The organism is Pseudonocardia alaniniphila, assembly GCF_022524485.1.
Lineage (GTDB): Bacteria > Actinomycetota > Actinomycetes > Mycobacteriales > Pseudonocardiaceae > Pseudonocardia > Pseudonocardia alaniniphila.
Map to the genome: position 1 here is coordinate 1 of NZ_JAKXMK010000041.1, position 54,334 is coordinate 54,334.

At 68.8% G+C, this 54,334-nt stretch carries 62 protein-coding genes and 4 tRNA genes (1 of these 66 cut by a window edge); 27 read left to right on the plus strand and 39 right to left on the minus strand.

Annotated elements, in window-relative coordinates; all coding sequences use genetic code 11:
• Positions 1-86 precede the first annotated feature (86 nt).
• From MMF94_RS36430 to MMF94_RS36440, 3 genes are all read right to left on the minus strand, one after another.
• Positions 87-1,244: an acyl-CoA dehydrogenase family protein gene (locus MMF94_RS36430; RefSeq protein ID WP_241042029.1), complete on the minus strand. Its 1,158-nt coding sequence runs from the start codon at positions 1,242-1,244 to the stop codon at positions 87-89.
• An 81-nt stretch (positions 1,245-1,325) separates the two neighbouring features.
• Positions 1,326-1,835: a DUF302 domain-containing protein gene (locus tag MMF94_RS36435; RefSeq protein ID WP_241042030.1), complete on the minus strand. Its 510-nt coding sequence runs from the start codon at positions 1,833-1,835 to the stop codon at positions 1,326-1,328.
• Positions 1,836-1,928: 93 nt separating this feature from the next.
• Complete coding sequence (locus MMF94_RS36440) at positions 1,929-2,594, minus strand: O-methyltransferase (RefSeq protein ID WP_241042031.1); 666 nt, start codon at positions 2,592-2,594, stop codon at positions 1,929-1,931.
• Between the two features lie 132 nt (positions 2,595-2,726).
• Between MMF94_RS36440 and MMF94_RS36445 the strand changes: the two genes are divergently transcribed.
• The 7 genes from MMF94_RS36445 (at position 2,727) to MMF94_RS36480 (ending at position 10,443) form a co-directional block, all read left to right on the plus strand.
• Positions 2,727-4,037, plus strand: a complete 1,311-nt coding sequence (locus tag MMF94_RS36445) for a sensor histidine kinase (protein WP_241042032.1) — start codon at positions 2,727-2,729, stop codon at positions 4,035-4,037.
• Positions 4,038-4,051: 14 nt separating this feature from the next.
• Positions 4,052-4,693 (plus strand): response regulator transcription factor, encoded by a 642-nt coding sequence (locus MMF94_RS36450; protein ID WP_241042033.1) that lies wholly within the window; start codon positions 4,052-4,054, stop codon positions 4,691-4,693.
• 72 nt (positions 4,694-4,765) lie between these two features.
• Positions 4,766-5,305, plus strand: coding sequence for an LOG family protein (locus tag MMF94_RS36455; protein WP_241042034.1), 540 nt, complete (start codon positions 4,766-4,768; stop codon positions 5,303-5,305).
• An 86-nt stretch (positions 5,306-5,391) separates the two neighbouring features.
• Entirely contained in the window at positions 5,392-6,690 is a 1,299-nt protein-coding gene (locus MMF94_RS43630) for an isocitrate lyase/phosphoenolpyruvate mutase family protein (protein ID WP_338104407.1), read from the plus strand.
• Positions 6,691-6,832: 142 nt separating this feature from the next.
• Entirely contained in the window at positions 6,833-8,041 is a 1,209-nt protein-coding gene (locus MMF94_RS36470; RefSeq protein ID WP_241042036.1) for an acyl-CoA dehydrogenase family protein, read from the plus strand.
• Between the two features lie 44 nt (positions 8,042-8,085).
• On the plus strand, positions 8,086-9,330 hold the full coding sequence (locus tag MMF94_RS36475; protein ID WP_241042037.1) for an MFS transporter: 1,245 nt from the start codon (positions 8,086-8,088) through the stop codon (positions 9,328-9,330).
• 177 nt (positions 9,331-9,507) lie between these two features.
• Positions 9,508-10,443 carry an acetamidase/formamidase family protein gene (locus tag MMF94_RS36480; RefSeq protein ID WP_241042038.1) on the plus strand — a complete coding sequence of 312 codons (936 nt, stop codon included), beginning with the start codon at positions 9,508-9,510 and terminating at the stop codon, positions 10,441-10,443.
• 3 nt (positions 10,444-10,446) lie between these two features.
• Here the strand turns inward: MMF94_RS36480 and MMF94_RS36485 are convergent, their stop codons facing one another.
• Together MMF94_RS36485 and MMF94_RS36490 are read right to left on the minus strand one after the other, a co-directional pair.
• Positions 10,447-11,301 (minus strand): alpha/beta fold hydrolase, encoded by an 855-nt coding sequence (locus tag MMF94_RS36485; RefSeq protein ID WP_241042039.1) that lies wholly within the window; start codon positions 11,299-11,301, stop codon positions 10,447-10,449.
• Between the two features lie 26 nt (positions 11,302-11,327).
• Positions 11,328-11,735, minus strand: a complete 408-nt coding sequence (locus tag MMF94_RS36490) for a hypothetical protein (RefSeq protein WP_241042040.1) — start codon at positions 11,733-11,735, stop codon at positions 11,328-11,330.
• 135 nt (positions 11,736-11,870) lie between these two features.
• On the opposite strand from MMF94_RS36490, the gene MMF94_RS36495 reads away from it, so the two are divergent.
• Complete coding sequence (locus tag MMF94_RS36495) at positions 11,871-12,815, plus strand: LysR family transcriptional regulator (protein WP_241042041.1); 945 nt, start codon at positions 11,871-11,873, stop codon at positions 12,813-12,815.
• A 16-nt stretch (positions 12,816-12,831) separates the two neighbouring features.
• Here the strand turns inward: MMF94_RS36495 and MMF94_RS36500 are convergent, their stop codons facing one another.
• Positions 12,832-13,122, minus strand: a complete 291-nt coding sequence (locus tag MMF94_RS36500; RefSeq protein ID WP_241042042.1) for a hypothetical protein — start codon at positions 13,120-13,122, stop codon at positions 12,832-12,834.
• A 162-nt stretch (positions 13,123-13,284) separates the two neighbouring features.
• Between MMF94_RS36500 and MMF94_RS36505 the strand changes: the two genes are divergently transcribed.
• Together MMF94_RS36505 and MMF94_RS36510 are read left to right on the plus strand one after the other, a co-directional pair.
• Entirely contained in the window at positions 13,285-13,467 is a 183-nt protein-coding gene (locus MMF94_RS36505) for a MerR family DNA-binding transcriptional regulator (RefSeq protein WP_241042043.1), read from the plus strand.
• Between the two features lie 103 nt (positions 13,468-13,570).
• Positions 13,571-13,843, plus strand: a complete 273-nt coding sequence (locus MMF94_RS36510; RefSeq protein WP_241042044.1) for a hypothetical protein — start codon at positions 13,571-13,573, stop codon at positions 13,841-13,843.
• Between the two features lie 32 nt (positions 13,844-13,875).
• Here MMF94_RS36510 and MMF94_RS36515 read toward each other — a convergent pair whose 3' ends face one another.
• From MMF94_RS36515 to MMF94_RS36535, 5 genes are all read right to left on the minus strand, one after another.
• Positions 13,876-14,952: a DUF418 domain-containing protein gene (locus tag MMF94_RS36515; RefSeq protein WP_241042045.1), complete on the minus strand. Its 1,077-nt coding sequence runs from the start codon at positions 14,950-14,952 to the stop codon at positions 13,876-13,878.
• Positions 14,945-17,890 (minus strand): Pls/PosA family non-ribosomal peptide synthetase, encoded by a 2,946-nt coding sequence (locus tag MMF94_RS36520; protein WP_241042046.1) that lies wholly within the window; start codon positions 17,888-17,890, stop codon positions 14,945-14,947. The genes MMF94_RS36515 and MMF94_RS36520 overlap by 8 nt, the downstream gene beginning before the upstream one ends.
• A 384-nt stretch (positions 17,891-18,274) precedes the next feature.
• Positions 18,275-19,060 carry a helix-turn-helix domain-containing protein gene (locus tag MMF94_RS36525; protein ID WP_241042047.1) on the minus strand — a complete coding sequence of 262 codons (786 nt, stop codon included), beginning with the start codon at positions 19,058-19,060 and terminating at the stop codon, positions 18,275-18,277.
• Between the two features lie 11 nt (positions 19,061-19,071).
• Positions 19,072-19,284 carry a hypothetical protein gene (locus tag MMF94_RS36530; RefSeq protein ID WP_241042048.1) on the minus strand — a complete coding sequence of 71 codons (213 nt, stop codon included), beginning with the start codon at positions 19,282-19,284 and terminating at the stop codon, positions 19,072-19,074.
• A 128-nt stretch (positions 19,285-19,412) separates the two neighbouring features.
• Positions 19,413-21,245: an NHL domain-containing thioredoxin family protein gene (locus MMF94_RS36535; protein WP_338104408.1), complete on the minus strand. Its 1,833-nt coding sequence runs from the start codon at positions 21,243-21,245 to the stop codon at positions 19,413-19,415.
• Positions 21,246-21,302: 57 nt separating this feature from the next.
• Here MMF94_RS36535 and MMF94_RS36540 point away from each other — a divergent pair, with 57 nt between their 5' ends.
• Complete coding sequence (locus tag MMF94_RS36540) at positions 21,303-22,109, plus strand: Fpg/Nei family DNA glycosylase (RefSeq protein WP_241042050.1); 807 nt, start codon at positions 21,303-21,305, stop codon at positions 22,107-22,109.
• Between the two features lie 45 nt (positions 22,110-22,154).
• On the opposite strand, the gene MMF94_RS36545 is transcribed toward MMF94_RS36540, so the two are convergent.
• The 3 genes from MMF94_RS36545 to MMF94_RS36555 all read right to left on the minus strand — a co-directional run bounded on the left by MMF94_RS36545 (position 22,155) and on the right by MMF94_RS36555 (position 25,591).
• The gene (locus tag MMF94_RS36545; protein WP_241042051.1) at positions 22,155-23,060 is read right to left on the minus strand and encodes a phosphatase PAP2 family protein; all 906 of its coding nucleotides are present in this window, start codon (positions 23,058-23,060) and stop codon (positions 22,155-22,157) included.
• 66 nt (positions 23,061-23,126) lie between these two features.
• The gene (pgi, locus tag MMF94_RS36550; protein WP_379660525.1) at positions 23,127-24,800 is read right to left on the minus strand and encodes a glucose-6-phosphate isomerase; all 1,674 of its coding nucleotides are present in this window, start codon (positions 24,798-24,800) and stop codon (positions 23,127-23,129) included.
• An 11-nt stretch (positions 24,801-24,811) separates the two neighbouring features.
• On the minus strand, positions 24,812-25,591 hold the full coding sequence (locus MMF94_RS36555; RefSeq protein ID WP_241042053.1) for an ROK family protein: 780 nt from the start codon (positions 25,589-25,591) through the stop codon (positions 24,812-24,814).
• A 412-nt stretch (positions 25,592-26,003) separates the two neighbouring features.
• Between MMF94_RS36555 and MMF94_RS36560 the strand changes: the two genes are divergently transcribed.
• The gene (locus tag MMF94_RS36560) at positions 26,004-26,525 is read left to right on the plus strand and encodes a DoxX family protein (protein ID WP_241042054.1); all 522 of its coding nucleotides are present in this window, start codon (positions 26,004-26,006) and stop codon (positions 26,523-26,525) included.
• Between the two features lie 24 nt (positions 26,526-26,549).
• Here MMF94_RS36560 and MMF94_RS36565 read toward each other — a convergent pair whose 3' ends face one another.
• Positions 26,550-27,941: a nucleobase:cation symporter-2 family protein gene (locus tag MMF94_RS36565; RefSeq protein ID WP_241042055.1), complete on the minus strand. Its 1,392-nt coding sequence runs from the start codon at positions 27,939-27,941 to the stop codon at positions 26,550-26,552.
• A 164-nt stretch (positions 27,942-28,105) separates the two neighbouring features.
• Between MMF94_RS36565 and MMF94_RS36570 the strand changes: the two genes are divergently transcribed.
• Genes MMF94_RS36570 through MMF94_RS36580 form a run of 3 tightly spaced genes read left to right on the plus strand, consistent with a single transcriptional unit; the run spans position 28,106 to position 30,469 of the window.
• On the plus strand, positions 28,106-28,957 hold the full coding sequence (locus MMF94_RS36570) for a HipA family kinase (RefSeq protein ID WP_241042056.1): 852 nt from the start codon (positions 28,106-28,108) through the stop codon (positions 28,955-28,957).
• Positions 28,954-29,361: a DUF3037 domain-containing protein gene (locus MMF94_RS36575; protein WP_241042057.1), complete on the plus strand. Its 408-nt coding sequence runs from the start codon at positions 28,954-28,956 to the stop codon at positions 29,359-29,361. Before MMF94_RS36570 ends, MMF94_RS36575 begins: the two co-directional genes overlap by 4 nt.
• A gap of 52 nt (positions 29,362-29,413) precedes the next feature.
• Positions 29,414-30,469 carry a phosphotransferase family protein gene (locus MMF94_RS36580; protein WP_241042058.1) on the plus strand — a complete coding sequence of 352 codons (1,056 nt, stop codon included), beginning with the start codon at positions 29,414-29,416 and terminating at the stop codon, positions 30,467-30,469.
• Positions 30,470-30,591: 122 nt separating this feature from the next.
• Here MMF94_RS36580 and MMF94_RS36585 read toward each other — a convergent pair whose 3' ends face one another.
• A complete protein-coding gene (locus tag MMF94_RS36585; protein WP_241042059.1) occupies positions 30,592-31,833 on the minus strand; it encodes a cytochrome P450 in 1,242 nt (413 codons plus the stop codon).
• 197 nt (positions 31,834-32,030) lie between these two features.
• Between MMF94_RS36585 and MMF94_RS36590 the strand changes: the two genes are divergently transcribed.
• Complete coding sequence (locus tag MMF94_RS36590) at positions 32,031-32,882, plus strand: metallophosphoesterase family protein (protein ID WP_241042060.1); 852 nt, start codon at positions 32,031-32,033, stop codon at positions 32,880-32,882.
• Positions 32,883-32,922: 40 nt separating this feature from the next.
• Here MMF94_RS36590 and MMF94_RS36595 read toward each other — a convergent pair whose 3' ends face one another.
• Positions 32,923-33,177, minus strand: coding sequence for a type B 50S ribosomal protein L31 (locus tag MMF94_RS36595; RefSeq protein WP_241042061.1), 255 nt, complete (start codon positions 33,175-33,177; stop codon positions 32,923-32,925).
• Between the two features lie 83 nt (positions 33,178-33,260).
• Between MMF94_RS36595 and MMF94_RS36600 the strand changes: the two genes are divergently transcribed.
• The 3 genes from MMF94_RS36600 (at position 33,261) to MMF94_RS36610 (ending at position 35,124) form a co-directional block, all read left to right on the plus strand.
• Entirely contained in the window at positions 33,261-33,650 is a 390-nt protein-coding gene (locus MMF94_RS36600) for a hypothetical protein (protein ID WP_241042062.1), read from the plus strand.
• A 62-nt stretch (positions 33,651-33,712) separates the two neighbouring features.
• Entirely contained in the window at positions 33,713-34,594 is an 882-nt protein-coding gene (locus tag MMF94_RS36605; RefSeq protein ID WP_338104409.1) for an aldo/keto reductase, read from the plus strand.
• 11 nt (positions 34,595-34,605) lie between these two features.
• Positions 34,606-35,124 (plus strand): hypothetical protein, encoded by a 519-nt coding sequence (locus MMF94_RS36610; RefSeq protein ID WP_241042063.1) that lies wholly within the window; start codon positions 34,606-34,608, stop codon positions 35,122-35,124.
• 45 nt (positions 35,125-35,169) lie between these two features.
• On the opposite strand, the gene MMF94_RS36615 is transcribed toward MMF94_RS36610, so the two are convergent.
• Positions 35,170-35,940: a TetR/AcrR family transcriptional regulator gene (locus tag MMF94_RS36615; protein ID WP_241042064.1), complete on the minus strand. Its 771-nt coding sequence runs from the start codon at positions 35,938-35,940 to the stop codon at positions 35,170-35,172.
• A 47-nt stretch (positions 35,941-35,987) separates the two neighbouring features.
• On the opposite strand from MMF94_RS36615, the gene MMF94_RS36620 reads away from it, so the two are divergent.
• A complete protein-coding gene (locus MMF94_RS36620) occupies positions 35,988-36,698 on the plus strand; it encodes a bleomycin resistance protein (protein ID WP_241042065.1) in 711 nt (236 codons plus the stop codon).
• A gap of 404 nt (positions 36,699-37,102) precedes the next feature.
• Positions 37,103-37,324 carry a GlsB/YeaQ/YmgE family stress response membrane protein gene (locus tag MMF94_RS36625; RefSeq protein WP_241042066.1) on the plus strand — a complete coding sequence of 74 codons (222 nt, stop codon included), beginning with the start codon at positions 37,103-37,105 and terminating at the stop codon, positions 37,322-37,324.
• 520 nt (positions 37,325-37,844) lie between these two features.
• Here the strand turns inward: MMF94_RS36625 and MMF94_RS36630 are convergent.
• Together MMF94_RS36630 and MMF94_RS36635 are read right to left on the minus strand one after the other, a co-directional pair.
• Positions 37,845-38,630: an SDR family oxidoreductase gene (locus tag MMF94_RS36630; RefSeq protein ID WP_241042067.1), complete on the minus strand. Its 786-nt coding sequence runs from the start codon at positions 38,628-38,630 to the stop codon at positions 37,845-37,847.
• Positions 38,627-39,091, minus strand: coding sequence for a DUF6632 domain-containing protein (locus tag MMF94_RS36635; protein ID WP_241042068.1), 465 nt, complete (start codon positions 39,089-39,091; stop codon positions 38,627-38,629). Before MMF94_RS36635 ends, MMF94_RS36630 begins: the two co-directional genes overlap by 4 nt.
• Before the next feature lie 264 nt (positions 39,092-39,355).
• Between MMF94_RS36635 and MMF94_RS36640 the strand changes: the two genes are divergently transcribed.
• Positions 39,356-40,327, plus strand: a complete 972-nt coding sequence (locus MMF94_RS36640; RefSeq protein WP_277398906.1) for a sigma-70 family RNA polymerase sigma factor — start codon at positions 39,356-39,358, stop codon at positions 40,325-40,327.
• Entirely contained in the window at positions 40,324-40,911 is a 588-nt protein-coding gene (locus MMF94_RS36645) for a TIGR03086 family metal-binding protein (RefSeq protein WP_241042070.1), read from the plus strand. The genes MMF94_RS36640 and MMF94_RS36645 overlap by 4 nt, the downstream gene beginning before the upstream one ends.
• Positions 40,912-41,265: 354 nt before the next feature.
• Here MMF94_RS36645 and MMF94_RS36650 read toward each other — a convergent pair.
• The 4 genes from MMF94_RS36650 to MMF94_RS36665 form a co-directional block, all read right to left on the minus strand.
• Positions 41,266-41,340, minus strand: a tRNA-Val gene (locus MMF94_RS36650).
• A gap of 1 nt (position 41,341) precedes the next feature.
• Positions 41,342-41,413: transfer RNA gene (locus MMF94_RS36655), tRNA-Cys, on the minus strand.
• A 64-nt stretch (positions 41,414-41,477) separates the two neighbouring features.
• A tRNA-Gly gene (locus MMF94_RS36660) sits at positions 41,478-41,550 on the minus strand.
• Positions 41,551-41,658: 108 nt separating this feature from the next.
• Entirely contained in the window at positions 41,659-42,087 is a 429-nt protein-coding gene (locus tag MMF94_RS36665; RefSeq protein WP_241042071.1) for an SsgA family sporulation/cell division regulator, read from the minus strand.
• 308 nt (positions 42,088-42,395) lie between these two features.
• On the opposite strand from MMF94_RS36665, the gene MMF94_RS36670 reads away from it, so the two are divergent.
• Together MMF94_RS36670 and MMF94_RS36675 are read left to right on the plus strand one after the other, a co-directional pair.
• Positions 42,396-42,821 (plus strand): TIGR02611 family protein, encoded by a 426-nt coding sequence (locus MMF94_RS36670; protein ID WP_338104410.1) that lies wholly within the window; start codon positions 42,396-42,398, stop codon positions 42,819-42,821.
• Between the two features lie 20 nt (positions 42,822-42,841).
• A tRNA-Val gene (locus tag MMF94_RS36675) sits at positions 42,842-42,913 on the plus strand.
• Between the two features lie 69 nt (positions 42,914-42,982).
• Here the strand turns inward: MMF94_RS36675 and MMF94_RS36680 are convergent.
• From MMF94_RS36680 to MMF94_RS36730, 11 genes are all read right to left on the minus strand, one after another.
• Entirely contained in the window at positions 42,983-44,215 is a 1,233-nt protein-coding gene (locus tag MMF94_RS36680; protein ID WP_241042072.1) for a tyrosine-type recombinase/integrase, read from the minus strand.
• Entirely contained in the window at positions 44,212-44,415 is a 204-nt protein-coding gene (locus tag MMF94_RS36685; RefSeq protein ID WP_241042073.1) for an excisionase family DNA-binding protein, read from the minus strand. The genes MMF94_RS36680 and MMF94_RS36685 overlap by 4 nt, the downstream gene beginning before the upstream one ends.
• A gap of 39 nt (positions 44,416-44,454) precedes the next feature.
• Positions 44,455-45,924 carry a replication initiator gene (locus tag MMF94_RS36690; protein WP_241042074.1) on the minus strand — a complete coding sequence of 490 codons (1,470 nt, stop codon included), beginning with the start codon at positions 45,922-45,924 and terminating at the stop codon, positions 44,455-44,457.
• A 6-nt stretch (positions 45,925-45,930) separates the two neighbouring features.
• A complete protein-coding gene (locus MMF94_RS36695) occupies positions 45,931-46,260 on the minus strand; it encodes a hypothetical protein (RefSeq protein ID WP_241042075.1) in 330 nt (109 codons plus the stop codon).
• A gap of 93 nt (positions 46,261-46,353) precedes the next feature.
• Complete coding sequence (locus tag MMF94_RS36700) at positions 46,354-46,725, minus strand: hypothetical protein (RefSeq protein WP_241042076.1); 372 nt, start codon at positions 46,723-46,725, stop codon at positions 46,354-46,356.
• On the minus strand, positions 46,722-46,964 hold the full coding sequence (locus tag MMF94_RS36705; protein WP_241042077.1) for a hypothetical protein: 243 nt from the start codon (positions 46,962-46,964) through the stop codon (positions 46,722-46,724). The genes MMF94_RS36700 and MMF94_RS36705 overlap by 4 nt, the downstream gene beginning before the upstream one ends.
• An 83-nt stretch (positions 46,965-47,047) precedes the next feature.
• Positions 47,048-47,299, minus strand: a complete 252-nt coding sequence (locus MMF94_RS36710) for a hypothetical protein (protein WP_241042078.1) — start codon at positions 47,297-47,299, stop codon at positions 47,048-47,050.
• A gap of 70 nt (positions 47,300-47,369) precedes the next feature.
• Positions 47,370-48,221, minus strand: coding sequence for an FtsK/SpoIIIE domain-containing protein (locus tag MMF94_RS36715; RefSeq protein ID WP_241042079.1), 852 nt, complete (start codon positions 48,219-48,221; stop codon positions 47,370-47,372).
• A gap of 135 nt (positions 48,222-48,356) precedes the next feature.
• Positions 48,357-49,208, minus strand: a complete 852-nt coding sequence (locus MMF94_RS36720) for a hypothetical protein (protein ID WP_241042080.1) — start codon at positions 49,206-49,208, stop codon at positions 48,357-48,359.
• 126 nt (positions 49,209-49,334) lie between these two features.
• A complete protein-coding gene (locus MMF94_RS36725; RefSeq protein ID WP_241042081.1) occupies positions 49,335-49,667 on the minus strand; it encodes a hypothetical protein in 333 nt (110 codons plus the stop codon).
• A gap of 40 nt (positions 49,668-49,707) precedes the next feature.
• Positions 49,708-50,112, minus strand: a complete 405-nt coding sequence (locus MMF94_RS36730; protein WP_241042082.1) for a hypothetical protein — start codon at positions 50,110-50,112, stop codon at positions 49,708-49,710.
• A 259-nt stretch (positions 50,113-50,371) separates the two neighbouring features.
• Here MMF94_RS36730 and MMF94_RS36735 point away from each other — a divergent pair, with 259 nt between their 5' ends.
• Positions 50,372-51,367 carry an NsdA family TPR-like regulatory protein gene (locus tag MMF94_RS36735; RefSeq protein ID WP_241042083.1) on the plus strand — a complete coding sequence of 332 codons (996 nt, stop codon included), beginning with the start codon at positions 50,372-50,374 and terminating at the stop codon, positions 51,365-51,367.
• Here the strand turns inward: MMF94_RS36735 and MMF94_RS36740 are convergent.
• Positions 51,348-51,932, minus strand: coding sequence for an NUDIX domain-containing protein (locus tag MMF94_RS36740; protein ID WP_241042084.1), 585 nt, complete (start codon positions 51,930-51,932; stop codon positions 51,348-51,350). The genes MMF94_RS36735 and MMF94_RS36740 overlap by 20 nt on opposite strands.
• Positions 51,933-52,037: 105 nt before the next feature.
• Positions 52,038-52,505 carry a DUF6924 domain-containing protein gene (locus MMF94_RS36745; RefSeq protein ID WP_241042085.1) on the minus strand — a complete coding sequence of 156 codons (468 nt, stop codon included), beginning with the start codon at positions 52,503-52,505 and terminating at the stop codon, positions 52,038-52,040.
• Positions 52,506-53,080: 575 nt separating this feature from the next.
• On the opposite strand from MMF94_RS36745, the gene MMF94_RS36750 reads away from it, so the two are divergent.
• Positions 53,081-53,374, plus strand: coding sequence for a hypothetical protein (locus MMF94_RS36750; RefSeq protein WP_241042086.1), 294 nt, complete (start codon positions 53,081-53,083; stop codon positions 53,372-53,374).
• 37 nt (positions 53,375-53,411) lie between these two features.
• On the opposite strand, the gene MMF94_RS36755 is transcribed toward MMF94_RS36750, so the two are convergent.
• The gene (locus MMF94_RS36755) at positions 53,412-53,936 is read right to left on the minus strand and encodes a hypothetical protein (protein WP_241042087.1); all 525 of its coding nucleotides are present in this window, start codon (positions 53,934-53,936) and stop codon (positions 53,412-53,414) included.
• Between the two features lie 310 nt (positions 53,937-54,246).
• Positions 54,247-54,334, minus strand: the end of a protein-coding gene (locus MMF94_RS36760; protein WP_338104412.1) for a site-specific integrase. 476 nt of this gene lie beyond the right edge of the window; the window shows 88 of its 564 coding nt (coding positions 477-564); the start codon falls outside the window, past its right edge; its stop codon occupies positions 54,247-54,249.

A 54,334-nucleotide genomic window follows, 5' to 3' on the forward strand; every position in this document is an offset into this window, starting at 1 on the left:
TCGCTGTCGGGGTGGTGGTGCTGGTGGTGCTGCGCATGACGGGCCGCACGACCGAACTGAAGGTGAGCTGACCCGCCCGCCTCGGCTCAGCCGCGGGCGGCCGCACCGAGGGCCAGACGGGCGATGATCACCTGCTGGATCTGCGAGGTGCCCTCGTAGATCCGGAACAGCCGGGCGTCGCGGTAGAAGCGCTCCACCGCGACGCCGCGGATGTACCCGGCCCCGCCGTGCACCTGCACCGCGCGGTCGGCCACCCGGCCCACCATCTCGCTGGCGAAGTACTTCGCCGCCGAGGGGCCCTTCACCTTGTCGGTGCCGGCGTCGTAGGCGCGGGCGACGTCGAGCACGAGTGCACGGCCCGCGTAATGGTCGGTGATCGAGTCGGCGATCAGGCCCTGGATCAGCTGGTAGGACGCGATGGGCCGGCCACCCTGCTGGCGGGTCTTCGCGAACTCCACCGACTCGTGCACCAGCCTCCCGGCCATCCCGACGCACAGCGCGGCGATGTGGGCTCGGCCGTGCGCCAGGCACTTCGTGGCGGTCCGGAACCCCTGGTCGAGGCCGGCCTCGCCGCCGACGAGCGCCTCGGCCGGGACGCGCACGTCGTCGAGGTGGACGTCGGCGGTCCACGCGCCGAACTGGCCCATCTTGTGGTCCTTCGGGCCGATCGTGAGCCCGGGCGTGCCGGCCGGCACCAGGAAAGTCGAGATGCCGCGGTTGCCGACGGCGTCGGGGTTGGTGCGAGCGAACACCATGATGACGTCGGCGACCGGGGCGTTGGTGATGAAGCGCTTGGAGCCGTTGATCACCCAGCCGGTGCCCTCGCGCCGGGCCGCGGTGACGAGCCCGGACGGGTCGGAGCCCGCGTCGGCCTCGGTGAGGCCGAACGACGCCGTCACCTCGCCCGACGCGAGCCGCGGCAGCCAGGCCTTCTTCTGCTCGTCGGTGCCGCCCACGAGAAGCACCTGGCCGGCGATGCCGTTGTTGGTGCCGAAGAGCGAGCGCAACGCCGGGGTGGTCCAGCCCAGTTCGAACGCGAGCTGTGCCTCCTCCTCGAGCGTCATCCCGAGGCCGCCGTACTCCTCGGGGATCGCGAAGCCGTAGAGGCCCATCTCCTTGCAGGTCGCGATGATCCGCTCCGGGATGGCGTCCTCGGCGTCGATCTGCTCCTCCAGCGGCACGACCTCCTTGCGGATGAACGTGCGCACCGCGGACAGCACGTCGGCCAGGTCGGAAGGCTCCACGTCGATCTCCCGTCGTTCGTCGCTCGGGGCCACGCTAACGGCCCGCTGCGACGGTGAGCGACGGTGGGACGGGAACTCCGGTCAGCCGGCGAGGTCGGCCGGAGGTGTGGCGCCCAGGGCGGTGAGCAGGGTGGCGACCTTGCGGTCCAACTCCCGTCCGACGGCCGAGATCTCCGCCCGTCCGAGGCTGTCGAACTGCGTGCTCGGCTGCTCGAAGACGCAGACCGCCTCACCGGACGGGTCGGCGTGGATCAGGAACCGCAGCGGGGCATACATCGTGGCCACCGGGTCGTAGCGGTACATCCGCTCCGCGATCACGTGGTTGCCCACGAGGTACTCGGTGCTGTCCCACACGGCGCGGCCGCCCACCATGAGCGACGGTACGTCGAGTGCCCAGAAGCGCATGAGGCCGAGCGGTGCCGTGCGGCCCGCGAGCCTCACTACGTCGTCCCAGTTCTCGAGTGCCGTGAACCGGTCGAGGTCGATGGCCGGCAGCAGGTCCTCGAACCGGCGGATGGCCTCGGCGTAGGGCATCCCGAGTGGCACGGAGAGCCGGCGCACGGTCCGGGTCGCCGTCGTTGTGTCTGTCATGGTTCTCACCTCGCAGTATCTGACATGCTCAACGAAAGCTAGCCCGGTCGAGGGTAAGCGCGAAAACTTCGTTTGTGCAAGTCAGATGGCGGGCTACTGCACCAGCGCGAGCAGGAAGCCGTCGTATCCCTTCGTGCCGACCGTCTGTATCACGGTGGCGCTCACCCGTTGCTCCCGTGCGACGGCCTCGGCGAGCCGGCGGGTGCCGACGACCGAGGGGTCATCACTTCGGGCGTCGGCCACCCCGCCGTTGCGCACGACGTTGTCGACGATGATCATGCCGCCGGGCCGTGACAGCCGCAGGGCATGCTCGAAGTACACGAGGTTGGACGCCTTGTCGGCGTCGATGAACGCGAGGTCGAAGGGGCTGTCAACGGCGGGATCGAGAGCCGCGAGGGTGTCGGCGGCGGGCCCGACCCGTACCTCCGTGACTCCGGAGAGACCGGCCCCGGCCAGGTTCGACCTGGCCACCTCGGCGTGCCGGGGGTCGATCTCGCACGTGATCAGCCGCCCGTCCGGAGGGAGGGCTCGGGCCAGCCAGATCGTCGAGTAGCCGCCCAGGGTGCCGACCTCGAGGATCCGCCGCGCGCCGATCGAGCGCGCCAGCAGGTGCAGCATCTTGCCCTGGTGCGGGGAGACGTCGATCCCAGGCAGGCCACCGGCGGCATTGGCCTCCAGTGCGGAGTCGAGCACCGGATCGCGTTCGAGCAGCAGCTGTCCGAAGTAGTCGTCGACCGACGACCACACGTCCTCAACCATGTGGCCGAGCCTAGGGTGCCGGAGATCGGCTTCGCGCCGGATCTCGGGCGCGCGGAATGTCGGGTTGGCCCTACCCTGCCTGCGGAGGTGCACCGGCTGGGGCCGGCGACCACGGGGGGCGAGGGTGGGCGCATGACAGGAGTGGAGTACGTCACGGCGCCGTCGCCCGCCACGAGGGCCGTGGGTATCAGCAGATTCTGGCGGGGCATCGGCTATCTCCTCGGCGGCCTGCCGGTCGGCATCGTCGCGTTCGTCGTCGCGATCGTCGGGTTCGTACTCGGCCTGGGGACCTTCGTCATCTGGATCGGTCTACCCGTGCTGGTACTCACGCTGCGGGCAGCGCGTGGGCTCGCGGTCGTCGAGCGTCGATCCACCGAGTGGGCCACCGGCCGGGCTCTGCCTCCGCACTACTACCGCGAGCCGACTGGCCGGGGTATCGGGAGGCTCTTCCGAGCGCTGATCGATCCGCAGTCGTGGCGGGACATGCTCCACGCCGTGGTCGCCCTCCCGCTGCGGATCGCGACGTTCGTCATCACCGTCGCATGGACCGTCGGCGGGCTGGGCGGGCTGCTGTACGTCACCTGGCAGTGGGCCTTGCCCGATGACGACGAGGGCGGCGGGCTGTACTGGCTGCTGACCGGTGACCAGGGCCGGGCCGGCGAGATCGCGGTCAACACGGTGCTGGGCGCGGTGATGCTGGCGACCTCGCCGTTCGTGGTGCGCGGCCTCGTCGCCACGCGTGCCGGCCTCGCCCGGGGCCTGCTCACCAACCAGACCGCCGCGCTGCGGGCCCGCGCTGCCCAGCTGGAGTTGAGCAGGCGCGCTGCCGTGCAGGCCGAGGCGCAGACGCTGCGACGGCTGGAGCGTGACATCCACGACGGCCCGCAGCAGCGCCTGGTGCGGCTCAACATGGACCTCGAAGCCGTCGCCCGCCGCCTCGACGACGACCCGGACAAGGCACGCCCCCTCGTCGCCGAGGCACTGGAGCAGAGCCGGGAGGCGTTGGGTGAGCTGCGCGCCCTCTCCCGCGGCATCGCCCCGCCGATCCTCGCCGACCGAGGGCTCGGGCCGGCACTCGCCGCGGCCGCCGCCCGGTGCCCGGTGCAGGTCTCCCTCGACGTGGCGCTGCCGCAGGGCGAACGGCTCGCCCCTGCCGTCGAGAACACGGCCTACTTCGTGGTGACCGAGGCCCTCACGAACGTCGCGAAACACGCACAGGCCACGCTGTGCACCGTGCAGGTGAGTGCCGACGCCCAGCGGGTGCTCGTCCAGGTGCGTGACGACGGACGCGGCGGCGCCCACCTCGGCAAGGGCCACGGCCTCGCCGGGTTGGCCGACCGGCTCGCCACCGTCGAGGGCGCGCTGGACGTCGTGAGCCCGCCCGGTGGTCCGACGGTGCTGACCGCCGATATCCCGCTCGCCGGGCTGGGGGAGCGGCCATGAGGGAGGTTCGTTAGGTGCGTGTTGTGCTGGCGGAGGACTCGCTCCTGCTGAGGGAGGGACTGGTCCGGCTCCTCGACGAGGCGGGGGCGTCCGTGGTGGCGGCGGTCGGGGACGGCAAGGCGCTCGTCGAGGCCGTTCACGAGCACCGGCCCGACGTCGCCGTCGTCGACGTCCGGATGCCGCCGACGTTCACCGACGAGGGGCTGCGTGCCTCCCTCGAGGTGCGCCGGACGGTGCCGGGCACGGCGATCCTCGTGCTGTCGCAGTACGTCGAGGAGTCCTACGCCTCCGACCTGCTCACCGCGGGCGGGGGCGTCGGCTATCTGCTCAAGGACCGGGTGGCGAAGCTCGCCGACCTGTCCGACGCACTGGAGCGCGTGGTCGACGGCGGCACGGTGCTCGACCCCGAGGTCGTCTCCGCGCTGTTCGCACATCGCCGCCGCCGCGACCCGCTCTCCACACTGTCGCCCCGCGAGCGCGAGGTGCTGGGACTCATGGCCGAGGGCCGCACGAACACCGCGATCGGCCGCACCCTCGTGATCACCCAGGGTGCCGTCGAGAAGCACATCTCCTCGATCTTCACCAAGCTCGGGCTTCCCCCGTCCGGCGACGATCACCGGCGGGTCATGGCCGTGCTCACCTGGCTCGGGGTCTGAGCGCGCCGATCATCGGCGGCGTCGGACATTCTGTTCCGTGAACCCCGATTGGTCAGATCTTATAGTTCACGTGTGAATATCTGTGTTTTTCTCTCCGGCGCAGACCTCGACGAGCGCTACACGCGCCCGGCCAGGGAGTTCGCCGAGCTCATCGGCAAGGGCGGCCACACCCTGGTGTGGGGTGGATCGGATACCGGGCTGATGAAGGTCGTCGCCGACGGAGTACGGGAGTCCGGAGGGCGGCTCGTCGGGTTCTCGGTCAGCTTTCTCCGGGACTGGGCCAGGAAGGACGCCGACGAGATGGTGATCGCCAAGGATCTCGCGGAACGAAAGGCGCTGCTGCTGGCCGGATCGGACGCCGTGGTGGTGCTGGCAGGCGGCCTGGGCACGTTGGACGAGGCCACCGAGGTGCTGGAGCTGAAGAAGCACAAACTGCACAACAAGCCGGTGGTGCTGCTGAACACGGCGGGCTTCTACGACGGGTTGACACTCCAGCTCCGGCGGATGGAGGAGGAGGGCTTCCTGCCGGTTCCCTTGGCCGAGCTGGTCTTCGTCGCCGACGAGGGCGCCGCTGCGCTCGCCCACCTGGAGGAGTCCGTCGCTACGCGGTGACGGGTCGTCGGCAAGAGAATTGGCCCAGGAATCCGTCGTGGGAATGACCCAGAATCCAGCAGTACCCGGCACGTAGCGTCGCAGGCGTGACAACGATCAGCGCCCAGGACGACACGAACTACCTCCCAGAGCACGCACCGCGCGTGGACTGGATCAAGCTCGCTCCCGACGTCTACAAAGCCATGATCCGTCTCGACACGGCTGTGCGGAACGGCGTCGAGACGACGTTGCTCAACCTGGTCAAGATCCGCGCGTCCCAGATCAACCACTGCGCCTTCTGTCTGGACATGCACAGCAAGGATGCGCTGGCGGCCGGTGAGTCGGCGGAGCGGATCATCCAGGTCAACGCGTGGACGGAGTCGAAGCACTTCTTCACGGCGAAGGAGATCGCGGCGATCGAGCTGACCGAGGCGATCACCGTGCTCACCGACGGATTCGTCCCGGATGAGGTGTACGCGAGGGCTGCGGCCGAGTTCGACGAGACCGAGCTGCCCACCTCATCGCCGCGATCGCGACGATCAACGCGTTCAACCGCTTCGGTGTCTCCACTCGGATGGTCCCCGGTCACTACATGCCGGGCGCCTAGCGCCCGCGTCGATCTGCGCACGCATCTGACATCCGCACCATTCACCCCTCGCCTTCCTCGGGACAAGAAAATAATGACGGTCTCCACTTTCCGTGCCCTGCACCATGACCGCCCCGCAGGCGACCCGCTCGTCCTGGCGGGGCCGTGGGACGCTGCCAGCGCGCGGGTCTTCGCCGACGCCGGCTACGCCGCCCTCGCCACCCCGAGCGCCGGGGTCGCCGCCTCGCTCGGATACGAGGACGGCTCGACCCCGCTCGACGAGATGTTCACCGCGGTGGCCAGGATCGCCCGGGCCGTCTCCGTGCCCGTATCCGCCGACGTCGAGTGGGGTTACGGCCTCGCACCCAGGGAGCTGGTCGGGCGGCTACTGGAGACGGGCGTCGTCGGCTGCAACCTGGAGGACTCCGAGCACCACACCGCGATGAAGGAGCCCAAGCGGCACGCGGATTGGCTGGCCGAGGTACGGGCCGAGGCCGGTGACGACCTCTTCATCAACGCGCGCGTCGACACCTTCCTGTTCGGGACGGGTGACCCGGCCGACGCCGTGGAACGCGCCCGTCTGTATGTGGCCGCCGGCGCCGACTGTGTGTACCCGCTCCTCGCGCCGCCCGAGGTGCTCCCGGCGCTGCGGGAGGGCATCGAGGGCCCCATCAACATGGCTGCTGGACCGGACAAGAGGTCCGTGGCCGAGCTGGGACGGCTGGGCGCGACGCGCATCACCTTCGGCCCGGAGATGCAGCAGTACGCGATCGAGGCGATCGGCGAACTCGCGATGGGGCTGCTCGTCACCACCGGCTGAGCGCCCTGCCCGTCGGGGTACACGTCGAACTCGGTATTCCCCTTTCGTTGGCGAAACCGTGACATGAATCGTCAACGGTCCAATCTCATCCTGTCTGGATGGTTGAATGAACATGACTTCACATTTCCTGAAGGAAAGCCCGATGAGTACGGACTTTTCGGAATCAGTGGGCCGGTCGAGGGATGACCGATCTTTCCTGGTCGCCCGCGCGGAGCGGCTCCGGCAGATTCTGGCGGACAACGCCCAGCAGGGAGCCGCTGACCGACGGGTCACCGAGTCGAGCATCGCCGCGCTCGCGGAGGCGGGCCTGTTCAAGGTGATGCTGCCCAGGCGATACGGCGGATACGAGGCTGGCGTCCGCACGAGTCTCGACGTGATGGCGGCCGTCGCGTACGGCGACGGCGCCGCGGGCTGGGTGGTGTCGCTGGTGAACCACTCCGCCTGGGACATCGGATTGTGCCCGACACGTGTGCAGGACGAGGTGTTCGGCGCCGACCCGGACACCCGGGTGTGTGGCTCGCTCGCGCCTGTGGGCACCGCTGTCGCGGTCGAGGGAGGTGTGCGGCTGTCCGGCCGTTGGGGCTACGTCTCGGGCTCGCTGCACGCCCAGTGGGCAATGCTCGGGTTCAACCTCGTCGACGAGACCGGGGCTGTGATCGAGGGCGCGGTCGCACCCGTCCCGGCCGCCGACTACACAGTGTCCGACACATGGTTCACGGCCGGGATGAGGGGGTCGGGAAGCAACACGCTCAGCGCCGAGGACGTGTTCGTGCCGTGGCATCGCGTGGTGCTGCGGGCACGCCTGGACGCGGGCGACTACCCCACCGAGCACAAGGACGAGATCACTTATCGCAGCGGCTTCTACCCGACTCACACGATGGGGCTGATCGGCCCGCTCCTGGGGCTGGGGCGGGCGGCGCTCGACCACGTGCTGGACGCGGCGGGCACGAAGCGGGTGGCCGGCACCGTGTTCCGTCGGCAGGCCGACTCCGCCGGCCTCCAGATGCTGCTCGGCGACGCCGCTCTTCTGATTGACACCGCGCACCTGCACGCGTACCGGGCGGCCGACGACCTCGACGATCACGCCGCACGAGGTGAGCAGCCGTCCTTCCCCACACGGGCCCGGGTGCGGGCGGACGCGAGCCGGGCAGCGGGACAGGTGGTGGACGCGATCACCATCCTGCTCGACGTGCACGGTTCCGGGGGCTTCGTCGATTCCAGTCCGCTGCAGCGGATCTGGCAGGACGCGAACGTCGCGGCGCGGCATGTGTCTCTGCTGCCGGGCATCAGCTCCGAGGTCTACGGGAAGGCCCTCCTTGGTCTTCCGAACGATGTCGTGCTGTCCCTGTAGCAGCCCGCCTCGCAACGTCGCCCGGTAAGTCACGAGGAAGATCGATGCGTCCACCCACCGTCCGGAAAACCCCCGGCGGAGCACCAGTCGGAATCAGCACCAAGCTCGCGGTCATGCTGGCCATCGCGTCCGGGATGGCGGTTGCGAACATTTACTACGCCCAGCCTCTGCTGGGGCAGATCGGACGAGACCTCGGAGTCGGGCCGGCGGGACTCGGGCTGGTCACGACCGTGACCCAGATCGGGTACCTCCTGGGCCTGATCCTGATCGTGCCACTCGGCGACCTGATCAACCGTCGGCTCCTCATCGTGGCGGGGTGCGTGATCGCCGCGGCGGCCCTGGTCGCTGTGGCCGTGTCTCCGGGCTCGCTGATGTTCCTCATCGCCAGCGCCGTCGTCGGAGTGGTGTCGGTCGTGCAGCAGGTCATCAATGCCTACGCAGCAGTACTGAGCAGTCCCGAGTCGCGGGGCCGGATCCTCGGCATCGTGACCAGCGGCGTCGTCTTCGGTGTCCTGCTCGCCCGTACCGTGTCCGGCGTGCTCGCCGATGCGCTCGGCTGGCGCTCGATCTACGTCGTCTCGGCGCTGCTCATGCTCGGGCTCGCGCTCGTACTGGCCCGCAAGCTGCCACCGGAAACCAGCAGGGGCGCCGTCTCCTACCGACGCCTGATCACGTCGGTTGTCACCCTGACGATTCACGAGCGTGCGTTCCGCGTCCGCAGCCTGATCACGCTGTTGGTGTTCGCGGGCTTCGGCGCACTCTGGGGTTCGGTCGCCCTGCCACTGACAGCCGCGCCGTGGCACCTGTCCACCACGGAGGTGGGCCTGTTCGGTCTCGCCGGCGTCGCGGGAGCCATCGGCGCCTCCCGCGCAGGCACCCTGGCCGACCGCGGCCGGGCGCAATGGGTCACCGGCGTCGCCCTCGTGCTGTTCGCCGTGTCCTGGGCACCGATCGGCTGGCTGCCGCACTCCCTGGTCCCGCTGATCATCGGAATCGTCATCCTGAACTTTGCGGGTCAGGCCATCAGCGTCATCAACCAGCACCTGATCGTGGCGATCGATCCCACTGCCAGCAGCCGGCTCATCGGCAGCAACACGGTCTACTACGCCATCGGCACCGGTGGTGGCGCGATCGCGGCAACCACCGCCTACAGCGCCTCGGGGTGGAGCGCCGTCTGCATCCTCGGCGCCGGTCTCACCACACTGGCATTCCTGATCTGGGCCGTCGACAGAATCTCTGCGACCCGCCGCGCCCCGGCCGGACGGGCAGAGAACCGGCCGACCGCGTGAACCGGCTCGCGCCGCGCCGGCACGTACGCCGCCGACCCGCCACACCTCGGCCTGCTCTCCTGGCTCGGCGCATGCGTAGGGCCGCGCCGCGGCGTGCGACCATCCCGTTGGATCGTGATCATCGGGCGTCGCGTCCGCCGCACACAGCAGCGATCCGGTACTCCCGGAAGGAGTCGCATGACCGAGCACCACCTCGAGCCCACCCCGGAGACGGCGATCGACGTCCTCAGTCGCGAGACGGCGCCCGTTCTCACCGTCGAGCCGGGGGACACGGTGGTGGTCGGGTCGCTGGACGCCAAGGGACATCTGGAGCGCCAGCAGAAGCCGGGCGAGGTCCGGCCGCTCATGTTCGCTCCTCGCGCGGGCCACTGCCTGACCGGTCCGATCGCAGTGCGCGGTGCGGAGCCGGGCATGGTGCTCGCGGTGCACCTGGTCTCGATGCGGCCCGGCGAGTGGGGCTGGACAGTGGCCGCGGCGAGGGACAAGTGGCTGGTCCGCCGGCTGGGCCTCGCGGACGGCCCGCCGTCCCACCTGCTCTGGGAGCTCGACTCCGAGCGTGGCGTCGGCGTCAACGACCGCGGCCACAGCGTGGCGCTCGCCCCGTTCCTCGGGGTGATCGGACTGCCCCCGGCCGCGGCGGGGGAGCACTCCACGATCCCGCCCCGGGCCGAGGGCGGCGGGAACATCGACTGCCGTGAGCTCGTCGCCGGATCCACCCTCTACCTGCCGGTCACGGTCCCGGGCGCGCTGTTGCACCTCGGGGACGGCCACGCCGCGCAGGGCGACGGGGAGGTCGGTGGCACCGCGATCGAGTGCCCGATGACCACGACGGCCGTGCTCGACCTGGTCACCGATCCGGCCGTACCGGGCATCCACGCCGTCACTCCCGGCGGCCGCATCACGTTCGGTTTCCACGAGGACCTCAACGAGGCCATGGCCGAGGCCCTCGACGCGATGCTCGTGTGGATGCAGTCCCTGATCGACTTCGACGGCGAGAACCCCAAGGCCACGGCCCTCGCGCTCGCCAGCACGATCGTCGACATGCGGGTCACCCAGGTGGCCAACGACACCTGGGGTGTGCACGCCGTGCTGCCGCACGACGCACTCGGGTGAGGGTTACGCCGGCTGCTTGCCGGCCAGCTGCTCCAGGGCCTGCTTCAGGTAGCCGCGGAACACCCCGTAGTTCTCACTCATCGGGAAGTGCCCGATCTCCTTCATCTCGATGAACGAGGCGTTCTTGATCTGAGCGGCCGTGCGCCGACCGTCCTCCGGGGTGGTGAGGTAGTCGTACTCGCCGGTCAGCATCACCACCGGGCACCGCTCGCCGTCGATCGCCCCGAGCTTGTCCCGCAGGTCGTGGTCGACCGAGTAGAAGTACAGGTCGCCCTTGAACGCCTCGGAACCCTGGCTGTAGTAGAACCAGGTCTTCCAGCGGTCGGCCACCGGCGACTGCGGTGCCATCAGGTCCCAGACCCCGCTCGCGCACACCTGCGCAGCGTTGGCGTGCGGGTGCTGCCACCAGTCGAGGTAGAAGCCGGGGGAGTAGTCCGCGCCTTCCACCGGGATCACGCCCGCGAACCGCTCCGGGTACCGCAGGGCGAGCTGCAGCGCGATGTTGCCGCCGAACGAGGAGCCCATGAAGATCGGCTGCTCCAGCTCGAGCGCGTCGCAGAGAGCCACGATGAACTTCGCGTAGTGGTCGGCCGTGAGCTTGTACTCCTCGGTCCACCACTCGCTGTTCTCCGGCGGGTCCGACTTGCCGTGCCGCGGCAGGTCGTAGGCGATCACCCGGTAGTTCGCGGTGACGTCCTCGTCCTCGAGCAGGCCGCGCCACTGGTGGTTGTGGCAGCCCGCCGTGTGCTGGCACACGAGCGGCGTGCCGGATCCGTTCTCCAGATAGAAGACCTTGTACTGCAGCCCGTCGACGTCCACGTCGACGTAGTGCCCCGTCACCGGGGAAATCCTCGCCATGATCGATTCCTCTCCGTTTCGGGATGTCAGACGGGAACGCCGATGCCGCGCAGCAACTCGATCTGGCGCGTCAGACAGCGGAGGTTCTGCATCAGGACGAGGATGTCGCCCTCCAGCTTCATGTCCCGCTGGAAGGTGGCCGCCCAGATGCCGTGGTACATCGGCGGGGGCGTCGCCACGCCGAAGTTGCGCCACGTCTCGGCACTGGCCCGGATCGCGAACTGGTAGGGCACGTCGAGTGGGCCGGGATCCACCGTGACCTGGGCGACCTTCCCCGAGACGACGCGCACGGCGAAGGTGTGCTCCGCCATGTCGAGCAGGTAGGCGCACGTGAAGTACTTGCCGTGGGCCTGGATCTCCGGATCCTGGTCGTTGGCTTCGATGAACGCCCGGGCCCAGTCGGCGGGCGCCGGGGCTTGGGTAGCGGTGGCCATCCGGGTACTCCTCTCTGAGCGGTTCGCCGTCAATCTGACTCCCCGCCGGATGCGGCGGTCCAATACCTGTCGTGCACCGACCGATAGTTCGCAGCAATTGGTCCGACCGCGGATCACCGGCCTATCGTCGGCAGGGTGCACACGCCGTTGGAGCTGCGTCTCCTTCGCTACTTCGTCGCGGTAGCGGAGGAGTTGCACTTCGGTCGGGCAGCGGCCCGGCTGCACATCGCGCAACCCTCGCTGAGCGTGCAGATCCGCAAGCTCGAACACGGCATCGGCACCGCGTTGCTGCTGCGCACGAGCAGGCACGTCGAGCTGACAGCCGCGGGCGAGGTGTTGCTCGGCGAGGCCCGGCGACTGCTCGACGCCGCCGATCGCGCAGCGGAGCTGACCCGCGCCGCGGCGCACGGGGCACGTGGGTCGCTCGTGGTGGGCTTCCAGGCCAACGCCGCGGCGGAGCTCACGCCGAAGATCCTCTCCGCGTTCCAGGTGCGCCACCCGGGCATCCAGGTCGAGATGCGCTCGCACGACTTCTCCGACCCGTACGTCGGCCTGGCCACGGGCAGCTCGGACGTCGCTTTCGTGCGGCCGCCGCTGTTGATGCAGGACTGGCTCGCCGTCGAGACCCTGTTCGTCGAGCCGCGGTTGCTCGTGGTGTCGAGCGAGTGCTCGTTGGCGCAGTTCGCCGAGGTGACCCTCGAACAGCTCGCCGATCAGCCCTTCGTCGCGCGCCGGGCACCGGACTACTGGCGCGACTTCTGGCTCGCCACCGACGCCCGTGACGGCCGGCCGGTGCGGCTGGGCGCCGAGGTGACCACGGTGGACGAGTGCTTCGAGGCCATCCTGGCCCGGCGCGGGATGGCCTTCACCCAGGCGTCCACCCAGCGCTTCTACGACCGGCCGGGCCTTGCGTTCATCCCGGTGCGGGAGCTGTCCGCCTCTTCGTTGTCCATCGCGTGGCGCACGGACATGGACGTGCCGGTGGTCCACCGGTTCGTCGAGACGGCACGGGCGGCCGCTGCGTGGCCGTCCGTGCCGGGTGATCAGAACTCGTCGACCCTGGGTGCCCTCGGCAGCTGAGAACGCGCGAGCCCGGCTACCTCACCACGCGCAACCTGGTGCGGGCGGTGGCCTGCGCGGCGAGCGCGGACAGCGTGCAGGGGAACCGTGCGCTGGGTGTGCCGCACCCACCCCGCGTGCACCCGCGGCACCTGCCGGTTCCGTCGTCGACGTGATCCGCGAGCAGCCGCGCCGCCACTTCCGGCATCGCTGCGATCGTGGCAACCAGGGCCGCCCACGAGACCTGCGGGTCAGTCGCCACGTCGGGCCTCGCCGCGTCGAGAGCCGATCTCCCGCTCGTCCGGAGGAGCGTCAGCTCTGTACTCACCGGTCACGTCTCCCCCAGGGTCTCGATCGCTCGGAACGTTCAGAATCGTACCGAACGAACCCTATCTGTGACGAGTCGAGATTGTTGAGCTGAGTTGAGATGTTCGCTGAGACTGACCTGGAGCATCTACATCGGCTCTGACCAGCGCCTAACGTTGAGAACGTGGAGGACCTGGTGAGCACCGGAGACCTCGCGAAGGCTCTGGGAGTCTCGCGGGGAGCTGTGATCCGCTGGGTGAACGCGGGGCTCATCACGCCTGATGTGACCACGCCGGGCGGACACCACCGCTGGGACGTCAAGCGCGTGCGCGAGCAGTTGCGTGGGCAGCGGAAGCGCGACGAGTAGGACGCGACCTGCGCTCGTGCCGGCGAGGGCTCGAACGAACGATTGCAAACGCCGTGCCGCGAAGCGCACACATCGCTGCTGATCAGCGCCTACCGTCCGCAGCGTGGAACTAGTGAGCACCGGGGCACTCGCGAAGGCACTCGGCGTCTCGCGCGCTGCCGTGAACAGATGGGTGGGCACCGGCCTGCTCGTACCGGACGTCACCACACCCGGCGGCCACCATCGGTGGGACGTCGACCGGGTGCGGGAGCAGCTCGGCGGGAGAGACGGCGTCCTGGGCGATGCTCCGGGCAGCCGCTACGCCGTGGTGTGCGCCGTGGCGCACCACGCCTTGTCCGCGCCGGCCGACGCCACACCGCGCGATACGCAGGAGTGAGCCGCCGGCGCGGTCAGGCGATCGGAGTCCGGTCACTCCGGATCTTTTCTGCCGGCCGCCAGCACGGCATGCCGTGCCCTGCAGGAGAGCTGCGCCACCAGAAACTCCAGCGGTCCGTCAGCCAGGAACCGTCGCCACAGCAGGGCGAACAGCAACGCACCGGCGAGCAGCACCGGGTACTGCTCGGCAGGGCTGCTCCCCAGCACGCCGGTGGCGAGCACCAGCACGAACCCGCAGTAGAGCGTGAGCACCATCGTTCCGGCAGCCGTGAACGGCCGCAGCAGACGTTCCGTCGCGCGAGCGCGCACCAGGAGTATCGCGGCCGCGAGCACCACGACTGCTGAGCCGAGGCTGTTGATGCTGCGAATGAGGTAGACCCAGCCGTGCGAACGCGATGCCGGAAAGGCGAGCCACCACAACCACGAGACGGCCACGGCTGCGATCCCACCGATCAGCACTCCGCGGATGAGCTCCACCGACGACAGGTCCATGCGGCCGATGGCAAGCCCCGTGCAGATGCAGGCGAGGTAGATGAGCACGGGATAGAACCCCGTGACGAAGACGTCGACGAGCAGCCCGGACGGATCGGCGACCATGGTCGAGAAGGTGGGATTCCCCTGGGGCTGCAAGCCGCTGCTGTCGATAGTGGAGGTCACCATGATCGGCGTGATGAGCAGCACCACGGCCGCGAAGCGGGCCAGGAACCATGGCCGACGCCCCAGGAACAGGGTGGTGAGCAGCACGAGCACGCCGTAGTAGGGGAGCACGACCGGCACGGCGTCACTGAATCCGAGTGCCAGACCGATCGCCGCGATCAGCAGGGCCTCCACGGCAACCTCCGCACGGGCGGAAGCACGGTGCCGGCGATCCGGGATCCGGCATCCCCCGGAGGTCAGCCCGAGGCTGACGCCCGCGACAAGAGCGAACGCCACCGCGGGACAGTCACCTGCGCTCATCGGGCCCAGTGCCGATAGGCCGTTGCCGGGCGCGGCATGGAACACACCGGCCGCCATCAGGCCGAGTAGAGCGATGCCTCTGGCCAGGTCGACACCGGTGCGGGGGCCTCGCACGGATGCGCAGGCCCCCGCTTCGGGCTTGCCCTCAGTCATCCGCCGTCCCCACGGCCACCCGTCCGACCGGGCGGGTGAGGTCGTGATCGTCCCGCACCTCGACAGCCGGATTACCGCGCGAGATGGCGCCGTCGGAGATCTCCTCGCCCTTCATCACGAACGCGTGCGGCTCGATGACCGCGTCGTCACCGACCGTCACACCGTAGTTAATGAACGCGCCCGCGCCGATGGTGACACGGGATCCGACCGTGACGTAGTCGGACTTGAAGACACCGTCCTCCTGGGAGTGAGGGAAGATCAGACTCATCTGATTGGCGGTGCAGTCGTCGCCGATGGTGACGAGCGAGCGCTCGCTCAGGAAAAGGCCGTCGTCGAAGAATCGGCGGCCGACCCGCACGCCGAGCATGCGCCACAGAATGTTCTTGAGCGGAGTGCCGTTGTAGAGCATGTAGAGGTTCGGCTCGTTCAACTTCCAGTACTGTTCGTGACGCCAGAACAAGGGATCGTAGATCGAGCAGTACCTCGGTTGCAGCCTCCGGAACCGGCTGGAGGCACGTTCGACGAACACCCAGTAGAGAATGGCGAACAGTGGAAAGGTGGACCCTGACAAAACCAGTGTTACCGGGCCGTTCCACTCCTCGTACAGCTCCGAGAGGGCTCCGATGTACACCAAGATGCTGAAGAGGAAGGCCCACCGCACCAGTAGGTACAACACCATCGTGACGATGTTGTGCCTGTTCTTGGCATGGAGGCGTTGACGCTGCTCGGCCCGCCCCAGGTGATATGCCGCATCCCGCGCCACGGTCCGCGGGATCGGGAAAGTAGGACTGCCCAGGAGTCCGGTGTCTTCCCGGATCGGGCCGTCGATCGGAACCATTGCCTTGGACGCGATGAGGCAGTTGTCGCCCACGGTGCTCTGAGCCGGGTAGTTGATCACGTTTCCGAGGAAGTTACTTGTCCCGATCTTCGCGCGCGAGAGACGGAATGAGGTGTTCGAAAAATCGGCGTTCATGATCGACAGCGCATCGGCCACCATTGTTCCGCTCCCGACCGTGACCAGGTAGGGGTTCTCGTGCTTGATCACCGTGCCGAAGTTTGACCCGGTCTGCACCACCGTGGTGAGATCGTAACCGATCCAACGCAGGTAGTGGACGATGTAGGAGCTGTCACCGAAGAGTCCGCACAGGAGCTTGTTATTGGTCATGCGTGCGATCGCGTTGTGAATTCCGTAATGGAAGCCGAACAGCGGATACTCGGTGTCGGGCTTGATCATGCGGTTGAGCGCGCGGGGAATCGTGCCGCTGATCAGCAGGCCAGCCACGATGGGGACTCCGAAGAGTATTCCGGAGACAGTGAGCATGTCTCGATAGAACGGCCAGGAGGCGAGCGCCCCCGGCCCGGGATCGAGGAGCTTGCTGAACTGTGGGATGTCGTCGAGCGCCAGTACGAGTACGCTGACCGTCAGCGGCACGGCGATGACGAATGCTCGCAGCAACTGCATGACCCCGAAAACGGCGGCTTTCCTACTCGCGTCGGCGGCCCCCTGGCCGACCAGTCGATAGTTCGTGTCCGTCCGCTGGGCCGGAGTTCCGTGCCACGTTTCCCCGGCGGGCACGCTCTGGCCCATGTGGAGGGTGGAGTCATGTCCCAGTTGGGCCTCGTCGCCCATCGAGGCCCCGATCTCGATAACTGCACCCTCTCCGACGAACACGTTCTTCCCGAGGTGAACCGGGCCCGTCTGGACCCGGCCGTCGTGAGCGCGATAGCAGGAGATGAGAGCGTCGCTCCGAATGACGGTGCCTGCGTCGATCGCGAGCAGGTCGGTGCAGACGGGCAGGACCCGGCAGTAGATCGCGACTCCGGGGCCGATTTTCGCGCCCAGTGCCCGCAGGTAGAAATTGATGACCGGCGATGTCGTGTTGGAACGCGACCGGCCGCCGACCAGGAGCAGCAGTGGATTCGCCCGGACGAGGGTCTTGACGAACCAGAAGCGGATGTAGCCTAGGCTCCAGGCGGGGATCTCCTGAATCTTCCAGCGTCCGATCAGCACCCATTTCGCCACGATCGGCAGAATGCACATCGCGAGAACGGCGGCGTCGCCGAACACCGCCGCCCGCAGGAAGAGCTCGGCCACGTTCGTGGCGGCGGAGATCCAGTTGTCGCCCACGTCGGCGACGGCCTCCGCGGCGGCGAGGTACGCCGCGAACAGCAGGGTCTGGATCACTCCGCAGAGCACGTACATCGGGGTGCCGGCCCGTCGCTGCGCCGCTGGTTCCGTGGGCGCCGGCGTCGCCGGGGCGGCGGGCATCGTGCCTTGGACCGCCTTGGTCAGGCTCCTGATCGTCGGGTTCGTGTAGACGTCCTTGATCGTCACTGCCGGAAGGTCGGGCCGTTTTCGGATGCGGGCGCAGAACCGGGCCATGACCATCGAGTCGGCGCCGAGGTCGTGGAAGAAGTTGCTGTCGGCCGTCGCCTGCTTCACACCTACGACGTCCGTCAGGAGGTTCAGGAGTGCGTGTTCCGTGCCGATAGGCGGGCCGGTCGTCGGGCCACCCCGGTCAGCGGCGACCCGGGGCCGTGGTGAGGGTTTCGGCGCGGGCGGCACCGTCGGCACCGGAGCAGTAGGCAGCGTCTCCGCGAGCGCCGCCGCCAGGCTTCTGATCGTCGGGTGCAGATAGACGTCCTTGATCGTCGCGGTCGGAAGGTCGGGTCGTTTTCGGATGCGGGCGCAGAACCGGGCCATGACCATCGAGTCGGCCCCGAGGTCCTCGAAGAAGTTGCTGTCGACCGTTGCCTGCTCCGTGCGTGCGACATCCGTCAGGATCTCCAGTAACGCCTTTTCGGTGTCAGTTGCCGGGTTGGCTCCCTCGGCAATCATTCCGGTCGGCCGCGCGGAAGGATTCGGCCGCAGTTCTCTTCCGATTTCAGACATGGTCCCTCGTTGATGATGAAAATGATCGACGCCGACAACGGTCACGGGTGCGATTCCTTGATCGCAGTACCTGGATGTTCTTGAACCGACCTCGCCGGTAGCTCCGGGCGGCCGTGCGACGGAACCGGGACATCGTCATCGAATGAGTGCCCGGATCCTGGAAGAGGTGATCGTCGGCTGTCCACGATGTCGGTCATCGGGTCGGGGCGCTCGAGTAGGAGCGTGGCATCGGGATCCTCCCGAGGGAGGTCGCGGTCAGTTCTCCGTTTCGGGCATCGCGTATCACTCGGCGCGAAAGTCTGGACCGCCCCGAAATGGCCATGTAAGCCTGTGGCGCGCCGGAGGGGCCTGATTTCCGCGCACTCTCGGTACTGGCATGCCATCAGAATTCGGGTCGAGCTATCCGGGGGCTAGACGCTCCCTCCGCTATTACTCAGACTGATCTCGGTGGGGCTGGTCGATACTGTGGGGCTGTGTTCGTTTTCTGTAGCACGGCCACGGCAGTGATCTGGAACAACGGTGCTCACGCCGCCAGCCTGCCGGCGTCATCCCGTACTGTCGCCGGAACGCCCGTTCGAACGTACTGAGGTCGAGGAACCCGACGGTACCCGCGATGCTCGACACCGTGAGGCGGTGATATCTCGGGTCGGACAGCATCGCCTGTGCCGTGAGTAGCCGCTGCTCGCGAATGTAGGCGCCGGGCGTCGTCCCGATTCGTTCGAACAGGTTGTACGCATAGCGCACCGATATGTGGTGCCGGCGCGCCAGCTCCGCGACTCGCAGCTGCGGGTCGGCCAGGTGCGTGCGAACGTGCGTCCGCATCATGTCGAGCAGCACCTGCGCGGGGCCGTCCCCACCCGGTACGGAGGGCGTGGTGTCCCGCAGCGCCATGGCGAGCAGGTCGATCGCGGCGCGCCCGGCGTCCAGCCGCTGCCGGCCGGTGAGGTCGTCGGCCGCGTCGAACAGCCGGTCGAGGTAGGTGGACAGCATCTGCATAGCCGGGGCTGCGGCGTCCACGTTGCGCGCACAGGCCTCGGTGAGCTCGGCGGTGCCCAGCGGGAGCAGCCCGCGTGGGAAACGCAGATTCAGGCTCTGCTCGGTGGACGAAACCCGCTCGTAGTGGCTCCGTGTCTCGATCAGAATGCCCGAACCGGCCGCCATCTCGGCGAGGCGGTCGCGCTGGCGGACGTGGCCGTGGCCGACCACCTGTGGCACGCAGAAGTGCATCAGGTCATCGACCGGCGCTCTCGCGCCATCCGGCCGATCGGGACCGCGCGTATCTGCCCTCGGAAACGCGACCGACAGAGCGTCACGGTCTCGCCCAGCTCCTGAACCACCGACCGCCCGTGAAAGCCGGGACCCGTCCGGGCGGTCACGGGTGTGTAGATCTCCCTGGCGACGTCTTCGAACTCCTCACCGGAGAACTCCCGAATCTGCACGGTCCCCAGGCTAGTTACGCAACATGTATTCAGGGGCGGCGCTGCAAGTGCTCTTAGTGCTACCTGGACGTCCGGGTCGGCGGCTGCGCGGCGAGCAGCCTCGTGGTCCGTTCGGTGGCGAGCCCGCGCTACTCCCGCACCGCGCGCAGGTCCAGGACGAGCTCGTCCGGCGCGCCGTCCACGAGACGCACGGGGATGCCCCAGTCCTGTTGGTAGCGGTGGCACGCTGCGAACACCCCGTCGCCGTCGTCGCAGGCTGCGGCCGCCACGCTGATCTGCAGCACGCCCTCGACCGGCCCGCCGGGAGCGAACCGCACCTCTCGCGCCAGCCCTGTGGCCGTGCCGGCGCCGGCCATGAGCAATTCCGGCGGCGAGGCCGTGACGGTCAACGACGTCGGGTCGCCGAAGCGCGTGTCGAGATGCTGCCCGGTGGGCGGCATGAAGTCGATCCGCAGTGACAGTCCGCCGGGCGCGAGGTCGGTGCGGGCCCGGCGCACGCGGTGTGCGCCCCGGTCCACCCGGGAGCTCGCCGGCACCGGCACTCGTACGAGCCGGTGCGCCGCGGACTCCACGACCACCAGCGCGTCGCCGTCGACGAGGAGGTCGCTCGGCTCCTGCAAATCCCGCGCCAGCGTGCCGACCGTGCGCGTGCCCGGGTCGTACCGGCGGATCGCGCCGTTGTAGGTGTCGGCGATCGCCACCGACCCGTCGGGGAGCACAGCGACGCCGAGCGGATGCTGCAACAGCGCGGGTTCGTCGCCGGTGTCGGCCGGCCCGTCCCGGAACCCGAAGTCGAACAGACCCAGTCCGACGGCCGTCGTCACCGCCGCTCCGACCGAGGGCCGGTCGACCACCGCACGCAGCGCGGACGTCTCGGCGTCCGCCACCCAGAGCGTCCCGTCCGGGGCGACCGCGAGCCCGGACGGCTGCGCGAAGAACGCCTCGTCCGGCGGCCCGTCGCGCAGGCCCTCGTTGGTCGTGCCGGCGAGCACAGTGACCGCGCAGGAAACGGGATCGAACGACCACAGCTGGTGGTTGCCCGCCATAGCGACGACGACCCGGTCCGCCCACCAGGCGAGATCCCACGGCGTCGACAGCTCGGCCGCCGACGCGCCGACATCCACCCGCTCGCGCAGCTGGGCGCCCGTTCCGGCCACCGTCGTCACGTGGCCGTCGTCGAGCCGCACCCCGCGCAGGGCGTGGTTGGCGCTGTCGGCGACCACGATGTCGTAGCCGGTGGCGGCGGCCACCGCGTCGGGCAGCAGCACGAGACCGAGCGGTTCGGCGAACCGGGGCTCGTCCCCGTCGGCCAGGCCGCGTTCGCCGGTGCCGATGCGCCGCCGCTCGGTGACGAGGTCGGCGTCCAGCTCGACGAGCTGGTGATGCGCGGTGTCGGACACGAGGAGCGTGCCGCCGGGCAGCCGGATCGCCTTCCCGGGGAAACGCAGCGCCGTGGTCGGCTCCGGTGGCGCCACGTACGGCCCGTCGCCGCGGTGCAGCGTGCCGGCGGCCTCGTGCTCGGCCACCAGCTCCTCGATCAGCACCGTCAGCCCGTTCGCGTGCCCTTCACCCGACATCTGTGCCACGACGTACCCGGTCGGGTCGATGACGGCCAGGGTCGGCCAGGCCCGCGCGGCGTAGGCGTCCCACGTGGTGAGCTCCGGATCGTCGAGCACCGGGTGATGCACGCCGTAGCGCTCCACCGCGGCCTCGACGGCCTCCGGGTCGGCCTCGTGCACGAACTTCGGGGAGTGCACACCGATCGTCACCAGCACGTCGGCGAACCGCTCTTCCAGCTCCCGCAGCTCGTCGATCACGTGCAAGCAGTTGACGCAACAAAATGTCCAGAAGTCGAGCAAGACGATCTTGCCGCGCAGTGTCGCGAGGGAGAGCGGCTCACCACCCGTGTTCAACCAGCGGCGTCCGGTGAGCTCCGGTGCCCGCACCCGTGATCGGCCCATGAGCGGGCCAACACGACGAGGTGCGCGAGTGTTCCGCACCGCCGTCAGACTGGGGGAGTGCCGGAGCTGCCCGAGGTGGAGAGTGCGCGTCAGGCCCTCGAAGGCGCCCTGGAACGGGAGATCCAGGCCGTCGACGACAGCGACGAATGGGTCAGCCGCCCGCATCGTCCCGGCGACATCGCACGGGCGCTCGTCGGGGGCCGGCTCGTGGCGGCGCACCGCCGCGGCAAGACGATGTGGCTCGACACCGTCGGCCCGGACGGCGAGGCCGGTCCGCCGCTCGGCGTCCACCTCGGGATGGGTGGGCGCATCATCGTCACGGGCCCCGACGGCGAGCGTGGTGGCGGAGAGCCGGTGCGTCCCGACCGCACCCCGCGCAAGGCCGAGTGGGACCGCTTCACGATGACGTTCACCGACGGCGGGCAACTGCGGTTGTTCGACAAGCGCCGCCTCGGGCGCGTCCGGCTGGACCCCGACATCTCGCTGCTCGGCCCCGACGCCGAGACGATCACGCGCGAGGAGTTCCGCAGACGCGTCGGGCGTGGGCGCGCGCCGGTCAAGGCGCGGCTCCTCGACCAGTCGGTGCTCGCCGGCGTGGGCAACCTGCTCGCCGACGAGATCCTGTGGCAGGCCGCCGTGTCGCCGTCGGCACCTGCCGGGGATCTGGACGGCGGCACCCTCGACCGGCTGTACGCGGCGATGCAGCGGGCGATCGCCACGGCGATCGCGAACGGCGGTGCGCACACGGGTGAGGTGAACCCGTTCCGGCACGCCGACGCGTCGTGCCCGCGTTGCGGCGCACCGATGGCGCACGGCACGGTCGGGGGACGTACGACGTGGTGGTGCTCGGCGGAACAGTCCTGACGCAGTGCGGGCGCCCGGCTCGTACGAACGGCGGGTTCGCGCGGACTATCGGACCGGAGTGCCGTTCGTACGCCCCGACCGGCTCTGCACGTAGTTCCACACCGCCGCGCACAGCGCGAGCCAGGCCGCGCCGACGAGCCAGCCCGCCACCACGTCGCTGAACCAGTGCACGCCCAGATAGACCCGGGTGGCCCCGACCGCACCCACCCACACGACGGCGGCCACCACCAGCACCGCACGTGTGATGACGGAGCTACTCGCCCACGCGAGAACGACGATGGTGCCGATCACCACGATCGACATCGTCGCGTGCCCGGAGGGAAGCGACTCGTTGCCTGCCTGGACCAGCCGGTCCGCAATCGGCGGCCGCGGGCGGCCGAACAGGTCCTTCAACACGTTGAACAGGGCTGCGGACCCGGCCATGGCGACGACGGCGAGCACGGCGTCCGCGCGGCGCCCCCGGTACCAGCACCAGCCCGCGACGACGACGGCCAGGACGGCCATCGACGTGGTGTTCCCGATGTTCGTGACGAACACGGCCAGCTGGGTGAGACCACCGGAGCGGACCTCGATCGACTCGCTCAGCAGCGCCGAATCCGCCAGCGCTGGTCCGCCACCGGTGAACGCGGCGTACAGGCCGGCTGCGGCCGCGAACGCCAGCAACGACGTGACGAGTGCACCGGTTCCCGGCTGTGGTGCGGGGACGAGCACCCGCTCGCGAAGACCGGCGGGTGCTGCGTCGTCGAGTCCGGCGCCGGCGGGCGCGTAGCCGGCTGCGTCGTCGATCCGCAACGGCCGGCCGGGCGGGACCACGCTCGCGGCACCGGGGGAACCGCCGGCCGGATCAGTGGGGGCCGGAACGGTGGCCCGGTGCGCGTCGCCGGCGTCCGCGACCGTGTCGGCCGCGGCACCGTCGACCGGGCCGCCGTCCTCCTCCTGCACGTCAGTCATCGCTCCATACTGCCCGCGTCGTTTCCGCCCGGCCCGATGACCAGGTCGGACTGTGGGCCGAGGGGCTCACACGGAGCGGTGGCGCCACTCCCTGTAGCGGCGGATCCCCGCCGCGGTGGAGCTGTCGAGCCCGCTGGTGTCGGCCTGCGGCTCGGTGAGCACCGGGCCGAGCTGGCGGGCCAGCACCTTGCCCAGCTCCACACCCCACTGGTCGAACGAGTCGATGCCCCAGATCGTGCCCTCGACGAACGTCATGTGCTCGTAGAACGCGATGAGCTGCCCGAGCACCGACGGGGTGAGCTTGCGCGCCATGATCGTGGACGACGGCCGGTTTCCCGGCATCACCTTGTGGGGCACGGTCTCCGCCGGGGTGCCCTCGGCCGCGATCTCCTGTGCGGTCTTGCCGAACGCCAGCGCCGAGGTCTGGGCGAACAGGTTCGACATGAAGAGGTCGTGCATGTCGCCGTTCGCGCCGCCGTCGGGCACCGGCACCACGTGGATCGGCTCGGCGAACCCGATGAAGTCGGCGGGCACGAGCCGCCTGCCCTGGTGCAGCAGCTGGTAGAAGGCGTGCTGCCCGTTGGTGCCCGGCTCACCCCAGAAGATCTCGCCGGTGACGGTGGTGACGGGCGAGCCGTCGCCACGCACCGACTTGCCGTTGCTCTCCATCGTGAGCTGCTGGAGGTAGGCGGGCAGCCGGTGCAGGTACTGGCTGTAGGGCAGGACGGCGTGGGTCTGGGCGCCGAAGAAGTTCGTGTACCAGACGTTGAGCAGCCCGGCGATGGCCGGCAGGTTCTGCTCGAGCGGGGACGTGCGGAAATGCTCGTCGATCGCGTGCATGCCGGCGAGGAACTCGTCGAACTGCTCCTTGCCGATGGCGACCATGAGCGAGAGCCCGATCGCGGAGTCGAGGGAGTAGCGCCCGCCGACCCAGTCCCAGAAGCCGAACATGTTCTCTTCGTCGATGCCGAAGGCGCTCACCTCCTTCGCGTTCGTCGAGACCGCCACGAAGTGCTTGGCCACGGCCGACTCGTCGCCGCCCAGCCCGTCCAGCAGCCACTTCCGCGCGACGTGCGCGTTGGTCAGCGTCTCCAGCGTGGTGAAGGTCTTGGAAGAGATGATGAACAGCGTGGTGGCGGGGTCGAGGTCGCGTGTGGCCTCGGAGATGTCGTTCGGGTCGATGTTGGAGACGAAGCGCATCGTCAGGTCACGGTCGGCGTAGGCCTTGAGCGCCTCGTAGGCCATGACCGGACCGAGGTCGGATCCGCCGATGCCGATGTTGACGACCGCGCGGATCCGCTCGCCGGTGTGGCCCGTCCACTTCCCGGTGCGGATCGCGTCGGAGAAGGCGCCCATCCGGTCCAGCACCGTGTGCACGTCGGCCACCACGTCCTGGCCGTCCACCACCAGGGAGGCGTCCCGCGGCAGGCGCAGCGCCGTGTGTAGCACCGCCCGGTTCTCGCTGGTGTTGATGTGCTCGCCCGAGAACATCGCCTCGATGCGCTCGGGCAGCCCGGCCGCGCGTGCGAGCGCGGCCAGCAGCGGCAGGGTGTCGCGAGTGATGCGGTTCTTGGAGTAGTCGAGGACGAGGTCGGCACCGGTCGTCGTCATCGCGTTCGCGCGATCGGAGTCGGTGTCGAACAGCTCACGCAGGTGCAGGCCGGCCACGGCCTTGTGGTGCTCGGCCAGCGCGGACCACTCGGCGGTTGTCGTGATGTCGGTTGCAGGCACGTCTGTCATCCTGCCGCCAATCAGGTCTTGGCGGGTGTGGGGACACTCTCCTGGGCACCGAGGGTGTGGTCCCACAAGGCGATGCCGCCGAGCAGGCCCGAGATGTTCGGCACCAGTGTGCGGTTCGGCCCGATCTTGTCCTCGTCGAGCCGCTTGGCGTTGCCGCCGCCGATGTAGGTGTGGTCGGGCAGCACCATCGCCTCGAGTGCGTCGAGAGCGTTCATCACGAGCTTGCGCCAGTGGTCCTTGCCGACCTTGTGCCGGTGGTTGTCGCCGCAGGCCACCTCGATGGACAGGCCGTCACCGAAGCGACCGTGCGACAGCTCCATGTGCGGCAGCAGCATGCCGTCGAAGAAGACTGCGCAGCCGACGCCGGTGCCGAGGGTGATCACGAGCTCCATGCCCTGACCACTGATGGCGGCGCTGCCCTGCACGTCGGCATCGTTGGCGACCCGTGTCGGCTTGCCGAAGCGCTTCTCGAGGGCGGTCTCGAGCTCGAAGCCGGTCCACTGCTCCACCAGCTCCGGATCCGGGTCCTGACCGGGCCCGCGTCGGGAGAACGCGGGCACCTCGCGAACCCTGCCCCGGCGAATCGCGCCGGGAAAGCCGACGGACACGCGGTCGTAGGTGGGCTGGGTGGCGGCCAGCTCGGCGAGCTCGTCGAGCAGGACCGGTGGCGTGCACGGATACGGCGTCTCACGGCGCTGACGATCGGAGAGCATCTCGCCCTTCGGGGACAGCAACGAGGCCTTGAGCCCCGAGCCTCCGACGTCGATCGCCAGGGTGAGCGGTCCCTCCATGGCTCAGTCCTCCTCGTGCCGTTCCTCGTTCGCACGGTAGTAGGGCCCGGCGACAGCTGTCAGCGCGTGCACCCCACGGAGGCCGATGAGTACAGGGACGGCCGTCAAACTCTCCGTAGCCGATCGCGCGGCGGCAGGTACTCCTGCTGCGGCGAACGTGGCCGTCGAGACTCACCGTCACTGCGGCGGCGGCCGATCGGCGGCAAGGGTCCAGGCGAACGGCGGATCGGACGCGGCAACCGGTCGACCGTCGAACAAATGCGCGATCGAACCGGTGCGACTACTGCTCATCGCCGATGGTGGTACGGCCGCCGAGCCCAGTGTGTGACCTTGCGTGATCATCTGCATACGTGGGGTTGACTGTCGTTACGCACCGAGTCAGGTTGATCACCCAGTGCTTCGGAGGACCCTGATGAACCGAGCCCTCTCCCCGCCCGCGCGCGACTGGGCACTCCTGCTGGCGCGCGTCCTCATCGGCGTCGTCATGTTCGCCCACGGGTATCAAAAGTTGATCATCAACGGAATCGGCCGCACGACCGAGGGATTCGAAAGCCTGAGCATCCCGCTCGCGATCATCTCCGCGTCGTTCGTGACGGTGGTGGAGTTCGCAGGCAGCGTCATGCTCATCGCTGGAGCGCTCACACCGGTGGTGTGCGCGTTGATGCTCGTGATCATGGTCGGGGCCGGTGTCTTCGTCCACATCCCCAACGGCATCTTCGTCGCCAACGGTGGGTGGGAACTCGTCGGTGTCATCGCCGCCGGGCTGATCGCCATCGCCGCCACGGGGCCCGGCCGCTACAGCATCGACCACATGGTGCGCATGCGGCAGCAGCAGCACCGGCGTGACATGCAGCCGCCCACCCGGCGTGCTGCGGCGCACACGGAGTCCTCGATCTGGCGCAGCACTCCGGTCAGGGGCAGGTCGGAAGCCTGACCTCGCCGTCCCCGGCCGCGGGGATCACGCGTCAGAGCGCGGCTCCGCCGCGTGCCGGATGGCGGCCGCCGACCCGACGTCCACCGGGTCGGCGGCAGGCCGTCGCCACGACAGGTGGTTGAACAGCAGGTTCAGCAGGAAGGCCACGATCACGCACGAGGTGATCGAGGAACCGACGATGATCTCGAAGGCGCCCGGCACCTTCGCGTAGAACGACGGCGCCACCACGGGGAGCATCCCGACGCCGATCGAGACGGCCACGATCATGAGATTGTTGGTGCCCTCGAACCGCACCTTGTGCAGTGTGCGGATGCCGACGGCGGTGACGGTGGCGAACATGATCAGCCCGGCGCCCCCGACCACGGGGCCGGGCAGCGAGGCCACCACCTCGCCGAACTTGGGCACGAGGCCCAGAAGCAGCAGGATCGCGCCCGCCACGGCCGGGACGAACCGGCTCCGCACGCCGGTGAGCTGCACCAGGCCGACGTTCTGCGCGAAGATCGTGTCCGGGAACGAGTTGAGCACGCCCCCGAGCACGCCGGAGAACCCGTCGGCGGCCAGCCCGCGCGCGATCCGCCCGGGTGACAGCCGCTCACCTGTGGTCTCGCTGATCGCGAGCATGTCGGCGGTGGACTCGGCGAAGATCACCAGCATCACCACGCACATGGAGATCACGCCGGCGATCGGGAACTCCGGTGCCCCGAAGAGAAACGGCGCGGAGACCCCGAACCAGGGTGTTTCGGCGACGCCGGAGAAGTCCGTGAGGCCCATCGGGATCGCTACCAGCGCCCCGATGACGAGCCCGGTGAGCACCGCGATCTGGCTGATGAACCCCCGCACGAACCGCGTGATGAGGATGATGACCAGCACGATCCCCCCGGCGAGCGCCAGCCCGGAGAGGTTGCCGTAATCGGGGGCGGTCGGGTCGTTGCCGGCGATCAGCCCCGCCGCCGCCGAGATCAGCGAGAGTCCGATGATCGTGATGACGCTGCCGGTCACGACGGGCGGGAAGAAGCGGATGATCTTCGAGAACGGCACCGCGATCAGCAGCCCGAAGATCCCCGAGACGATCATCGATCCGTAGACCCCGGGCAGGCCGAAGTTCTGTCCGATCAGGATCATCGGGGTGACCGCGGTGAACGTGGCGCCGGTCACGACCGGCAGTCGCACACCGAGAATCTTCCCGATCCCGAGGGTCTGGATCAGTGTGATGATCCCCGCGACCACGAGATCGGCGTTCACCAGCAGCCCGATCGTGCGGGTGTCCAGTTGCAGCGCCGTGCCGACGATCAGCGGTACGGCGACGCACCCCGCGTACATCACGAGGACGTGCTGCACGCCGAGCACCAGAAGGCGCCCCGTGGGCGGCACCTCGTCGACCGGGCTCTTCGCGGCGATGGGTTGCGCGTCGGTCATGCGCCCGCCTCTCATCGTGGTGCGATGACCGTAAGCGAGGTCGTCAAGTCCGTGTGACGGGGCCGGAAATGTGCGCATGCCTCGGTGCGAGGATGAGCCCGTTGCGCGACCGGCCCGGAGCGGGCGCGACGCCCGGTCACTGTCCCGTCGAGCAGGGAGTGTGGATGCTGCGCCATGTCACGGCGATCCGCTACGTCACGCCGCTGCGCGAGGGCGGATCGCTGCCGGGTCTCATGGAGGCCGACGACCTCGGCACCTACGTCGTCAAGTTCTACGGCGCCGGACAGGGCAGCAAGGTCCTCGTCGCGGAGATCGTGTCCGGGGAGCTGGCGCGCGGGCTGGGCCTGCCCGTTGCGGAGCTCGTGACCGTTGAGCTCGACCCGGCGCTGGGAGCCTCCGAGCCCGATCAGGAGGTGCAGGAGTTGCTGCGGGCGAGCCCGGGACTCAACCTCGGCATCGACTTTCTGCCCGGCGCCCTCGACCTCGACCCCAGGGCGTTCCCCGTCGGTCCCGACCTCGCGGGCCGGGTGCTGTGGTTCGACGCGCTCGTCGGCAACGTCGACCGCTCGTGGCGCAACGCCAACATGCTCTTCTGGCACGGTGCGCCGTACCTGATCGACCACGGCGCCACGCTCACGTTCCAGCACGCCTGGTCCGCTGCGCAGGGCTGGGTGCGCAGGCCGTTCGACGCCACCGACCACGTGCTCCTCGGTTGCACCCCCGATCTCGACGCGGCCGACGCCGCGCTCGCCCCGCGGATCACGCCCGAGTTGCTCCAAGGCGCGGTCGATGCCGTGCCCGACCGATGGCTCGCCGACGAGCCGGGTTTCGCCGGCCCCGACGACGTCCGCGCGGCGATCGTCGCGCAGGTGCTCGCCCGTCGTGACGCACGCGAGGCATGGCTTCCGGGGGTGAAGGCGGCGGCCGCCGCCCGCGCGGACGGGCGCACCGAGCCGCCGCCCACACGGGGACCGAAGCCCCCGTTCCGCGTCGCGCAGAAAGAGCCCCGGGCATGAGCCGGCACGCCTTCGAGTACGCCCTGCTCCGGGTGGTACCGAGAATCGAGCGCGGCGAGGCGATCAACGCCGGCGTACTGCTGTACTGCCGTCCCCTCGACTATCTGGGGGCGCGAGTGCACCTCGACAGCCGGCGTCTGTGCGCACTCGACCCCGACGCCGACAGCGCTGTGATCGCCCGCGCCCTCGACGCCGTCGTGGCGGTGTGCGATGACGGAGGCACGGAGGCCGCCCGCTACGCCGGGCCCGCGGGGGAGGAGGACCGCGGCCGCCGGTTCCGCCGCCTGACCGCTCCGCGCAGCACGATCGTGCAGGCAGGTCCCGTGCACACCGGAATCACCGCCGACCCGGAAGCCGAGCTGGACCGCCTCCTGCGAACCCTGGTCCTCCCCCTCCCCACCTGACCCAGCGGGATGGGCTTGCGAGGAGTGGGGGGTGAGGGGATTGGATGGCGGCATGAGCCGATCACCGGAGATCGATGCGGTGCCCGCCGGTCCGCTGACCGAGTGGCTCCGCGCCGAAGTACCCCAGATGAAGGTGGGGAACGAACCCGTCGACATCGAGCGGATCTCCGGGGGGCACTCCAATCTCACCTACCGCATCACCGACGCCACCGGTCGCCGCTGGGCCCTGCGCCGCCCGCCCACCGGCATGGTGCTCGCGACCGCACACGACATGAACCGCGAGTGGCGCTTCATCACGGCGGTGGCGCCGACCCCGGTGCCGGTGGCGCCACCGGTCGCGTTCTGCGCCGACACCGGCGTCATCGGTGCCGAGTTCTATCTGATGGAGTTCGTCGACGGCGAGGTGCTCGGCGACGAGGCCTCCGGGCACCGGCTCGAGCCCGGGGCGCCCCGACGCACAGCGGGCCTCGACGCCGTCGACGTCATGGCTGCGCTGCACGCCGTGGATCCCGACGGCGTCGGCCTGGGTGATCTGCGCCGCTCCGGCAGCTATCTGGAGCGGCAGCTGCGCCGGTGGCACCGGCAGGTGCACGAGTCCTCGGTACCGGATCTGTCCACCGTGGACGCTGTGCACGCCCGGCTCGTCGAGCAGGCCGCGGCGCTCCCCGCGGCCGACGTGCGGATCGCGCACGGTGACTTCCGGCTGGGCAACCTCGCGGTGGGCCCGGACGGGCGGGTGCGTGCGGTGTTCGACTGGGAGCTCGCGACGCTCGGTGATCCGCTGGCCGACCTCGGCTGGCTGATCGCGTCCTGGGGCCGTCCCGGCGACGAGGTGCCGGCCACGATCGCCGGGCCGAGCCTGGTGGAGGGCTACGCCGACCGTGCGGAGCTGGTGGACCGCTACGCCGAGCGCTCCGGCCGTGACGTGTCCCACCTGGACTTCTACGTGGCCTTCGCGCGCTGGCGATGGGCGTGCATCGGGGCGGGCGTGTACAGCCGCTACGCCGGGGGCGTCATGGGCGCCACCGACGAGGCCGAGGTCGGGGTGGCCCGGCTCGCTGCGATCCAGCGCCAGGCCGAGGCGGCGCTGGCCGCCCTCGGCGGCTGACGTCCATCACCGCACGCACCTCGTGGCCACCGTGCCCACCGCATGACGTGTGCGTCGTGGCCATCCGGTGTGCGCGGTGCCGTTCCGGCTCGCCGCGCCGGGGTGGTTCGGCGGCGGGTGGGTCAGGCGTCGACGGTGGCGGCGGTGAGCCGCACGGGCATCGCGTCGAAGCCACGCAGCACGCGGGTGGGGCGGCGGCGCGGCGGACCGTCGAGTGCGAGGTCGGGGAAGCGGTCGAACAGCGCGCGCAGGCCCACCTCGCCCTCCATCTTCGCGAGCGCAGCGCCGAGGCAGTAGTGGATGCCGCTGGAGAAGGCGAGGTGGGCGTCCGCGTTCTCCCGCGTGACGTCGAAGCGGTGGGGATCGGTGAAGACCGCCGGGTCGCGGTTGGCGCCACCGACCATCATCACGATGATCCGACCGGCCTGCACCTGCTCGCCGGCGACCTCGACGTCCCGCCCGGAGATCCGGGCGGTGCGCTGCACGGGGGAGTCGTAGCGCAGGATCTCCTCGACGGCGTTGCTCCAGCGCCCGGGTTCGGCACGGAGCAGGGCGAGCTGGTCGGGGTGGGCGGTGAGGGCCGCCGCGCCGTTGCCGATGAGGTTGACCGTGGTCTCGAACCCTGCGGCGAGGAGTAGCCCGGCGATGCTGGTGAGCTCCGTCTCGGTGAGCCGCCCCTCCTCGCTGTGGGCGTGCACGAGTGCGGAGAAGATGTTGTCGCCGGGGTTGCGGCGGATGTGCTCGAAGTGGCTCAGCATCCAGTTCTGCAGGGCGTCGAGGTGGCGCTCGGAGAGCCGGAAGTCGCGGTAGGAGAGCCCCGCGTCGAGCGACATCGCGCCACCCGCGCCCCACTCCAGGAACTGCCGGCGCATCTCGACGGGCGCGCCGAGCATCTCGGCGATCACGGTGGCCGGGAGCAGGCTCGCGTAGTCGTCGACGAGGTCGGCTGTGCGTCCCTTCGCCGCCATCTGATCGAGCAGCTCGGTGGCCACCTCCTCGGTGCGGCTGCGCAGAGCGGCCACCGCGCGGGCGCTGAACGCCCTGGTGACGAGCTTGCGGTAGCGCGTGTGGTCGGGCGGGTCGACCGCGAGCATCGACGGGGGTTCGACCGGCCCGACCGGTCCGGGGCCCGCCATGCGCTCTGCGATCCGCAACGCGACGGGGGCGCGGCCGCTCGGTCCGCCGACCACGCCGAAGTCGGGGCTGCGCAGCACGGCCGTGGCGAGGTCGTGGTGCGCGGTGTTGAGGACGATGCTGTTGTCGACCAGCCGGCCCTGCTCGCGCAGGACGTCGTAGAACGGGAACGGGTCGGCGACCACATCGGCGTCGAACATGAGCCGGGCGCTCACGTCGCCCTCGCGCATCCTCCGCTCGAGTGTGCGCCGGATCAGCGCGTGCCGAAGCCCCCAGCGAACCCTCTGACGTGCGCCCGTGATCACGGACATATTCGACCCCCCGTCGCTTTCGTCCGACGTTACCGCTCCGGGCCGACAGGGCTGTGCCCCTGGGATCAGCGAGGGGCGGCGCGCGGACGTGCCTCGCGTCCGGTACGACTGAGTCTGTGACGATCCCCCGGCTGCTCGCCGTCAGCGACCTGCACATCCACTACCCGGAGAACCGCAGCATCGTCGAGGGTCTGCAGCCGACCTCCGACGGAGACTGGCTCATCGTCGCGGGTGACGTCGCCGAGCAGGTCGGAGACGTCGAGTGGGCATTGGGCCTGCTCCGGGAGCGGTTCGCCAGGGTGATCTGGGTGCCGGGCAACCACGAGCTGTGGACCAAGGGTAAGGACCCGGTGCGACTGCGCGGCGATGAGCGCTATCGGTTGCTCGTCGAGAGGTGCCGCGCCCTCGACGTCCTGACCCCCGAGGACCCGTTCCCGATCTGGGACGGGGCGGGCGGCCCGGCCACCATCGCTGCGCTGTTCACGCTGTACGACTACTCGTTCCTCCCCGAGGGCACCACCACCTCGGAGGAAGGGCTGGAGGCCGCGTACGCGGCGGGTGTGGTCTGCACCGACGAGCACCTGCTCCACGCCGACCCGTTCCCGAGCCGGGCCGCGTGGTCCGCCGCTCGGATCGACGAGTCGGAGCGCCGTCTCGCGGAGTGCGACCCGGATATCCCGACCGTGCTGGTCAACCACTGGCCGCTCACCCGGCTCCCGACCCGCGTGCTGCGCTACCCGGAGTTCGCACTCTGGTGCGGCTCGGAACGCACGGCTGACTGGCACGTCCGATACCGCGCGACCACCGTCGTCTACGGGCACCTGCACATCCCGCGGGTCACCTGGGAGGACGGGGTGCGCTTCGTGGAGGCGTCGCTCGGCTATCCGCGGGAGTGGAAGGCCCGCGACGAGCGCAACGGCACGGTGGTCGCCGATCTGCTCCCGCGTCAGGTCCTGCCGACGCCCTGACGGGTCCGCGCCCGGCTGTCGGGCGCCGACCCCGTAGCCGTCATCGCCGTCCGCGCTCGCCGTAGCGGCGGCGGAACTTCTCGACCGCACCGGCCGAGTCGAGCACGCGCGCCGCGCCCGTCCAGAACGGGTGCGAGTAGGCCGTGATGTCCATGCGGACCAGCGGGTACGTGTTGCCGTCCGTCCACTCGATCGTCTCCCTGGACGTCTCGGTGGAGCGGGTGAGGAAGGCCTCACCCGTGGCCCTGTCCTGGTAGACGACGGGTCCGTAGGCGGGGTGGATGTGGGGGCGCATCGTGATCTCCCTCGGTCGTCTCCTGATTGCTACAGTCACCGTAACGACAACGATTGTCATTTTGTTTCCGAGGGGGTGCGGGGATGCGGAGTGCGTCCGGGGCGGGGTTCACCGTGGTGCTGTGCACGACGTCGGCCTGTGGGGCCGGCGACGAGGGCACAGTGGCGGGCAAGCTGATCGACGCGCTACGCGGCGCGGTGCGGACGAGCCGGCACGGCGTGCTCGTCACCACCGGATGCCTCTTCGGTGGGACCGCCTGTGGGGTGCGGGCGCGGGCGCCGATGGTGCTCGTGCAGGCCTGCGACCCGGATCGGCGGCCGACCGGCCCCGCCCTCCGCATCGGTCCGCTTCGGACGGGTGCTGACGTCGACGAGTTGGTCACCTGGTTGCGGGCCGGCCACCTGGATCCGGCGGCGCTCCCGGCCCGGCTGCTCGACCTGCACCGGAGGGCGATCGCCGCCCCGCTCAACTGAGGCGTGTCCAGCCGGAGCCCTTCCGTGTCCTTTTTGTCGGGGAGAACGGGCACGATGGCGCAGTGCGAACAACGGTGCTGGCCCCGGGGCTGACGGTCCCGGTTCAGGGGCTCGGCTGCATGCGGATGGTTCCTTCCCGCGAGCGCGAGGCCCCGGCCGTCCTCAACCGGGCGCTGGACCTCGGCGTGACGTTCCTCGACACCGCCGACCTCTACAGCGACGGGCGCAACGAGGAGCTCGTCGGACGGGTCGTGCGGTCCAGACGGGAGGAAGTCGTCCTGGGCACCAAGTTCGGCGCCCTCCGCCACCCCGACGGCGAGATGTACTTCCGTGGCGACCCTGGCTACGTGCGTGCGGCGTGCGAGGCGAGCCTGCGCCGGCTCGGCATCGACGTCATCGACCTCTACTACCTGCACCAGCGTGATCCCGCCGTCCCGATCGAGGACACCGTCGGGGCGATGGGGGAGCTGGTCGCAGCGGGCAAGGTCCGCCACCTCGGGCTCTGCGAGGTCACGGGCGACGAACTGCGCGCCGCCCACGCGGTCCATCCGATCGCCGCGCTCCAGTCCGAGTGGTCGTTGTGGAGCCGGCGCGTCGAAGCGGTGGTGGCGGTGTGCGCCGAGCTCGGGGTCGGTGTCGTGCCCTACTGCCCGCAGGGGGCGGGCCTGCTCACCGGATCCGCCGACGCCGGGCCGCCGCCCGGCGTCGCCGTACCCCTGCTCGATCTGCTCCGGCAGGTGGCGCACCGCCACGGGGCGAGGCCCGGTCAGATCGCGCTTGCCTGGGTGCAGCAACGAGCGGAGGTCTGGGGGATTCCGGTGGTGCCGATTCCCGGCACCGTCCGGCTCGCGCATCTGGAGGAGAACGTCGTCGCCGCCGACCTCAGCCTCGGTGCCGAGGAGCTCGCCGAGCTCGAGGCCCGCACGCCGGCGCCGGTGCTGTGAACACCCGATCGGTGCGAGCGCCGGAGCGGCGCCGCCTTCCACCACGGCGTGTCTTCGCGCCCACGGTGCTCGCGCTGCTCGCCGCCGCGGCGTGCTCGGCCGGTCCGCCCGTCGCGCGCCCCGCGCCTGCCCCGCCGCCGTCGTCCGCTGCTCCCGTGGCCACCGACGGCTGCCCTGCGGTGCCCGCGACGGGGAACGAAATGGCGACGGTCGACTACGTGGATTTCATCGTCATCGGCACCACGACGTACCTGGCCGATCGCGAGGTGGTCGAGCGCTCCGGCCTCGGTGAGGTGGTCATGAGGTCGCGCTGTTCCTTCCGCGAGCTGAACGACCGCACGGGCCGGATGACGCCGCCGGCGCAGAACGGCGACACCGGCTTCCTTCCTCCCGGCACTCCCGTCTACTCCGTGCATGGTTGGCCCGTCGCCTGCCGTGTGGCGGCCGAGAGCGACGGGCGGTTGCAGTTCTATCTCGCCCAGCAGAGCGGCGGCGACCGATCCCAGCCGGTGGAGTGCGCCGTCGGCTGACCCTGTGTCTCGTGCACCCTGGCATGGCGCGTGCTGCTTCTCGTCTCACGCCCGCGCCGTCGCGATCCGATCGGCGATGGAGTCGAGAACGAGGTCGAGACCGAAGGCGAAACGGTCCAGCGCCCGTTGCAGCGTGTAGGGCGGTGTCGAGTCCGACACGGCGAACGCTCCGGCCTCAGCCAGCGCATCGAGCCGCGGGAAGCGCCCGTTCATGCGCTCGTCCAGGAGCGGGGCGCGGAGCTCCCACCATTCGTCGTCGCTGCTCCCGGTCTGGACGGGCGCCTGCTCGGCCTCGACAACCGCCGCCGCTGCGCCCCGCGCGTACGACTCGACCGCCGCGACGCACTGCACGACGTCGATGGCTGCCAGGCCGTGCCCCTCGAGGAGGGCCAGCGCGGCGTCGTAGCGGGTGATGACGTTCGGGCCGAACACCGTCCTCGACGTCGCCACCTGCAGCAACCAGGGATGCGCGCGGAAGGCGGCGAGGTCGGACGTGGCGAGGTCATGCAGCCCGGCCCTCCACCCGGCGTCCGAGGTGGGGAGCGGTTGGCTGCCGGCCACGCGGTCGACCATCAGCTCCAGCAGCTCGGCCTTGCCCGGCACGTAGGTGTAGAGCGACGCGGCGCCGACTCCGAGCACCTCCGCGAGCGCCCGCATCGACAGGGCGGCAGGGCCGGCGCGGTCGGCCTCCGCGATCGCGGCGTCGACGATCCGGGGCAGGTCGAGGCGCTGCCGTGGTCCGCGCCGGGGGACGGGCACTCCCTCCCACAGCAGCGCCATCGTGCGCGCCGCGTCGCCGCGTCCCGCGTACTCCATCCCGCGACCTCCTGTCACAGATACTCCAAACACTGTACGGTGTTTTGATGCGCACCGAGCTCGTCATCCCCGGCCTGCCCTGCCGCGACCTGGACGACGTCCTGCCCTTCTACGCCGCACTCGGATTCGACGTGACCTACCGACAGGAGCGTCCCAGCCCGTATGCGGTGGTCCGCCGCGGTGGGATCGAGCTGCATTTCTTCTCCATCCCCGAGTTCGATCCCGCCAACTCGATGGGAAGTGTGTGCATTCTCGTCCCGGATACGGGGGCGCTGCACTCGGCGTTCGCCGCCGGACTGCGGGCCGCGTTCGGGAAGTTGCCGGTATCCGGGATCCCGCGGATGACCCGGCCGCGGCGCAGGCAGGGCACCCCGGCCGGGTTCACTGTGGTCGATCCCGGGGGGAACTGGCTTCGGATCAGCAGGCACGCGGACGACGGCGACGAGCCCGCCGTGTCAGAGGGTCGGCTGGCACGGGCGGTGGCTGCCGCCGCGCGGCAGGCCGACTCCCGCGGTGACGAGTCCGCCGGAATCCGCGTGCTGGAGAACGGCCTCGCCCGCCACGCTGACGCCCCGCCCGTCCAGCGCCTTCCCGCGCTGGTCTACCTGGCTGAGCTGCGACTGCGCACCGGCGATCGCGAAGCGGCGGCCGCCCTGCTCGCCGAGGTCGGCGCGCTGGATCTGTCGGCGGCTGACCGTGAGGCCCTCACCACCGACCTCGCGACCGCGGGCGAACTGGCCGCCGACCTGGGCGCCTGAGATTTCCTCGCCAACCCTGGCGTACGCGGGGCCGGTTCTGCGGGGTGTGCCGACGGTCGCGGTAATCGGAATGGAGTGAGGAAGGCTCCGGCGGGGTTGTCGTCTCAGAACAGGAACCGTATCGGCTCGATTACTGAGGGTGGTGATGTTGTCATTGGTGCGGACGTAGTAAATATCGCTACGAAGTTTCGCCGGTGACTTCCTGCATCGTGGTAACCGCCGTGTGCATGGATATGTCATCAACGTGGTCAAAAATGCTCATGACATCAGCTGGGGTCTGTTTTGTACAGTTGTCGATTACCGTCCGACGTGGTCGAGGGGTAGTCATGATCGGGGCACTTCTACTCGGATTTTTCTGCGGTGTCGTGGCCCGTGTGGTCGTTCCTGGTGATGCCTTCCGGCAAATGAGTGGGCCCACATCCTGGCTCGTCTCGATCGTGCTCGGTTTGATCGGAGCCGTCGTTGGCTACTTCATCTTCACCGTGGTCCTCGGCATCGGTGATCGTGACATCTTCGACTGGGGTGGCGTTCTGAGCGCGCTCATCGGGACGATCATCGTCCTACCTCTCGCGACATGGGGACTCAACTGGATCTCGCAACAGCGCGTCGCACGCCGCCCGAGTTGATAGATCCCCTGTCGTCGAGGTGCGTGCCACGCCGCGGAGCGGCCCCTGGACTGCCGGGTCGCTCGGTCATCCGGCACCCTTCTCGTGGTACTCGTGCTCGTCGCGAACCTCGCCGTCATACCGCTTCTCGGGTTCGCCGTCGGGCTGGCGCGCATTGATCGAGTGCAGGAACGCGAACACGGATCTTGGTACCGGTGTCGATTCTGGCGACGATTTCTGGCCGGTAGCCTTCATCGCTGTAGTCAACGTGCGTGTCACCGGGGTTTGTCGTGAGCCCGTGGCCTCGTTGGAGGCGCTCGGCGAGGCCGCAGCCGCACTGTCGTCAGCGTCCCTGCTACCCCTCGTGAGCAGGGACGACACGCCTGAGGGCGTTGGGATCCCAACCGCCGTGAGCGGAACTGGTTTCCCACCGAGCGCCGGGAACAGTGCAGAGACGTACTTCGCTCGGGGAGGCGCGTGCGTTAGCGGCGCGCCTACCCCACACCGGCCCCTTCCGTGTCAACGCTCATTGCTCTCGGGCTCAGCCCAGCGGTGCGAGTCCCGCGGGGGTGAGCAGGTATGCGTCCTGGTGTACCTGCCGGCCGGCTGCCAGATCGACGATGGCGGTGCCTACCTGCTCCTCGGTGAGTGCGGGACCGAAGGCGTCCAGGAAGGAGTCGAGGTCGACGCCCTGGCGCTCCGCATACGCGGCCACCCCACTTGCGCCCAGCCGGGTGGCCGGCGTGAGTTTCGGGAGGACCGAGGCGAACGTGATCCCCAGCCCTTCCCGCTTCGACTCGGCGGCGGCATACGACGTCATGAACCTGACGGTGGCCTTGGCTCCCGCATATCCACCGCTCAGGGGCGAACCGTTGATCGCGGCCCCGCTCGACATCGCGATGACGGTGCTGCCGGGAACAAGCGGGCGGAGCAAGGCTTCGCGTACCCAATGGAACACCTGCTGGACGTCGACCTCCCAGTTGCGGCCGAAGGACTCCCAGGTCTGGTGGTGCAGCGGCAGCAGCAGGGGGGTTGCACCCGCATTGAGCACCAGTGTTCGCGGGCGGTGCTCGCCGATGAGCCGGGCTGCGACATCGGGGTCGGTGACCTCTGCGACGACCGGGGTGAAGGTGTCGCCCAGTTCGTCGCACAGGTCGTCGAGCCGGGCCTGGTCGCGGGCGACGCCGATGACGTGTGCGCCCACTCCGCAGAGCGCGGTCGCGATTGCGCGACCGAACCCTCGGCTCGCGCCGGTCACGAGAGCGGTGGTCCCGGTCAGGCCCTCCACGGTGCCAGGACTGCCGAGGTCGGCTGCGTGGTCCGTCATCGGGCCACCTGCGAACGTCCGGTTCCGGTGTACGACGCCGCGTCCGCGTCCGTGCCGCTCACCCGGGGCCGCAGGACGTAGATCGCGGCGGACAGCAGCAGGACCCATGGGATGTCCGTCAGAAACTTGCTGTGATAGTGCTCCTCGAACGCCCCCGGGATCATGATCAGCCCGTGGGCGAGGTTGACCCACATGGTGAAGTCGAGGAACGACGAATACGCCGCCGGTCGACGCGCGGCCACCAGCGTGTAGACGGCCCACACGAGATAGATCCCCGACAGCATCAAGCCGACGTGTCCTGGTAGGTCGTCCCATACGAGCCAGTGCAGCTCGGCCCCGGGCCTGAAGCCGGGTGTCTGGATCGCATACCCCGTAAAAATGGTGCCGAATATCAGGATCGAGCCCACACTCCACGCTCGCAGGACCACTTTGAGCAGCCCGGTCCTCTTCTCTTCGGTCACAGACGTGCACCTCCCGGTTTCGGATAGTTCGACGGTTCCGGCGCGGCTCGGCGTCCGCAGCCATACAGATACGGCGGCCCGACCGGATTCATCGGCCCGCCCGATCCACACCGTCCGTGCGGGGTGTCGGCGACGGCACCAAGTCGCGCTCCGCCGGGTGACCGATGAGTTCGGGCGGTCCGACGTATCTCTACCTGTGTGGTGATCGCCGCAGAGGTGGGCGAAGGCCCGTCGCCCACCTCTGTCCGAACCCGAGGGGGAACTGTGCCGGTCCAGGAGGACTTCATGGAGCAGGCGGCTCCGTTCCGCTCCGAACTCATGGCGCACTGCTACCGGATGCTTGGTTCGATGCACGACGCGGAGGACCTCGTCCAGGAGACATACCTCCAGGGATGGCGCTCCTACGAGACGTTCGAGGGCCGGGCCTCGCTGCGCACCTGGCTCTATCGCATCGCGACGAGCATCTGCCTGCGCGCGCTGGAGAATCGAGCGCGACGCGCGCTGCCGTCCGGCCTGGGTGCCGGCTCGGCCGATCCGGACGTGCCCCTCGACAACGGTGACAGCCCGCTCGGTTGGATAGAGCCGTTCCCGGACGCCTGGTGGACGCCGGGCTCACCGGAGGCGGCGTTCGCGGGTAAGCAGAGCGTGCGCCTGGCCCTGGTCGCGGCGCTGCAGGAGCTGCCGGCACGGCAGCGGGCCGTCCTGATCCTGCGAGACGTCGTGCAGTTCCCGGCCGCCGAGGTCGCACAGTTGCTGGACACGACGCCCGCCGCGGTCAACAGCGCCCTGCAACGCGCTCGCGCCCGCCTGACCGAGGTGGGGCTCACCGAGGACGGCACAGTTGAACCGGCCGACCAGGAGCGCCGTGAGTTACTGGACCGGTATGCAGCGGCCTTCGAACAGGCGGACGTCGACGCGCTCACGCGGCTGCTCCGTGCTGACGTCCGTCTGGAGATGCCGCCGCTGCGTGTGTGGTTCTCCGGGCGGGAACCGGTGACCCGTTTTCTCGCGTCGCGTGGCTTCGCCGGGGTGGGCGGTGTGGCCATGGTCCCGACCGGCGCGAACGGGCAGCCTGCACTCGCGGCCTACCACCCCGACGGTGACGGCGTCCTACGAGCCCACGCACTGCACGTCCTGACGCCTGGCGTCGGCGGGGTCTCAGGAATCTTCGCGTTCCTCGACCCGGAGCTGTTCGCCGCCTTCGGGTTGCCGCCGACTCTGCGCAAGGCGTCGTGAGTACCCCCTTCACATTCCACCTCCAGGGTTCGCTCGCCTACGCCCTCGACGTGGTGGGCAGGCTCGTGCCCGGCCGGTTGGACGACCCGACACCCTGCCCGGGTTGGGACGTCCGCGCCCTGGTGGCGCACCTGACCGACTCGGTCACCGTCCTCTCCGGCGCTCGCACCAGCCGCGCCACCGCGGACCCGGACGATCCGGTCCCCGCGTTCACCGAGGCCGTCTGCCTCCTGCTCGCCCGGCTACCCCGTCGTGCATCGCGTGCCGTTGGCACGAGCGAGAACCCGAGGTCGACGGCCGAACTCGCCACGGCTCTGGGTGCGATCGAGGTTGCGGTGCACGGCTGGGACGTCGCTCGGGCGTGTGGCTGCACTCGGCCGGTGCCCGCCGTGATTGCGGTGGACCTCCTGGAGCTCGTGCCGGCCCTGGTCCCGCCCGGGACGCGCCCAGGCCTGTTCGGCGCACCGGTTCGTGTGCTGCCCGGGGCCCCGCCGGGCGACGGACTTGTGGCGTTCATGGGCCGCAGCCCGGCATGGGCGCCGCCCGCCCCGGCAGTGGCGGACCCCCTCACCGGGCAACGGTGAGCGCGGGGATGCGTGTGGGAGCAGGTCGCGCGCTGATCGGCAGTCATTCCGAGAGGACCCACGCGCTGAGTGCGACGTAGAGCGCCGGGCTGACTCGACGGGATCGACCACGACTCCGGCTTGCCGACACGTGACGTTGCCAGGTGCCGGCGATTGCTGCGGGGTTCGGCCGAGTTCAGTCGACGGGTGGCGTCCTTCTGCGGGCCTGGCGGCGGGGGAGCGGACGTCCCGCGAGCTCGCAGATTCGTGTCTCTGCTGCCCGGGAACGCATCCTTCCGTTGATAGAGAGATGACCCCAGGGTGCTCGGGAACGCAAAAGGGCCCCGTCCGCTCGTTGCGGACGGGGCCTCAACCTGGTGGGCGATACTGGGATTGAACCAGTGACCTCTTCCGTGTCAAGGAAGCGCTCTCCCACTGAGCTAATCGCCCGAGGCGGAGGCGGGAATCGAACCCGCGTACAGGGCTTTGCAGGCCCTTGCCTAAGCCACTCGGCCACTCCGCCGAAATCCGCGGAGCTTCCGTGGAGTTCGATCCGTGGAGGTCTGACGGGACCCGAGGTTCCTCCGAGCGGACGACGGGATTCGAACCCGCGACCCTCACCTTGGCAAGGTGATGCGCTACCAGCTGCGCTACGTCCGCATGTGCAGCGTGTCCGCTGCGTTGTTGATGGGAGAACCTTAGCGCAGCCGCTAGAGGGGCTTCAAACCACCCCCCATGTTCTGCGCCGAGGACCTCCGACCTGCGAGTTTAGTCCCGCGCAGGGTCGTTCAGCAGATCCGACAGCGCCACGTCGAAGTCGAGCCAGGAGTACTCGGTGTCGGCCGGCACGGCGACGTAGGTGCGGTGCAGGAAGTCGCCGAGCGTCTGCGCGCACGTGGTGAAGACCGCGTGCCCGGACGGCGATGACAGCTCCAGCTGCACCTTGTGGGGCTCGAGTGGCATGGGCTGCACCCTGACGTCACCGGTGCCCGCCGGGCCGATCAAGCCGTCGTGCAGCAGATCCCTGGCGAATACCCAGTCAACGGCCGTACCGTTGCCGGTCCGGAACGACGCCTGCACCGCGTAGGGGTCCCGGCTGCTGTACGTCAGATCGACGTTGACGGGCACCACAGGGGCGTCCGGGGCGATCAGTTCGAACACCGCCGGTGAGCAGATGACCGTGGGCTCGTCGCGCATCCTGCGTCCTCTTTCATGGTCCCGCGTGGTTCGTCATCAGGAAAAACGACGGCGCCGCGAAGATGTGACGGGTGGAGCGCCCAAGTCACAGGTGTAGATCGGCAAAGCTCACCCGTTTGGGCCAACCGGCAATCGCCTGACCTGCGCTTTTGGGACAACCACGCCCGGGTCGCCAGGCCCGGATCCACCCGGTTGCCGCGATCCTCTTCGGCAGTGAGGCCGTCCGGACCCCCGGTGAGCTGCGCACAGTAGGATCCTGGGCCTGGATCGGACGGCCTCACAGGTCGACGTCGGATTGCGAAGGGCGGGTGGAGACTCTGAGCAGCGCCGAGGAGGACGAGCCGCGCCCCGGCTTCCGGGCCCGGCTCGAGGAGAAGCCGACCCTGCGGCGCACCTACCGCGTCGGTGTGGCGATCCTTGGCGGCCTCGTGCTCATCGCGGGCATCGTCGCCATCCCGTACCCCGGGCCCGGCTGGCTCATCGTGTTCGGCGGCCTCGCGATCCTCGCCACCGAGTTCATGTGGGCGAAGCGGGTGCTGCACTACGCCCGCGGCAAGTACGACGCCTGGACGGACTGGCTCGGACGGCAGTCGCTCGTCGTCCGGACCGCTGTCCTGCTGGCCACCGGCCTGGTCGTGCTGGCCACCCTCTACCTGCTCAACGCCTTCTATCTGGTGGCGGGTTGGGTGGGGCTCGAAAGGTGGACCTGGTTGCAGAGCCCGTTGTTCGGGTGATGTAGGGTCTGCGACGGCAGGGGCGATTAGCTCAGGGGGAGAGCGCTTCGTTCACACCGAAGAGGTCACTGGTTCGATCCCAGTATCGCCCACGCAGGTCAGAGGCCCTGTCCGAGATCATCGGACAGGGCTTTTGCCTTTCGTACAGCTGCGAAGTACAGCTACTGCGGTCCATCAAGGCTCTCCCCGAGGCGTTTGAGTGCGTCGCGGGTCGCCGCCGACGAGGCGAGCGTGTAGATCTCCATCGTTAGCGAGAACTGGGCGTGCCGAAGGATCTGCATCGCTACCCGTGGGTGGACGTCGAGATCGGCCAGGAGCGTGCCGCAGCTGCGTCTCCCGTCGTGCACGGTGATCTTGCGGACGCCGGCCTTTGCGCATCGCGTGTCCCAGGAGCGGTTGAAGTTGCGCGGCTCGATCGGTGTGCCGTAGCGGGTGGTGAAGACGAGCTTGTCGCCGTGCCAGGCGGGGCCGGCGGCGGTCCGGTCGTGGTGTTGGTCGTCCTGGCGGAGCCGCAGGGCAGTAATGCAGATGCCGGGCAGCGGCAGGGTGCTGTCCGACCCCTCGGTCTTGGTCTCCCGATGCAGGAGCCGGCCACCCACGCGTTGCAACTGGAGGCCGATGTCGAGGTTTCCGGCATCGAGGTCGAGGTCGTCCCAGCACATGCCCAGCACCTCTCCCTTTCGCAGGCCGAGCACGAGCACCAGGACGTAGGCGGCGTAGAACCGATCACCATCGGAGCGGGCGGACTCCAAGAAGGCACGGGCCTCATCAGTGGTCCAGGCTTTGCGGGTGCGAGAGCCCTTGCGGCGCTTAGGCAGGCTGACGTCCATGGCGACGTTCTTGCCGATCAGCTCCTCCTTGACGGCCTGAGAAAGCGCGGCGCGCAGGGCGGCCCGGACGTCACTGACTGAACGAGTCGAGAGCAGCGACATGCAGCATTGGCCGATTGCGCAGCAGCGCCGTTTGGTGGCGGGCCGGTGGGCGTCCTTGCCCTGGGTGCAGCACTGGCAGGTGGCGGCGAGCTGGTTGATCCAGGTCTGTACGTCGCGGACCCGAAGTCGATCGAGCCGTTTGGTGCCGAGGCCGGGCACGATGTGCACTCGGACGAAGGTCTCGTAGGTCTGATAGGTCAACGGGGCCCGGTTGGGTCTGATGATTTCGTCGAGCCAGTAGGTCATGTACTCGGCAACCGTCGGGGTCGAGGTGGCGACCACGCCCTGGCGTGCCTTGCCCTGCAGCTCGATCCACTTGGCGTGGACCTGCTCTCGGGTCTTGCCGTAGACCCACTTCTTCTTCCGCAGCCCGTTCGGGGTGCGGACCCAGCAGTAGGCCGCGAAGCCGTTGCGGTAAGGGAAGATCGATCCCTCGCCGTTGGCCCGTGCACGTGTGCTCATCCGACGTTCTCCTCGACGCGGCGGCTGACGTACTCGTCCACCCATTCCGGGAGGATGCGGCGGTACTTGCCGTCCTTGAGCGAGCGCAGCTCACCGGTGGCGATGAGCATCTTGGTTTTGTAGAGCCCGAAGCCGAGCAGCTCGGCGACCTGCGCAGTCGTGTACCACTTCGGCACCAGCACGACGTTGCGGTCACTCATGCAGTTCACCTCCTGTCCTGTGGTCGTCGTTGCGGATGGTCACGCGGTCGTGCGCTCTTGCTTGGTGAGCTGGTGGTGTTCGCGGGCGCGGGCGGCGGCGTCGGCGGCGAGTTGAGCGTCGCCGGTGGTGTTCCAGGCGATCCCCGCCAAGGTCAGGTCACAGACGATCAACGTCGTGTCGTCGTCCTCGAGGTGGCCGGCGTCTGTGTGGCGGTGGCGCCAGTCGGTGCGCTGGGTGCGGTGCCAGACTCGCCGTGCTGCGCGCAGGGTTTTGTGGGTGGTGGAGTAGCGCCGACTCTTGGTGGCGAAGTGGCCGCCGAAGCCGAGCATGTGGGTCCAGCGGCGGAGCCGGCCGAACGTGTCGTGCCACTCGGCTTTGAGTTCGTCGCTGGTCCAGTCCTCGGGGCGGGTACCGAGCTGCCAGGCGTAGGCCACGAGGCGGCCGAGGTGGGTGTTGGGGTCGCTGTAGTGGTCGGCGGATTCGCCGGTCATCCGCCCGGTCGCGGGCAGCCCGGTGGCCTCGGTGGCCTTGGTGGCGTACTTGGCCAGATAGGCGGCCACGGCCTCGGACGTGAGCTCCCCAGTGCCGAGGTCTCCGATGGGGCGGACGTCGAGTTGTGAGCCCCAGGTGATGGGCCAGCTGTGGCCGGTGTCGACGTACTCGGGTGTCTGAAACCCGGTGCTGGTGACGGCGCCGGCGACGAGCTCGGCCAGATCAGCGGCCGTGATGGCCGGAGGTGGGGCAAGTATCGCATCGCGGTCGTCGACGTCGAGGCGGTCGAGCCGGATGAGGGCGTGGAAGTGCACGACGCCGCGACGTTGGTATTCGGCGACCTTCCCGTAGCTCACGCGCAGCTTCACGCCGTGGGTGCGCTGCAGGGGTCGGAGGGCGCGGGTGAGGGTGATGGTGGTGCGGCGCCAGAGTTCGCCGGCCCAGCCGTTCCACACGACGTGGTGGGCGTGGTCGTAGCAGTCCAGACAGATCGGCCGGCCCAGGCAGGGGGCGTTCTCGGTGTGGCGCTGGGTGCAGACCAGCAACTTGCCGTGCGGGCACGGCTTCACGTCCCGGCGCATCCGGCAGGGTCGGATCTTCCCGGTTCGCGGGTTGACCACCCGTGTATGGACCGGGCCGAAGGACGGAGCGGTGAGGGTCGCGAACACGGCCGGATGGCCACCCACGGATTCCGGGACGCCCTTGCCACCGGCCAGGCCGGCTTTGATGAGTTGGTAGGTGTCGGCCCGATACGTCTCCGCGCAGGGCGGGCAGACCGAGGCCCGGCGATCCCCGCAGGGCACGTAGAGCACGCCGTCGGGCATCTCGGTGGTGTGGCGCGTCTGTTGGATTGCGCCGGTGGCCTGTTCGACGGTGTGGATGGAGCCGGTGAGCCGGACGGGTCGGACGCAGCCTCGGGTCGGGGCGGTGTGGGCCAGCCAGCGCCCGAAGTCGTGGGATCCGGCACGGCGCAGCAGCTTGCGTTCATGAAACGAGAGATCGGTCGTGGTCGGCATGGGCGGCTACCAGGGGATGGCCGGGAAGTCGCTGCCGAAGTAGTCCCGGGCGATCTGCTCGGCCCGGGCCAGGACGGTCGCGACGTCGGCCGGGGTGCGTGATGCGGTCCAGCCGGTCAAGTCGCCGCAGTCGAAACGCATGTGGGCATCCACCGCGTGCAGCGGATCGACCACGGTGACGGCGAGGGTGTCGCCGTAGCGAGCCAGGTGCGCCGCGAGGGCGAACACCAGCTGGCGAGCGGTGAGGGTGTAGCCCTCCGCACGCAGGAAGACGGTCTCAGTCCGGGCGTTCGGGATGGTGGTCGTGGTGGGGTGATCGAGGGTCGTGGTGGTCATGGCGGGGTCTCCCTTGCCGATCGTGGTTGGCGGTCACGCCTACCCCCGGAATCCCTCGCTGGTGGAGGTATGGGCCGGGGGTAGGAGTCGCCGTCAACAACCGATGGATGGCTCATCTGTTGTCGGAAGGTGCGCGAGCGTGCTGGTTTCAAGGTGTTCGCAGCCGTCTCGGCGGCAGTAGCGGAACAGCCCGCAGCCGAACAGGGCGTGATCGGGGATGCGGCCCCGGCAGTAGCAGGGAATCCAGTCGCTGAATGCGTGGTCATCGCGTTGGCAGAGCATGGCGATGGCGCAGCGGTTGCAGATCGGGCTACCGGTTTCGGTGATAGCCCAGCCGTAGTCGGAAACGTAATTGATGGCTTCGAGTTCGGTGTCGAAGTGAATGACGTGGTCGCCGGCCTCGTCGAAGATCGCGCGGCAGATGTCGCAGCTGACGACGAAGCAGTTGAATCGTTGGATGCTCATCGGATCAGTCCGAAGCGCTGGTGGGCCGCCTGGCGGGAGATGCCCAGGCGTTCGCCGATCTCGGCCCAGGAGTAGCCGGCCCCCCGCAGCCCGGTGACCGCGTTGGTCAGGGCCTGGTCGATGTCGTCGGCGAGCGCGGCGAGGGTGGCCAGTCCTTCGATGTCGCCTCGGGCGATACGTCGGCCGTGAGCGGCCAGGATGCGGCGGGTGAAGGCTGCGTAGTCGTCGTTCTCCACCACGCTCCGACGCCGTCTGGCGCTGTGACCAGGGGCCAGCGGTGTGCGGCCGTTGGGTGTCAAGGCGGGCTTGACGGTCGGGGCGCTCACCGGCGAGCCCCGGTGTAGTGACCCCGGCGGGTGGTGCTGCGGGCGACAGAGGCCCTCTCAGCGGGTGAGTTGTCCAGCAGTCGCAGGACCAGCGAGACGATGATCGCGCCGAGGCTGAGCAGTCCGAGTAGGACGATCAGGACGGTCGTGGCGTGGTACTTGAACTCGGGTGAGTTCGACGAGAGGACACCGAGCACGACCAGCGTGCCCACAGCGGCTCCACCGATGACGAGGGATTTGACGTTCATTGGACAGACTCCTCCTGTGCACGAAATAGCGGGCGCTATTCCGATCCGGGTGATGCAGGGATGAAGGTGATTAGGCGGCAGGTCCGGGATCGGACCGGTTCTGCCGGATCATCTGGGCTGCGGCGATGATCGCGCGGACCTGCGCGTCGTTGAGGTAAGCGGCCTTGAAGCGGCGAGGAATCCCGCCTTCGGCAAGTAGCCAGCCGACCCCGAGGTCTTCGGGCCGGATGTTGCGGGCGGAATAGCCCTCTTTGGCCCAGCCGACCGACAGCACGATGTCGGAGGATGAGTCGGTGGTGCAGCGGAAGGCGACGCGGAACCCGAACAGGTCCCGCAGCGAGGTGGGGATGATGTCGGCGGAGGGGCGTTGGGTGGCGGCGATGACGATGATGCCGGCGGCCCGTCCGCGGGCGACGAGGTCACGAACCAGGTTGCGGAACTCGTCCTGCTCCTCCTTGGAGCCGATCGTGACCGAGTAGTAGGCCAACTCGTCGATGACGCACAAGATGACGTCCAGGCCGTCAGTGCGCAGGATCTTGCGTCGTCCGGCGGCGTCGAGGAGCCGGTAGCGGATGTCCATCTCGGCCTGAAGTTCCCGCAGGCGGGTGAGGGCGTCGGTGATGGTGTTGCCGACGAAGATGTCGGCGACGGGGCGCCAGAGCCCGAGTTCGACGATCTTCCCGTCGAGCAGCCACAGCCGGGCGTCGGTGGACAGGGCGGCGTGGGCGATGATCGTGTTCAACAGGGAGGACTTGCCGGAGCCGGGTTCCCCTCCGCAGAGCAGGTTGCGGTACATCAGGGTGACCTCGACCGGGATGCCGTTCTCGTCGATCCCGAAGTGGATCGGGTCGTAGATCGAACGGGTAGGGCGTGTGGGTTGGCCGGGGCGTCGAGTGCGCGTGCGGCGGTGGTTGGCGGTCATCGTCAATCGGTTCCTTGTGTCGTGGTGGTTCTCCTCGGTGTGGTACGGCGCGGGGGATGCGAGCGCGGCCCGGATAAAGCCCGGTGCGTGGTTCTCGCATCCGTCCGTCGTCGCGTGTGGACACATCAGCGGTGGTCAGACGTAGTCGCTGACGTCCACTCCTCCGAACCCGGTCACCGGGTCATCGAGGTCACTGGCGTCGTTGCTGCTGGCGCCGTTGGTGGTGCGTGCTGGCACAGTGGTCGGCGTCTTGCGTGCGGGACGGGGACCACTGGTGGTGGCCGGTTCCGCCGTTGGAACGGGGGCCAGGCTGGCCCGGTCCGGGAGTGGCACAACCGTGCCGTCGATCTCGTCATCAACGTCCGTGTCGACGTCGTCGATGACATCGGGTGTCAGCACCAGGTTCGAGCCGAGGGGATCACGCCGGACCACCTCCACCAGGACGTAGGCGGCCTGGCTGCGTGAGCCGGTGATACGAACTTCTCTGGCCCAGCAGGCGGTGGCGAGCTCGGCGGTGACCCGTTCCAGGTCCTTGACCGACAAGCCGGCCGGGAGCCACACTCGGACCCGTTCCCCCACGGGGGAGGGCCGGGACCACACCAAGAACGGCATGCGTCCGTCGTGGGTCATCGTGCGGGTCTGCGCGAAGCAGGACCGCATCCGGTGCCGGGTGGTCACACACCACGCCCGGCGAATCAGATACCGGCGGGATGCCGGGACCGCGAACACCACACAGGTGGTGGCGGTGAGAACGTAGAACGCGGCGTCCGAGCCGATCTCCTCACGCAGGACGACGGATGCGACGACCAGGACCGTGAGCACGGTCAGTTCCGCGCGAGCGCGGACGATGAACCCGAGAACCTGCCAGATGATGTTCTGTTCGGGTCGGGTGAAGAACTCGACCGCCCCCATAGCAGGGGTAGTGCGGCCGGAACGGCGGCCGAAGCCCAAACGGCCACGGGTGTGGCCCTGACGTGTGCGTGCCATGACGTTGGGTTCCTCTCACACTCAACGGGTTGTGGTGAGATGCGCAGAGGTGGACGCGGGGCCGCACATACGGCCTGTGAACCGGCGGTCCCGTGTCCACCCCTGCAACTTGCGAGGCGTCGAGGATCAGAAGCCGGCTGCGCCGATGTTCTGCTCGTCCTCGATCCTCAGGCGGTAAGACACCGCCGACTTGAGCTGACCCAGGTGGGTCATCGCGATCTCCAGACACTCGGTCGCATCGACCAGATGCCCGTAGCGGACTGCCGTCCCCTTGTCGCGGTCGTAGTCCTCGGCCAGCTCGACGAAGTTGCCGGCCTGATACAGCGACTCAGACACGATCCCGCTCAACGAGCGCCAGATCGTCTCCCGCACCTTGTCGGTGCTTGCCGGGGGCCGAAACGGCTCCCGAACATTCGACTGTTCCGGAATCACCACGGCGGTGCCGTTGGTCTCGACCATCACGACCTACCTTCCCCGATTCGAGTCGGATTGGTCGCGTTCAGTTGGCCGGCTTCGGGGCCGGAGCCCCGTTCGGCATCGGAACGACCGAATTGGCACGAAACGCCACCCGAGAGTTGCCGTTCTGCACCCACGGCATCGCCTGCAGACGGTCGACCGACACGAACTGACCCTGGTGCATCTTGGGCGGATCAGCGATCGCCACCGTGACCAGAATCGTCTCCGCGTCCCCGTCAGTCCAGGCCACGAGCTTCACGGCCCACAGGGGCAGGTTCGTACCACCACTCTTGTCCCGACGCTGCACACGGTCCTTGTCCAGACGCGGCTCGAACTCACCGCTCACCTGAAACTTCGTCGCGGACGTGTCAATGATGAGATCCATGACTGCTGTGCTCCCCTTGCGGATCAACTTGCAGGTGATGCACACCCGGACGGGTGTGCTCATCTAGGACACCAAGCGGGCAGCAGCTGCGTAAATTCACGGATGTAAACAGTTCCGTGTTTACGGTGTCGTTTACACGGTTGACCAGGCATAATGAGAAGGACCGGATCGTCACGCGGGGGGAATCGACGCTATGACATCCGCGCTTCGGGATGCGCGCGACGCCCAGGGGTGGACGCTGGAGCAGACTGCCGTCCGTCTGTTGAGATTGGCCGAGAGTCGTGGGGCGGCGCTCAGCGTCAGTCGCGCGAGTCTGCGCCAGATGATCTCGGACATGGAACGCGGGCGGCGTAAGCCCGGGCACTACAAGCCGTTGCTGTGCGACCTGTTCGGGCGGACAGCCGACGAGCTCGGCTTCCCCGACGACCAGCCTGAGGCAGTCCTGGTTCCTGCGGTGGATCTCAGTGCGATGCTCTCCCAGGCGTCGGCAGTCACGCCGGCCACGGTCCAGGATCTCCAGCGACAGGTGGACGGGCTCAGAACGCTCGATCGCCAGCTTGGCTCTCCGGCCGTCATCGAACCGACCCGTCACCTGGTCAACACCGTGCAGGACCTGATGTCGCACGTCTTCGCCTGCGGGATCCGCAGCACGCTGGCGGCGGTTCTGTCCGACGCAGCAGCCTTGAATGCCTGGCAGGTACTCAACGCAGGAGAGGTGCAGGGAGCCTGGAAGCTGCACGACCTCGCACGGACTGCAGGTCTCGAATCCGCTCAACCGCATCTACTCGCACACGCGATGGGGGAGCAGACCTACGGTTTGCTTGACCTCGACCGGCCAGCCGACGCACTCCAGCTGATCGAGGCAGCACGTGAAGTCGCCGGCACTCGCGTCCCGCAGCTGCTCCGCGCGTGGTTGCACGCAGCCGAAGCCGAGGTACACGCGGCGCTCGGTGACGGGCTCAAGTGCCGGGCGGCTCTGGATGCTGCGACGAAGACGCTACCCAGCGACACGAACAACGCCGAGACACCGTACGTCTCACTCGACGAATGGCATCTGGAGCGATGGCGAGGCAACGTCCTTGCCAAACTCGGCGACTCGACCGCCCTACAGTCATTACTGGTCGCACTAGAAGGCACGCCCAGCACCTTCGTCCGAGCAGCCGCATCTCTGCATTGCGACATCGCCCAATCACTGGCGATGCGCGGTGACCGTGCAGCCTCTCTGCGTCATGCCCAGCAGGCGCGAACCCTGGCGAGGCAGACGGGGTCGGTACGTCAGCTCAAGCGGATCGACGTCGTTATGCGGAAGACGGCCTGAACTCGACCCCGCGGCTCAGAGCCAGCAGTTGGAGGAGAGCTACAAGCGTGCCGGCGCCCAAGATCTCACGATCAGCGATAAGCCGAGGGACGTCGGCGAGGGGCACCCATCGCATCTCGCCCGCTTCCTCGACGTCTGTCGGTTCCCCGATCTTCTCGAACGACCGCCACAAAAAGATGTCGATGCGCTCGTTGACCATTCCGGGTATCGGCTGGAAGTCGATCAGGTGTTCCGGTTCACCGTGCGGTTGCCAGCCGCTCTCTTCCCTGGCCTCCCGTGCTGCCGTTGCGGCGGGAGATTCCCCTGGCTCTACAAGACCGCCGAGTAGCTCGTATCCCCACGCATCGACAGCGAAGCGATGGCGACGAAGCATCAAGACCTCGTCGTTCTCGTTGACCAGCACCGCTATCGCGACTGGCTTCATGTGCACGACGTGATGTTCGAAACGTCGACCGTCCGGAGGTTCGATGTCGACCAGCGTAAGACGAATCCACTCATCGTCATAAATCGTCCGCTCGCCATGGCGGACAGTTCGGTGAGCCTCTGGCTGAGAAGAGCCGGTCACTCAGGAAGTCTACCAGCGGGCCAACAACGCAGCTGAGCGCAAACCGGGCCTGGTATCCGATGGCAGGCACGCAGCGAGCGGACAGGCGATGGTCCGACGCGGGCACTAGAAGCCACGGAACACCCCGTCCTCGGCCACGTTGTCGGCGAAGTTGGCCCAGTCCAGGTTCGCCAGGGACAGGTTGTTCTCCACCGCCCACAGGTAGGTGACTACCACCCGGAACTCGGCTCGCGGTTCCTCGTTCAGGTCGGCGTACTCGGGCTCGGGGTAGGGCACCGGCACGACGAGGAGCGGGTGACCGGACGAGGCCAATGCTTCGTGGTCGGCGACGAAGAAGAAGTGGATCCCATTGAAAGGTTCCGGGAGCAGGCTACGCAGCTGGGCTGCGGTCAGATCCCGGTATACCTCGTCATCGACAATGTCGACGGTGGCCAGGAATCCCTCCTCCGACGGAGTCCGGACGCCTGCGCAGAGGGCTTGCCACGATCGCTCGCTACTGAAATCGGTGCGCACGAGGAGCACTGCCCCGAAAGGCCGCAGCGCGGGGGGTGTCGTCGGGTCAGGGGAAGTCACGGCGGCACGATAGCCGTGGTCACCGAGGACGACTCAACACCGTACGGGCGTCGCCACGAGGCCGATCACGGGGTGCCAAACATGTGGTGAGACCGATCGCCAGTCCTGCTCGACCGGACGGGCCCGGCATGTCGGCAGTCGGCACGTTGGCAGGAAGGTCTTGGGCGGTGAGGACTTTCTATACGTCTTCAAGCCGTCCCCTGCCGGGGACGGGCCGGACCGCGCCGGACGGCATGCGCGGCCGCTCCCTCCCGCCTTCGGCTCCCGGGCGGCCGCGCGCCTATGGGCCGCCGGCCATGCGCCGGCAAGAGGGTGCTGTGTGACGTGCGGGAGGTCATCCCCGCTGGCCGCTGATCGTCTTAGCGTGCCCGAACGGCGTCAACCCCGCTGCGCGCCCCGATCCCGCCGGTGGTGGCGTCGAGCAGGGATGCACAAGCGGGGTTGTGGTCGGGTAGCGGGATCGGGGTCCCGGGTTGACGCCGCCCGGTCCCGCCAAGTGCAGGCCAGGATCGCGGGGATGGGGCGCAGTCTGCGAATCCTGCCAAGTCGGGACCTTCAGCTCGTACTGTCATCCCATGAGCGCCAGCGCAGACCCAATGCCCTCGCCACCGTTCCCCGCGACCGACTCTCCGGTCCTCTGGATGATCGTGCAGAACGCCATGTCCGCGTATGAGACCGGAGAGACGGACGTCCGCGGCGCGATCATCCATGCAGCAGTTCACGGGTGGTACGAGGGACACGCGCAGGGCGAGGACGCCTGCCCCGGCTGCGACTTCCGCGGCGAACTGCCCAAGCAACAGTGGAAGGGCGACGTCGATAACCGCGCCGCGTGGGCGTCCGGCAAACGTCAACCTGACCTTGACACCTGACGAATGATCTCCCCAGAGTTCTGGAGAACGGATGAGCTTAGAGGGGGACTGGTGCTGGACCGATCTCAAGGGCTACGACCTCTGGCGCGACCGTTCGGGCGAACGCAAGAGTGTGCTGCAGTCGGGGGTCCGGGGCTGCCTTGCTCGGTGTGTCGTACTCGCCGGTGACGAGCAGCCCGTCCCGGGTGGCGTCGGGTCCCGAGATCAACGTGATAATGAAGCCGTTCCACTCTGCGCGACCCGCACTCGCGAAGAGCCGCTTGGCGGCGTCGTCGAGTTGGGCGCGTGAGTAACGCACGAGGCGGATGGTGAGTGCGATGTCTCGCCGCGCGGCTTCCGCACGGACAGTGTCGTGCAGAGGCGACTCGCCGGCCCAGAGCAGGGTCGTTGCTTTGCCCGCCGCGTCGTTGATGCCGCCGACGTAACCGGCATCGCGGATCCCCGGAAGCTCAACCAGCCATGTTGTGAAGGTGCCCAGCTCCCTCTGGTTGGCCAGTAGCGCCGGATCGACAGACGCCAGGTATTCGTCTGACGAGCCCGGCACCGGATGCTGCTGCGACACCTGCCGATTGTGCCCCGGATCTTGGAGCGAGCGAACAACAATGAGGCCGAGACTTTTGGAGCGGGGGGCCATGTACAGCAGCGAAGTACAGCAGCCGCACCAGCCGTAGGCATCCCGCCGGAGCCGCTGCATGCTGGCTGACCTCGCGCGAAGCCTTAGCAAGCTTGATCGCCATGAGTTCACACCGAAGAGGTCACTGGTTCGATCCCAGTATCGCCCACCGCCGAACGGCCTGGTCAGGAGCTTCTAATGGAGCTCAGGACCGGGCCGTTTTGCTGTGCGGGGTCGGGGTGTGTGACTAACTGAGTGACTACGGGTTTGGGTGGGGAAGACGGTCCATGATGGTTGCGCCGTCGTTGATCACGGGCCGGAGTTGTTTGCGGTAGACGGTCTCGGTG

Coding starts and splice junctions, on each gene's coding strand:
- MMF94_RS36435 (WP_241042030.1), bottom strand. CDS start 1,835: ATGACAGACACAACGACGGCGACCCGGACCGTGCGCCGGCTCTCCGTG.
- MMF94_RS36440 (WP_241042031.1), bottom strand. CDS start 2,594: ATGGTTGAGGACGTGTGGTCGTCGGTCGACGACTACTTCGGACAGCTG.
- MMF94_RS36445 (WP_241042032.1), top strand. CDS start 2,727: ATGACAGGAGTGGAGTACGTCACGGCGCCGTCGCCCGCCACGAGGGCC.
- MMF94_RS36470 (WP_241042036.1), top strand. CDS start 6,833: ATGAGTACGGACTTTTCGGAATCAGTGGGCCGGTCGAGGGATGACCGA.
- MMF94_RS36475 (WP_241042037.1), top strand. CDS start 8,086: ATGCGTCCACCCACCGTCCGGAAAACCCCCGGCGGAGCACCAGTCGGA.
- MMF94_RS36480 (WP_241042038.1), top strand. CDS start 9,508: ATGACCGAGCACCACCTCGAGCCCACCCCGGAGACGGCGATCGACGTC.
- MMF94_RS36485 (WP_241042039.1), bottom strand. CDS start 11,301: ATGGCGAGGATTTCCCCGGTGACGGGGCACTACGTCGACGTGGACGTC.
- MMF94_RS36490 (WP_241042040.1), bottom strand. CDS start 11,735: ATGGCCACCGCTACCCAAGCCCCGGCGCCCGCCGACTGGGCCCGGGCG.
- MMF94_RS36515 (WP_241042045.1), bottom strand. CDS start 14,952: ATGACTGAGGGCAAGCCCGAAGCGGGGGCCTGCGCATCCGTGCGAGGC.
- MMF94_RS36535 (WP_338104408.1), bottom strand. CDS start 21,245: ATGGGCCGATCACGGGTGCGGGCACCGGAGCTCACCGGACGCCGCTGG.
- MMF94_RS36545 (WP_241042051.1), bottom strand. CDS start 23,060: ATGACTGACGTGCAGGAGGAGGACGGCGGCCCGGTCGACGGTGCCGCG.
- pgi (WP_379660525.1), bottom strand. CDS start 24,800: ATGACAGACGTGCCTGCAACCGACATCACGACAACCGCCGAGTGGTCC.
- MMF94_RS36555 (WP_241042053.1), bottom strand. CDS start 25,591: ATGGAGGGACCGCTCACCCTGGCGATCGACGTCGGAGGCTCGGGGCTC.
- MMF94_RS36560 (WP_241042054.1), top strand. CDS start 26,004: ATGAACCGAGCCCTCTCCCCGCCCGCGCGCGACTGGGCACTCCTGCTG.
- MMF94_RS36565 (WP_241042055.1), bottom strand. CDS start 27,941: ATGACCGACGCGCAACCCATCGCCGCGAAGAGCCCGGTCGACGAGGTG.
- MMF94_RS36570 (WP_241042056.1), top strand. CDS start 28,106: ATGCTGCGCCATGTCACGGCGATCCGCTACGTCACGCCGCTGCGCGAG.
- MMF94_RS36575 (WP_241042057.1), top strand. CDS start 28,954: ATGAGCCGGCACGCCTTCGAGTACGCCCTGCTCCGGGTGGTACCGAGA.
- MMF94_RS36580 (WP_241042058.1), top strand. CDS start 29,414: ATGAGCCGATCACCGGAGATCGATGCGGTGCCCGCCGGTCCGCTGACC.
- MMF94_RS36585 (WP_241042059.1), bottom strand. CDS start 31,833: ATGCGCGAGGGCGACGTGAGCGCCCGGCTCATGTTCGACGCCGATGTG.
- MMF94_RS36595 (WP_241042061.1), bottom strand. CDS start 33,177: ATGCGCCCCCACATCCACCCCGCCTACGGACCCGTCGTCTACCAGGAC.
- MMF94_RS36600 (WP_241042062.1), top strand. CDS start 33,261: ATGCGGAGTGCGTCCGGGGCGGGGTTCACCGTGGTGCTGTGCACGACG.
- MMF94_RS36615 (WP_241042064.1), bottom strand. CDS start 35,940: ATGGAGTACGCGGGACGCGGCGACGCGGCGCGCACGATGGCGCTGCTG.
- MMF94_RS36620 (WP_241042065.1), top strand. CDS start 35,988: ATGCGCACCGAGCTCGTCATCCCCGGCCTGCCCTGCCGCGACCTGGAC.
- MMF94_RS36625 (WP_241042066.1), top strand. CDS start 37,103: ATGAGTGGGCCCACATCCTGGCTCGTCTCGATCGTGCTCGGTTTGATC.
- MMF94_RS36630 (WP_241042067.1), bottom strand. CDS start 38,630: ATGACGGACCACGCAGCCGACCTCGGCAGTCCTGGCACCGTGGAGGGC.
- MMF94_RS36665 (WP_241042071.1), bottom strand. CDS start 42,087: ATGCGCGACGAGCCCACGGTCATCTGCTCACCGGCGGTGTTCGAACTG.
- MMF94_RS36680 (WP_241042072.1), bottom strand. CDS start 44,215: ATGAGCACACGTGCACGGGCCAACGGCGAGGGATCGATCTTCCCTTAC.
- MMF94_RS36685 (WP_241042073.1), bottom strand. CDS start 44,415: ATGAGTGACCGCAACGTCGTGCTGGTGCCGAAGTGGTACACGACTGCG.
- MMF94_RS36690 (WP_241042074.1), bottom strand. CDS start 45,924: ATGCCGACCACGACCGATCTCTCGTTTCATGAACGCAAGCTGCTGCGC.
- MMF94_RS36695 (WP_241042075.1), bottom strand. CDS start 46,260: ATGACCACCACGACCCTCGATCACCCCACCACGACCACCATCCCGAAC.
- MMF94_RS36700 (WP_241042076.1), bottom strand. CDS start 46,725: ATGAGCATCCAACGATTCAACTGCTTCGTCGTCAGCTGCGACATCTGC.
- MMF94_RS36710 (WP_241042078.1), bottom strand. CDS start 47,299: ATGAACGTCAAATCCCTCGTCATCGGTGGAGCCGCTGTGGGCACGCTG.
- MMF94_RS36715 (WP_241042079.1), bottom strand. CDS start 48,221: ATGACCGCCAACCACCGCCGCACGCGCACTCGACGCCCCGGCCAACCC.
- MMF94_RS36720 (WP_241042080.1), bottom strand. CDS start 49,208: ATGGCACGCACACGTCAGGGCCACACCCGTGGCCGTTTGGGCTTCGGC.
- MMF94_RS36725 (WP_241042081.1), bottom strand. CDS start 49,667: ATGGTCGAGACCAACGGCACCGCCGTGGTGATTCCGGAACAGTCGAAT.
- MMF94_RS36730 (WP_241042082.1), bottom strand. CDS start 50,112: ATGAGCACACCCGTCCGGGTGTGCATCACCTGCAAGTTGATCCGCAAG.
- MMF94_RS36735 (WP_241042083.1), top strand. CDS start 50,372: ATGATCTCGGACATGGAACGCGGGCGGCGTAAGCCCGGGCACTACAAG.
- MMF94_RS36750 (WP_241042086.1), top strand. CDS start 53,081: ATGAGCGCCAGCGCAGACCCAATGCCCTCGCCACCGTTCCCCGCGACC.